Source organism: Rathayibacter caricis DSM 15933 (assembly GCF_003044275.1).
In the GTDB taxonomy this organism is placed as follows: domain Bacteria; phylum Actinomycetota; class Actinomycetes; order Actinomycetales; family Microbacteriaceae; genus Rathayibacter; species Rathayibacter caricis.
This window is the reverse complement of the sequence record NZ_PZPL01000001.1, coordinates 3734333-3791244: the sequence shown is the minus strand read 5'-3', so window position 1 is coordinate 3791244 and position 56912 is coordinate 3734333. Positions and strand designations below refer to the sequence as shown.

Here is a 56912-nt window from a genome sequence, read left to right as displayed (position 1 = left end):
TTCCGGAGAGCGGGGTGCGTCGGCCTGCCCGGAATCGCTCGCACGCGATTCCGGGTCGCGGCCCTCTGCGCGGGGCGGCTGGTCGGTGGGGGACGGGGCTTCGCCCGTCCGCTCCCAGAGGTCGGGCCCCTCGCCCCCCCCCGCTGGTCGAGTAGCCCCGCAGGGGCGTATCGAGACCCACCCCCCCTCTGCTGGTCGAGTAGCCCCGCAGGGGCGTATCGAGACCCACCCACTCCGGGAGTCGTGGATCTCGATACGCCCGCTTCGCGGGCTACTCGATCAGCAGGGGGGTAGCCCTGCGGGGGCGTAGCGGCATCGACCGTCCCCCAACCGGCTCACCCCTCCAGCACCCGCCCCTCACCCGAGTACACGTTGAACCCCGCCCCCCGACTGAACCCGATCAGCGTCAACCCGGCCCGCCGCGCGAGGTCCACCGCCAGCGACGACGGAGCCCCGACCGCCGCGAGCAGCGGGATCCCCGCCATCACGGCCTTCTGCACGAGCTCGAACGACGCGCGCCCCGACACCTGCAGCAGCGTCCCGCGCAGCGGGAGCCGCCCCTCCCGCAGGCCCCAGCCCACGACCTTGTCGACCGCGTTGTGCCGCCCCACGTCCTCGCGGAGGCACAGCAGCGCGCCGTCGGCGTCGAACAGCCCGGCGGCGTGCACCCCGCCGGTCCGCTCGAAGAGCCCCTGCGCCTCCCGCAGCCGGTCGGGCAGCGAGGCGAGCAGGTCGGTGGACGCCGTCACCGGGTCCTCGTCGACGGTCCACGCCGACTCCGTCGTCACCGCGTCCAGCGACGCGAGCGCGCAGACCCCGCACGAGCTGCTCGTGTACACCGAGCGCTCGCGCTCCAGGAGGATCGCCGCGCGTCCGCCCCGCACGGTCGCGTCGACCACGTTGTAGGTGTTCTCGCCCGGACCGGAGCCGCTCGCGCAGTAGCGCAGCGCCGCGAGCTGGTCGGTGGCGGTGAGGACCCCCTCCGACACCAGGAACCCGGCGACGAGGTCGAAGTCCTCGCCCGGAGTGCGCATGGTCACGCTGAACCGGCGGCCGCCGACGCGGATCTCGAGCGGCTCCTCGACCGCGAGCACGTCCTCCCGGCGACGGGTCGGCTCCGCGGCGCGCACGGCGGTCAGTCGGGTCCTCGCTGCGGCGCGGCTCATGGTGGTCTCCTCCTCGAGCGGTGCTGTCCATCCTCGCACCGGCTGCGTGGTACCGGGCCGCCACTCCGATCACCGGCTGAGCGACGTAGCATGCAGGGATGGTCGACGACGCCGCACCCCGAGAGAGCCCGATCGACGAGCGAGGCCTCACGGTCGGCGCCCGCAAGCACCGCGCGGTCGGGATCCCCGGAGTCGCGCACGCCCTGCAGATCTCGCTGAAGCAGATGGGGCCGCTCCGCAGCGCCGAGACCCTCCTCCGCGTGAACCAGAAGACGGGGTTCGACTGCCCCGGCTGCGCCTGGCCCGAGGCCGACAAGCGCCACGTCGCCGAGTTCTGCGAGAACGGAGCGAAGGCGGTGGCCGAGGAGGCGACGCTCCGCACCGTCACGCCGGCCTTCTTCGCGCAGCACCCGCTCGCCGAGCTCGAGACCTGGGACGACTTCGCGCTGGGCCAGCAGGGCCGTCTCACCGAGCCGATGCTGCTCGAGGAGGGCGCGACCCACTACCGCCCGATCGGCTGGGACGAGGCGCTCGACCTCGTCGCCGAGGAGCTGCGCGCGTGCGCCAGCCCCGACGAGGCGATCTTCTACACCTCCGGTCGCACCTCCAACGAGGCCGCCTTCGTCTACCAGCTGATGGTGCGCGGTTTCGGCACCAACAACCTGCCCGACTGCTCGAACATGTGCCACGAGTCCAGCGGATCCGCGCTGACCGAGACCATCGGCATCGGCAAGGGCTCGGTCAGCCTCCGCGACATCGAGCGGGCGCCGCTGATCATCGTCGCCGGGCAGAACCCGGGCACGAACCACCCGCGGATGCTCACCTCGCTCGAGCGCGCGAAGCGGGCCGGCAGCACGATCGTGGCGATCAATCCGCTGCCCGAGGCGGGGCTGCTCCGCTTCGACAACCCGCAGACCGTGCGCGGCACGATCGGCGGAGGCACCGCCCTCGCCGACCACTTCCTGCAGGTCCGCCTCGGCGGCGACCAGGCCCTGTTCCAGGGCTTCGGCAAGGCGCTGCTCGACCTCGAGGAGTCGCGCGGCGGGGTCTTCGACCGCGCGTTTATCGAGCAGTCGACCGACGGGCTCGAGGCCTACCTCGACGAGCTGCGCGGTACCGCGTGGTCCGAGATCGAGCTCGGCAGCGGGATCGACGAGGCGCGGATCCGCGCGATCGCCGAGCTGATCGCCGCATCCGAGGGCACGATCGTCTGCTGGGCGATGGGCCTGACCCAGCACCGCCACTCCGTCGCCACGCTCAAGGACGTCGTGAACGTGCTGCTGCTCACCGGCAGCATCGGCAAGCCCGGCGCGGGGGTCTGCCCGGTGCGCGGGCACTCCAACGTGCAGGGCGACCGCACCATGGGCATCTTCGAGCGGATGCCGGACGTGTTCCACGACCGGCTCGACGCCGAGTTCTCGTTCTCGTCTCCGCGCGAGCACGGCACCGACACCGTCGCGGCGATCCGCGCGATGCGCGACGGGAAGGCGCGCGTCTTCATGGGACTCGGCGGCAACTTCGCGCGTGCGACTCCCGACACCGCCGTCACCGAGGCCGCGATGCGCTCGCTCGCCCTCACCGTCCACGTCTCGACGAAGCTCAACCGCTCGCACGTCGTCACGGGCCGACGCGCCCTGATCCTCCCGACGCTCGGCCGCACCGACGCCGACGTGCGGGCGACGGGGGAGCAGCGCGTCACCGTCGAGGACTCGATGAGCGCCGTGCACGCCTCGCGCGGTCGCCTCGCTCCGCCGAGCGAGCACCTGCGCTCCGAGGTGGCGATCCTGACCGGCATCGCGGAGCGGCTCCTCGTCGGCCGCGAGAACGCGCCGGTCGCCGACTGGGCGGCGCTGCGCGAGGACTACCGCCTCATCCGCGGGCACATCGCGAACGTCGTCCCGGGCTTCGAGGACTTCGAGGCGCGGGTGAGCACTCCCGGCGGCTTCGTCCTCCCGCACCCGCCCCGCGACGAGCGCCGCTTCGAGACCGCGACCGGCCGGGCCCGCTTCACCGCGAATCCGCTCGAGTACCCGCGCGTTCCCGAGGGGCGGCTGCTGCTGCAGACCCTGCGCTCGCACGACCAGTTCAACACCACGATCTACGGCCGCGACGACCGCTACCGCGGCATCCACGGCGGGCGGCGCGTGGTCTTCGTGAACGCCTCCGACCTCGCCGCTCTCGGCATCGCCGACGGGGCGATCGTCGATCTGGTGTCGGAGTGGGAGGACGGCGTCGAGCGCCGCGCGCCGGAGTTCCGGACCGTCGCGTACGACACTCCGCGCGGGTGCGCCGCCGCCTACTACCCCGAGACCAACGTGCTCGTGCCGCTCGACTCGACGGCCAGGATCAGCGGGACACCGACCTCGAAGTCGGTCGTCGTGCGGCTCGAGCCGGTGGCCTGACCGCTACCAGGGCAGCGGCAGCAACCGGACGGAGTCGCCGACCCGCGCGCCGCCGGGCGGCACCACCGCGACGGCCTCCGAGGCCGCGAGCCCAGTGAGCATGTGCGAGCGGATGCCCGCCGCGGCCCGCCAGCCGCCGACGCCGAGCGCGACGGGCACGAGCACGGTCGTCCCCGGTCTGCCGAGCGGCTCGCCCAGAGTCCCGGTGCCGGGAGCCCGCGGCGTCGCTCCGGCGGCGGCGTCCAGCGCCGGAGGGAGGAACGACAGCGCGGCGAGCAGCGCCGCGAGCGGGTTCCCCGGCAGCGCGATCACGAGCGCGCCTCCGGGCAGCACCGCGAGCATCGTCGGGTGACCGGGACGCATGTCGACGCCGTCCACCAGCACCACGGCACCGGCGAGGGTCAGCGCCCGTCGCACCGAGTCCGCCCGCGAGCGCCCGGTCCCGCCGGTCGTCACGCGGATCGGCGCCGAACCCGCCGAGAGCCGCGCGGCGATCGCGTGGTCGTCGTCGCCGAGCCGGTCGATCTCGCCGATCGCTCCTCCTACGGCCTCGACGAACGAGGGGAGGAGCGGAGTGAACGCGTCGCGGACCCGGCCGGCCACGGGCGCCCCCTCGGTGTCGATCTCGTCGCCGGTGAGGAGGAGGTCCACGAGGCTCGGGCGGCGCACGCCGACGCGGTCGACGCCCGCGACCGCGAGCAGTGCGAGGTGCGCCGGAGTGAGGCGGGTCCCGGCGTCGACCAGCACGGTGCCGGCGGAGGCCTCGTCCCCGGCGCGGCGCACATGGCGCCCGTGCGGCAGGTCCGCGGCACTCGAGAGCACTCCGTCTCTCACGACGCCCTGCTCGGTGGGCACGACCGCGTCGCACCAGGCGGGCACGACGCCGCCCGTGACGATCGGAGCAGCGACCCCGACGGCGAGCCGCCACGGACCAGCCCCGCGCACCGCCCAGCCGTCCATCGCCGACGAGTCGTAGTGGGGGAGCGGGCGGGTCGTCGCCACAGGCCCGGCGAGCACCGCTCCGCGGGCCGCGAGGAGCGGGACCTCGACGGCGTCGCCGACCGCGACGGCCTCGGCGGCGCGCCGTCGGGCGTCGTCCCAGTCGGTCGCCTCGTGCCGGTGCGCGCTCATCCCCTCATTCTGGCCGGAGCCCGGGCGGGGCCCGCATCGCGCGGACCCCGCCCCTCGCTCAGCCGAGGTACCCGTTGGGGTTCAGCACGAACTTCTTGGCCGCTCCCTTGTCGAAGTCCGCGTATCCGCGCGGAGCCTCGTCGAGCGTGATCGCGGTGGCCTGCACCGCGTCGGCGATGTGCACCCGGTCGTGCAGGATCGCCATCATCAGCTGCCGGTTGTACTTCATCACCGGGCACTGACCCGTCGTGAAGGACAGCGACTTCGCCCAGCCCAGACCCAGCCGGATCGAGAGCGAGCCCTCCTTCGCCGCGTCGTCCACTCCGCCCGGGTCGCCCGTGACGTAGAGGCCGGGGATGCCGAGCGCGCCGCCCGCCGCCGTGATCGACATCAGCGAGTTCAGCACCGTCGCCGGCGCCTCCTGGTGCGAGTCGGGCCCGTTGCCGTGCGCCTCGAAGCCGACGGCGTCGACTCCGCAGTCGACCTCCGGCACGCCGAGGATCTGCTCGATCTGCCCGGCCGGGTCGCCCTTCGAGACGTCGACGGTCTCGCAGCCGAAGGAGCGCGCCTGGGCGAGCCGCTCCTCGTTGAGGTCGGCGACGATGACGACGGCCGCGCCCAGCAGCTGGGCTCCGACCGCCGCGGCGAGTCCGACCGGGCCCGCTCCCGCGACGTAGACCGTCGATCCGACGCCGACCCCGGCCGTCACCGCGCCGTGGAAGCCGGTGGGGAAGATGTCCGAGAGCATCGTGAGGTCGAGGATCTTCTCCAGCGCCTGGTCGCGGTCGGGGAACACGAGCAGGTTCCAGTCGGCGTAGGGCACCATCACGTACTCGGCCTGGCCGCCGACCCAGCCGCCCATGTCGACGTAGCCGTAGGCGCTGCCCGGTCGGTCGGGATTCACGTTCAGGCAGATGCCCGTCTTGCGCTCCTTGCAGTTGCGACAGCGGCCGCAGGCGATGTTGAAGGGCACCGAGACGATGTCGCCGACCTTCACGAACTCGACGTCCGGTCCGACCTCGACGACCTCGCCGGTGATCTCGTGACCGAGGACGAGGTCGGAGGGGGCGGTGGTGCGGCCGCGGACCATGTGCTGGTCGGATCCGCAGATGTTGGTCGAGACGGTGCGGAGGATCGCACCGTGCGGCAGCTTCCGGCCGATGTTGGCCGGGTTGACGCCCGGACCGTCCTTCAGCTCGAAGGTCGGGTAGTCGATGTCGATGACCTCGACGACTCCGGGGGACTTGTAGGCGACGGCTCTGTTGCCCGACATGGGTGCTCCTTCAGCGCAGCGACCGCGGAGCGCTCGCCCCGCGGGAGCCCTGGCGCCGCGCGGTGATCCGGCCGCGGCGTCGGGGCTCGATCGCACCGTACGCCCGCAGTCTGGAGCGGGATCGAGACTCGGGGAGTACCGTGTCAGGAGTCGTGCGCGCGGCCGCGGATCGCTTCGCGGGACGCCGTCACGACCGCCTCGAGGGCTTCCGCCCCGCCGCCCTGCAGACCCGCCGCGTACCCCGCCAGGAACGTCGTCAGAGGAGCAGCCGGCCGCACCACCCCGTGCGCCGCGTCGCCCGCCAGCGCGAGCAGCGCGTCGCGGCCGATCGGCACCTCGCCGAGCCCGAGAGCGGCGCACAGCTCGTCCCACCAGGCCGCCAGCAGCGCGTCGGTGGAGTCGGCGGGAGGGGCGGCGCTCGTGTCGGTCATCCGCTCATTCTCCGCCGAGGGGGCGCGGGACGTCGATGCCGTGGCTCCTGGCGTCCCCGGGATCGTCGATGTCGTCGGCGGATCCCGCGGGCACCTCGACGAGGGCGACCTCCCGGTCGGCGAGCAGGGCGCGGACCGACGCGCCGTCGGCCGCGCCGAGCCGCCGGAGCGCCGAGACGAGCGAGGCGCGCCGGTGCACCCCGAGCAGCTGTTGGGCTCGGCCGTCGGCGTCGACGGCCAGGACGGAGTCCGCGTCGCTGCGCGCCGCCTCCTCGATCAGCCGCCCGACGGCCGCCGACGGCGCGACGAGGTCCGCGGCGAGGACGAGCACCCACTCCGGGGAGTCCGGACGCTCGAGCAGGGGCAGCGCGGCGGCCAGGCCCGCGACCGGTCCGCCGAAGGGCGGCTCCTCCTGCACGAGCAGAGTGCTCCCCGTCGCCGAGCGGAGCGATCCGGGTCCCGCCACGACGATCCGCTCGGCACCGTCGACCGCCACGAGCGCGGTGGCCAGGAGCGTCGTGCCGCGGTGCACGAGGAGCGGCTTGGCTGCGCCGTCGAGGCGGCGCGCGCGCCCGCCGGCGAGCACGACGGCGTCGAAGCGGAGGAGGGGGGCGGGGTCCGTCACGGTCCGAGGCTACGCGGGGCCCGGGCTCGGGCGACCCGGCTCCGGTGTCGGAGGTCGCGGCTACTCTGTACGGGTGGTAGCAGCCCTGTATCGCCGGTACCGGCCCGAGACGTTCGCCGAGATGATCGGCCAGTCGCAGGTGACCGATCCGCTCATGACGGCCCTGCGCACCAACCGCGTGAACCACGCCTACCTCTTCAGCGGTCCGCGCGGCTGCGGCAAGACCACGTCCGCGCGCATCCTCGCCCGCTGCCTGAACTGCGCCCAGGGCCCGACGGACACCCCGTGCGGCGTCTGCGACAGCTGCGTCGAGCTCAGCCGCGAGGGCCAGGGGTCGCTCGACGTCGTCGAGATCGACGCCGCGAGCCACAACGGAGTCGACGACGCGCGCGACATCCGCGAGCGCGCCGTGTTCGCCCCCGCCCGTGATCGCTTCAAGATCTTCATCCTCGACGAGGCGCACATGGTCACGCCGCAGGGCTTCAACGCGCTGCTCAAGATCGTCGAGGAGCCGCCGGAGCACGTGAAGTTCATCTTCGCGACGACCGAGCCCGACAAGGTGATCGGCACCATCCGCTCGCGGACCCACCACTACCCCTTCCGCCTCGTGCCGCCGGCGCAGATGCTCGACTACACGCAGGAGCTCTGCGAGCGCGAGGGCGTCGGAGTCGCGGCGGGCGTCCTGCCCCTCGTGGTCCGCGCGGGAGGCGGCTCGGTCCGAGACACGCTGTCCCTGCTCGATCAGCTGATGGCCGGGTCCGAGGACAGCACCGTCGGGTACGAGCGCGCCGTCGCGCTGCTCGGCTACACCCACGGTGCCCTCCTCGACGAGGTGATCGACGCGCTCGCCGAGCACGACTCCGCCGAGGCGTTCGGAGCGGTCGACCGCGTCATCCAGACCGGTCAGGACCCGCGGCGCTTCGTCGACGACCTCCTCGAGCGGCTCCGCGACCTGATCGTCGTGGCCGCCACCGGAGCCGCGGCCGCCGCGGTGCTGCGCGGCGTCTCGCAGGACGAGCTCGACCGCATGGCGGGCCAGGCCCGCGCGCTCGGCCTCGCCGAGCTCTCCCGCATCGCCGACCTCGTCAACGACGCCCTCACCGAGATGACCGGTGCCACGTCCCCGCGCCTGCACCTCGAGCTGATGATCGCGCGCGCCCTGGTCCTGAGCGGCGCGCCCTCGGCCGCCGGCGCCCCGCGCGAGGCCCCCGTGCCGAGGCCCCCGTGCCGAGGCCCCCGTGCCGAGGCCCCGCGCGGCCGACGAGCCGCGCGATCGCGCTCCGGCGGCCCGGCCCCGATCGCGCCCGCGCACCGCATCGAGCGCCCCGCCGCCGTGATCGCCACCGCCGTGCCGGTCGAGGAGGTGCCGGTCGAGACCGTCCCCGTCGCCGCTCCGGCGGCGTCCGGTCCCGACGCCGTCCCCGCGAGCCCGGTCCCGGCGCCGTCCGCCCCGGCACCCTCCGCCCCCGCACCCTCCGCATCCGCGCCCTCCGCCGCCGAGGAGGGCCCGATCACCCTGCAGCGGATGAAGGACAGCTGGCCCGAGATCCTCGAGGTCGTGCAGAAGGCGAAGATGACGGCGTGGCTCGTCGCCTACACCGCGCAGGTGCGCGCCCTGAAGGACGACGTCCTCACCCTCTCCTTCCCGAGCCAGAACGACGTCGACTCGTTCAAGATGGCCGGAACGGCGGGGCAGCCCGGAGTCAGCGAGCACCTCCGCCAGGCCATCCAGCAGGTGCTCGGCCTCCGCGTGAAGTACATCGCCCGCGTCGAGCCGTCGGCCGCCGCTCCCGAGACGGTCCGCGCGGCCGCGGAGGCGCCGCCCGCACCTCCGGCCGCCGCCCGCGCCGTCGCGGCGCCGTCCGCGGCGACGGGAATCGACGGCTGGGCCACCGTGGCGATCCCCACCGACCCGGTCGCTCCCGTCGTCGAGGGCGAGTCGGTGCCCACCCCCGCGGCGCCGCCGAGTGCCCCCGCGCCGCAGCGCGCCGCCGAGCCCCCGGTCGTCCGCAGCGCCCCCGCCGAGGACGCTCCCCCCTTCGACGAGGAGCCGCCGGAGGAGGACATGCCGCCGGTCGAGCCTCCGATGCCCGACTCCTGGGCCGTCGTCGCCCCTCCCGGCGAACCCGCTCCGGCGGTCGCTCCCGAGCTCGTCCGTGCACCCGCCGCGGCCCCCGAGCGTCGGGAGCCGCCCGCGCGCCCGGTGACGCGGACCACCCGCTCGGCCACGGCCGACGGCCGTCAGCGCTACGGCGAGGCCGTGGTCCGCGAGATCCTCGGCGCCCAGTTCATCGAGGAGCAGCCGCACGTGCCGCGCGGTCCCCGCGTGAGCGGCGCATGATCCTCGCGCCGCCCCGTCCCGCCCGTTCCCCCCGCCCCGCCCGCCCCGACAGAGAGGAGGCGACCGCATGTACGAAGGCATCGTCCAGGAGCTGATCGACGAGCTCGGCCGCCTCCCCGGCATCGGCCCGAAGTCCGCCCAGCGCATCGCGTTCCACATCCTGCAGACCGAGACCTTCGACGTCACCCGCCTCGCCGAGATCCTGCTCGAGCTGCGCGGCCGCGTGCACTTCTGCGACATCTGCGGCAACGTGGCCGAGGAGGCGACCTGCGGCATCTGCCGCGACCCGCGTCGCAGCCGCACGGTCATCTGCGTGGTCGAGGAGGCGAAGGACGTCCCCGCCATCGAGCGCACGCGCGAGTTCCGCGGCCTGTACCACGTGCTCGGCGGAGCGATCAGCCCGATCGACGGCATCGGCCCGGATCAGCTCCGCATCCGGCAGCTCCTGCAGCGTCTCGCCGACGGCGAGGTGCAGGAGGTCATCATCGCGACCGACCCGAACCTCGAGGGCGAGGCGACCGCGACCTACCTCTCGCGCATGCTCAGCACGCTCGGCATCCGGATCACCCGGCTCGCCTCCGGCCTGCCCGTCGGCGGCGATCTCGAGTACGCCGACGAGATCACCCTCGGCCGCGCCTTCGAGGGCCGCCGACTCGTCGAGAACTGACATAGGAGGGGACGAGCCCGCCGGCCCGAAACATGGCCCCTCGTGCATGCGCCCGCCGGTAGACTCCTTCGTCGGGTCGCGACGGCCCACCAGCCACCGACCCGGGAGCAGCACGTGAGCCTGATCGTCCAGAAGTTCGGCGGGTCCTCCGTCGCCGACGCGGAGAGCATCAAGCGCGTCGCGAAGCGGATCGTCGCCACGAAGCAGGCGGGCAACGACGTCGTCGTCGCGGTCTCGGCCATGGGCGACACCACTGACGATCTGCTCGAGCTCGCGCACCAGGTGACCCCCATCCCGGCCCCTCGCGAGCTCGACATGCTGCTGTCCTCCGGGGAGCGCATCTCGATGGCGCTGCTCGCCATGGCCATCAAGAGCATGGGCTACGAGGCCCGCTCCTTCACCGGCAGCCAGGCCGGCATGATCACCGACGCGCAGCACGGAGCGGCGCGCATCGTCGACATCACTCCCGTGCGCCTGCGCGAGGCGCTGGATGAGAACGCCGTCGTCATCGTCGCGGGGTTCCAGGGCTTCAACCGCGACACCAAGGACATCACCACCCTCGGCCGCGGCGGCTCCGACACCACCGCCGTCGCGCTGGCCGCGGGCCTCGGCGCAGACACCTGCGAGATCTACACCGACGTCGACGGCGTCTTCACCGCCGATCCCCGCGTCGTCAAGCGCGCCCGCAAGCTCGACCGCATCTCCAGCGAGGAGATGCTCGAGCTCGCCGCGGCAGGGGCCAAGGTCCTGCACATCCGCGCCGTCGAGTTCGCGCGCCGCCACGGAGTGACGCTGCACGTGCGCTCCTCCTTCAGCCCGAACGAGGGCACCATCGTCTACAACGCCGGAGCAGCCGGCACCGAGAAGGGACAGACCGTGGAAGAGCCGATCATCGCCGGCGTGGCCGCCGACCTGAACGAGGCCAAGATCACCGTGGTCGGCGTGCCCGACATCCCGGGGAAGGCCGCGCAGATCTTCACGATCGTCGCGAAGACCGGGTCGAACATCGACATGATCGTGCAGAACGTGTCGGCCGCCTCGACCGGTCTCACCGACATCTCCTTCACGCTGCCCAAGGCCGACGGCCAGACGGTCCTCATGGCGCTCAACGCCGAGAAGGACGATGTCGGCTTCCAGGCGCTGCAGTACGACGACCAGATCGCCAAGCTGGCCCTCGTCGGCGCCGGCATGCGCACCAACGCGGGCGTCTCGGCGAAGCTGTTCCGCTCGCTGTTCGAGGCCGGCATCAACATCGAGATGATCTCCACCAGCGAGATCCGCATCTCGGTGGTCACGCGCGCCGACACCGTGAACGAAGCGCTGCGCGTCGTCCACACCGCCTTCGGGCTCGACGCCGAGGACGACGCCGTCGTCTACGCCGGCACCGGTCGCTGACGGACATCCACCCTCGCGATCCCGCCGATCGCGCGGTGCCGGGCGCGGAGGCGACTCGCCGCCCGGTACCTTCTCACCGGTACCCGCTCCCCGCGGGACCCCTCCTCATCCCCACGCGAGTGGGAGCGGCGGCCGCGCCGCACGGACGAAAGAGCAGAGCATGAGCAGCACCCCCCTCCACGTGGGCGTCGTCGGCGCGACCGGCCAGGTCGGGAAGGTGATGCGCCGCCTCCTCGAGGAGCGCGACTTCCCGATCGCCTCGATCCGCTTCTTCGCCACCGCCCGCTCGGCCGGCACCCCTCTGCCGTTCCGCGGCGAGGACGTCGTCGTCGAGGACGTCGAGACCGCCGATCCGACGGGGCTGGACATCGCCCTCTTCTCGGCCGGAGCCACGGGCTCCCGCGCGCAGGCCCCGCGGTTCGCCGCCGCCGGCGCCCTCGTGATCGACAACTCCAGCGCGTGGCGCATGGACCCCGAGGTCCCGCTCGTCGTCAGCGAGGTCAACCCGCACGCGATCGACCAGGCCGTCAAGGGCATCATCGCGAACCCCAACTGCACCACGATGGCGGCGATGCCGATCCTGAAGGTGCTCGACGCCGAGGCAGGTCTCACCCGCCTCATCGTCAGCACGTACCAGGCGGTCTCGGGCAGCGGTCTCGCCGGAGCCAACGAGCTCGCCGGCCAGGCGAAGGCGGCCGTCGCCGACGAGCGCCTCCTGGACCTCGTGCACGACGGCTCCGCGGTCGCGTTCCCGGACCCCGCGGTCTACGTGGCTCCGATCGCCTTCGACGTCATCCCGTTCGCCGGCAACCTCGTCGAGGACGGCCTGAACGAGACCGACGAGGAGAAGAAACTCCGCAACGAGAGCCGCAAGATCCTCGAGCTGCCCGGCCTGCTGGTCTCGGGCACCTGCGTCCGCGTCCCCGTCTTCACCGGGCACTCGCTCTCCGTCAACGCCGAGTTCTCGCGGGAGCTCACGCCCGAGCGCGCCCGCGAGCTGCTCGCCGATGCGCCCGGAGTCGTCCTCCACGAGGTCCCGACCCCCCTCGTGGCCGCGGGCACCGACCCGAGCTACGTCGGCCGGATCCGCGCCGACGAGGGAGCGCCCGAGGGCCGCGGCCTCGCGTTCTTCATCAGCAACGACAACCTGCGCAAGGGTGCCGCGCTCAACGCGGTGCAGATCGCGGAGCTGATCGCGGCGCGTCCCGCCGCCTCCTGACGCCGGAGCGGCGCCGCGCGAGCCGAGCCGACCGCTCGACTCCGCGCGGCGCCGCCCGCCTCCGCGTCGAAAAGCCGCGAATTTGATGACGGTGCAGCCCCCCGTCCGGGCTGCCGACCCTTCCGCGACGGTAAACTCGGTTCTCGTGAACTCCTCGGAACCGGTCGACGTCGCCCTCATCGGAGGGGGCATCATGAGCGCCACGCTCGGAGCCCTCCTGACCACGCTCCAGCCCGACTGGACGATCGCGGCCTACGAGCGCCTCGGCGACGTCGCGCAGGAGTCCTCGAACCCGTGGAACAACGCGGGCACGGGCCACGCCGCCCTCTGCGAGCTGAACTACATGCCCGAGGCGGCCGACGGCTCCGTCGACCCCGCCAAGGCGATCCAGATCAACGAGCAGTTCCAGATCTCGCGCCAGTTCTGGGCGAGCCTGGTCGAGGCGGGTGCGATCCGCGAGCCCTCCAGCTTCATCAACGCCGCTCCGCACATGACCTTCGTGCACGGCGAGGCCAACGTCGAGTACCTGCGCAAGCGCTACGAGGCGCTGAAGGACCAGCCGCTCTTCGCCGGCATGGAGTTCACCGAGAGCGTGAAGACGATCCACGAGTGGGCCCCTCTGCTGATGGAGCAGCGCCCCGCCGGCGGTGGCCCGTACGCGGCGACGCGCATCCCCGCCGGAACGGACGTCGACTTCGGCGCTCTGACCCACCAGCTCTTCGACCACGTCGTCGGCAACGGCGGAACCCTCGACACGGGCCACGAGGTCACGAACATCACCCGCCGCAAGGACGGGCTCTGGCAGCTCGACCTCAAGCAGCTCGTCGGCAGCACGCCCAAGCGCGTGCTCGCCCGCTTCGTCTTCGTCGGCGCGGGAGGCGGCGCCCTGCACCTGCTGCAGAAGTCGGGCATCCCCGAGATCAAGGGCTTCGGCGGCTTCCCCATCTCGGGTCAGTTCCTCCGCACCGACAACCCCGAGATCGTGGCGCGCCACCAGGCGAAGGTCTACGGCAAGGCCGCGGTGGGCGCACCGCCCATGTCCGTCCCGCACCTCGACACGCGCGTCGTCGACGGCGAGGCGTCGCTCCTCTTCGGTCCCTACGCCGGATTCACGCCCAAGTTCCTCAAGCGCGGATCGTGGCTCGACCTGCCGCTCTCGATCCGCCCGCACAACATCGGGCCGATGCTCGCGGTCGCGCGCGACAACTTCGACCTGATGAAGTACCTCCTCGGCGAGGTCGTCGCCGGCCGCGGCAAGAAGATGAAGGCGCTGCGCGAGTTCCTGCCCACCGCCCGCTCCGAGGACTGGTACCTGATCACCGCCGGCCAGCGCGTCCAGGTGATGAAGAAGGACGAGAAGAAGGGCGGAGTGCTGCAGTTCGGCACCGAGGTCATCACCGGGGGAGAGGGCACCATCGCCGGCCTGCTCGGCGCCTCGCCCGGAGCCTCGACCGCCGTCCCGATCATGCTCGACGTGCTCAAGCGCTGCTTCCCTGACGAGCTGAAGGGCTGGGAGCCGCGCATCCGCTCGCTCATCCCGAGCTACGGCTCGACGCTGAACGACGCTCCCGAGGCGGCCGAGCGCACGGTCGCGGCGACCGCCGAGACGCTCGCACTCGGCGCCTCGGTCTGACCCGATCGAGCGCCGTTCGGCGCACGGCGTTCGAACGTATGTTCTAATTGCTCCATGAGGTGGAGCGGGCAGTCGATCGGCGCGGCCGACGACCGCGCGCTCCCGGGCCTCGTGCGGCTGACCGATCTGGTGCGGACGACCCGCACCCCCGAGTTCGACGGCATCACCTTCTACGAGGTGCTCGCGAAGTCGGCGCTCAACAGGGTGCACACCTCGTCGAAGATGCCGTTCGGCTGGACCATCAACCCGATGCGCGGGTGCACCCACGCCTGCACCTACTGCTTCGCCCGGCCGACCCACGAATACCTGGAGTTCGACGGCGGCCGCGATTTCGACTCCCAGATCGTCGTGAAGGTGAACGTCGCCGAGGTGCTCACGCGCGAGCTCGCCCGGCCGAGCTGGGAGCGGCACCCGGTGGCACTCGGCACGAACACCGATCCCTACCAGCGGGCGGAGGGGCGCTACCGCCTGATGCCCGGCATCATCGCCGCGCTCGCCGCCTCGGGGACCCCGCTCTCGATCCTCACCAAGGGAACGCTCCTCCGCCGGGATCTGCCGCTGCTGAAGGAGGCCGCGGAGCACGTCCCGGTCGACCTCGGCGTCTCCATCGCGGTCTACGACGAGGAGCTGCAGCGCTCCGTCGAGCCAGGCGCCCCCACCGCCGCGGCGCGACTGGCCACGGTCACCGCCGCCCGCGAGGCGGGCTTCGACTGCTCCGTCTTCCTCATGCCGATCCTGCCGTTCCTCACCGACACGAAGGCGCACCTGGACGCCTCGCTCCGCGCCTGCGCCGAGGCGGGCGCCACGTCGATCCTGTACTCGACGCTCTATCTCAAGCCCGGGGTGAAGGAGTGGTTCCTGCACTGGCTCGCGCAGGAGCATCCCGAGCTGCTCGACCGCTACCGCTCGCTCTACCCGGGTCGCTCGGCCTACGCGCCGGTCGAGTACCGCCGCTGGCTGACGGAGCGGATCCGCCCGTTGATGCGCGCCCACCGTCTGGAGCAGGGGCGGGAGGATCCCGCCACCGGGTCGGTGCTCTCCTCCGGGCTCGGCACGCTGCGGGTGCTCGGAGGGGATCGCCGCCCACTCCAGCACGGCGGTCTCCTGGCCGAGGAACTCGGTCCCGATCGTGCCGCGATGCTCCCCGGAGTCGGCCAGCCGACGCTCTTCTGACGTGCATCCGGCACAGGAGCCGCGCTCCGGTGCTCCGATAGGATCGGGCCATGGTCAGCCGCTCCGGTGAGCCCTCGTCCGGCTCCTCCGCTCGCAGCGGCGACGACGAGTCGCCCCGCCCCGTGCGCCTCGGCATCCTGGACGATCACGAGCTCGTCCTCGACAGCATGAGCAGCTGGATCGCGGCGCACGCGCCGGACTTCGAGGTCGTCGTCGGCGCAGGGACCTGGATGGAGCTGGTGACGAGCACCGTGTTCCCGACGCAGGTCGTGATCATGGACTTCGAGCTCCGCGAGCCGATCTCGATCGAGGCGCGCATCCGCACCTGCCGCGCCGCAGGAGCCGTCGTCATCGTCCTCTCGGAGCACGAGGACGACGAGATCCGCGAGCGCAGCCTGCGCGCCGGAGCCGCCCGGCACCTGACCAAGGCGCAGCCGATGCGCGAGGTGATGGAGAGCACGCGGTCCGCGATGGCCATGCGCTCCACCGCAGGATCGGCGACGCAGTGGCGGCCGCTGCCGATCGGCGTCGCCGCCCAGCAGCGTCCGCGGCTGAGCGCGGGCGAGCTCGAGGCCCTCCGGCTCTACGTCTCGGGATCGAGCACCCCCGAGGTCGCTGCCAAGATGAACGTGCAGTTCGAGACGGCGAAGACCTATCTGCGCCGGGTGCGCCAGAAGTACGCCAGGGTCGGCCGTCCCGCGAGCCGCCGTGCGGAGCTCATCCGCCGCGCCGCCGAGGACGGCTTCCTGGAGTGAGCGCCCTCTCGAGCGCCCGACCGCCGACGAGCCCCGAGGAGACCTGATGGCGAAGTTGTACTTCCGCTACGGAGCGATGAACAGCGGCAAGAGCACGTCGCTCCTGCAGGCCGCGTACAACTACGAGGAGCGCGGTCACCGGGTCCTGCTGGCCAAGCCGGCGGTCGACACCAAGGGCGAGGCGCTCATCGTGTCGCGGCTCGGCGTCACCCGTCCGGTGGACATCCTGTTCCGCCCGGACGAGGACCCGGTCGCGGTGTTCGGCGCCGCCCGAGCGCGCGTGCTGGCCGAGACCGCGCGCGATGTGAGCGCTCTACTGGTGGACGAGGCCCAGTTCCTGCCCGAGTCGCACGTCGATGACCTGCTGCGCATCGCCATCCTCGAGAACGTCCCGGTGCTGGCCTACGGCATCCGGACCGACTTCCGCACCGCCGCGTTCCCCGGGAGCAGGCGGCTCCTCGAGATCGCGCACAGCCTCGAAGAGCTCAAGACGATCTGCCGGTGCGGGCGCAAAGCGATCTTCAACGGGCGCGTCGTGGACGGCCGCTTCGTCTTCGACGGCGACCAGGTGGCGATCGACGGAGCCCTGGTGACGTACGAATCCCTCTGCGGAGCCTGCTATCTGCAGGAGAGCCGCGGGCGTCTGCGCGGGTAGTAGCCGAGAACGCCTCACGCCTGCGACACCCACGCGAAACGAACTAGTGGGTAGCCTTGCGGCGTGACATCACCGGAGACGGAAGAACGCGTGTCGAAGAACGAGGAGAGATCGGGGGGATCGATGACGGCGCAGGGCATCACGCCGAAGCGCGGGTCGTCCTGGGAGCAGGAGTACCGCGGCCGGCTCCTCGCCACCGACGTCCTCGCCATCCTCGTCTCCGTGTTCGGCACCCAGCTGTTCTGGTTCGACCTCGATCTCGGCTCCGGCGTGGTCGGCTTCCGCACGACCGACGCGTTCACCATCAACTACACGGTGGTCTCGGTCGTGCTCTCGATCGCCTGGCTCCTGGCCCTGCAGGTGTTCGACACCCGCGACCGCCGGATCATCGGAACGGGGTACGTCGAGTACCGCCGCATCGTCGACTCCACGATCTGGCTCTTCGGCATCGTCGCGATCGTCGCCTACCTCCTGCAGATCCAGCTCGCGCGCGGCTACATCATCACCGCCCTCCCCGCCGGCATCCTCCTCATCTGCGTGGGCCGTCTGGTCTGGCGCTCCTGGCTGACCCGCGAGCGCAAGCAGGGGCGCTCCGCGAACCAGGTGGTTCTGCTCGGTTCTCGGGCGAGCGTCCTCCACACCGCGCGCGAGCTGCGCCGCGGCACCGAGGCGGGCTACAAGCTGGTCGGCGCCGTCTCGACCTCCCCCGGGGGAGCGGATGCGCTCCACGGCGAGACGGAGCTCGACGGCCTGGCCGTGCACTCCTTCACCGGTATCGACGGAGTGCGAGCGGTCATGGACGCGACCGGCGCCGACACGGTCGTGGTGACCAGCTCCGACGAGCTGGCCCCGCAGCGGATCCGCGAGCTGAGCTGGACGCTCGAGCCCGGTCGCGAGCACCTCGTCGTGGCGCCGAGCCTGACCGACATCGGCGGCCCGCGCATCCACACGCGCCCGGTCGCGGGGCTGCCTCTCATCCACGTGGAGACCCCTCGCTTCGACGGGCGCCAGCGCTTCGCCAAGCGGCTCTTCGACATCGTCGCGTCGACCGCGCTGATCCTGCTCAGCGCTCCGGTCCTCATCGTCGTGGCGATCCTCGTGCGCACCACAAGCCCGGGGCCCGTGCTGTTCCGTCAGGAGCGCATCGGGCTGAACGGCGCGACGTTCGAGATGCTCAAGTTCCGCTCCATGGTCGTCGACGCCGAGGCCCGCCTGGCCGCTCTCGCCGCCCAGCAGCGCGCCGAGGGCAACAGCGTCCTCTTCAAGATGGCGAAGGACCCGCGCGTCACGAAGGTCGGGACGGTCCTCCGCCGGTTCAGCCTCGACGAGCTGCCGCAGTTCCTGAACGTCTTCCGCGGCGACATGTCGCTGATCGGCCCCCGCCCGCCGCTGGCCCGCGAGGTCGAGCAGTACGAGGCCCACGTGCACCGCCGCTTCCTGATGAAGCCGGGGATCACGGGCCTGTGGCAGGTGAGCGGCCGCTCGAACCTGTCGTGGGAGGACACCGTCCGCCTCGACCTCTACTACGTCGAGAACTGGTCGATGACGGGCGACCTGATCATCCTGTTCAAGACGGCCCGCGCCGTCCTCGCTCGCGACGGCGCGTATTGATCGGGTCCGAGGCGGAGGTCGCCCTCCGCGACATGACCGTCGCCGTCCTCGACGTGCCATTCCGGGTCGTCTTCGGCGGCGGGCTGTCGCCGGAGGACGTCGAGCGGATCGCCTCCAGCTGGGCGGCGTGCCACCGCCCGTCGACGGGGGAGGAGCGGATCGTCCTCGCGGACGTGCTCCCGTCGACCATCGAGGGCGAGGGCGTGCGCGTGCTCGCCGGAACGGTCGCCCAGCTCGAGGAGTCGCTGACCTCGACGCTCACCGTGGAGGCGATCGGCGTCCGTCGCGACGACCTCCTGATGCTCCACGCGTGCGGAGTCGCCGACGAGTCGGGCCGCGTCCTGGCCTTCGTCGCGGCCTCCGGAACCGGCAAGACGACGATGGCCCGGCTGCTCGGCACGCGATTCGGCTACGTGAGCGACGAGACGGTCGGCGTCGCCGAGGACGGACGCGTGCTCCCGTACCCCAAGCCGCTCTCGGTGAAGCCGCTGACGGGCACCGCACCCAAGGCGCAGCTCGCCCCGGAGGCACTCGGGCTCCGGCCCGCACCACGCGGGCCGCTCGTGCTCGCGGGCGTGGTCCTCCTCGATCGCCGCCCCGGAGTCGCTGAGCCGTTCCTCGAGGCGGTCGATCCGATCGAGGCGATCGACGACCTCGTGCCGCAGACCTCCTACCTCTCGGCGCGGCCGCGCCCGATCGTGCACCTCGTCGAGACCCTCCGCTCACTCGGCGGCGTGCGGCGCCTCGTCTACTCCGAGTCCGCCGACGCCCTCGGGCTCGTCGAGCAGCTGTTCACGACCCTCGGCGGACAGGCTCCTGCGATCTGGGACGAGATCGTCCCCCTCCCGCTCTCGGGCACCGCGTCGGACGACCTCGAGCTGTCGCTCGTCGACGATGCGCTGCGCGCTCCGGACGGCGAGGTCCTCGTCTTCTCCGGCGGCGTCCTGGTCCGCCTCTCGGGCATCGGTCCGGCCCTGTGGCAGCGGATCGGCGAGGGCGTCCCCGCCGACCGCCTGAGTGCCGCCGTCCTCGCCGACGTCGGCGGGGCACCCCACGGAGTGGACCCGCGGTCCGCCGTCGATGCCGCGGTCGACGAGCTCGTCGGGCTCGGAGTGATCACGAGGAGGCGTGCACAGCAGCCCACCCCGGACGGGGTGCACCCATGATGCGCCGCGAAACAGGCCGACAACACGCCTGTGCAACAATCTCAGGGCTCACCGTCTCCGACGGTCGTGCGCCGCTCCGAATCAGTGAAGGAACCTGCCACCTTGGAACTTAGGGACGTCCTCCGACTTCTCCGTGATCACTGGTTGCCGATCGTCGCAGCGATCCTCCTCGGGACCCTGGTCGCCTTCGGGTGGTCCCTGACGCAGAAGCCGCGCTACGTGGCCGACTCCAAGGGCCTCGTCACGGTGGCGGTGCCCGACAGCGGAGACGGCAGCCAGGACCTGTACGGCGAGCAGATCGCCGAGGCCCTCGCCAAGTCGCGACTCACCACCTACGTGCCGATCGCCTCCTCGCGCGACGTCGCCGAGATCGCCATCGCGAACCTCGGTCTCGACATCAGCCCCTCCGCTCTGATCGGCGCCATCACGGTCACCTCGGAGACCGCCGCGCCCGTCCTCAGCGTCACAGCAGAGGCCTCCACCGCCGACGGCGCGCAGAAGCTCGCGGACGCCTGGGTCTCGGCCGTCGCCACCCGGATCCAGCAGATCAACGCCGAGACGGGCTCGGGGGACTCGGTGAGCCTCAAGGTGATCCAGGACGCCGCGCTGCCGAGCTCGCCCGACTTCCCGAACCTCCGGCTCGTCCTGGCGGTCGGAGCGCTCGCCGGGCTCGTGCTCGGCCTCGTCTACGCGTTCGTCCGCAACACCCTCGACCGCCGCATCCGCACCGCCGAGATGGTCGAGCGCCTCTTCGACCTCCCCGTGGTCGGCACCCTGCCCGTCGACAAGCGCCTCAGCGAGACCAACCGGATCATCCCCGAGGCCGACACGACCGACTACGTGAAGGCCGACGGCAAGCACGCCCTCGCCGAGTCGCTGCGCGAGCTACGGACGAACCTGCAGTTCATGAACGTCGACAGCCCGCCGCGGATCATCGTCGTCACGAGCCCGCTGCCCTCCGACGGCAAGTCCACCGTGACCGCCAACCTCGCGGTCACGCTCGCCGCCTCCGGGCAGCGCACCGTCGTCGTCGACGGCGACCTCCGCAAGCCCACCGTCGCCAAGTCGTTCGGTCTCGTCCCGGGCGTCGGCCTCACCGATCTCCTCATCGGCAAGGCCGAGCTGCAGGACGTCCTCCAGCCGTGGGGCCCGTCCGGCAACCTCTGGATCCTCGGCGCCGGCTCGATCCCGCCGAACCCGAGCGAGCTCCTCGGCTCCAACGGGATGGACATCCTCCTGCACGAGATCGCCCGCGAGGCCATCGTGATCGTGGACGCGCCTCCGCTGCTGCCCGTCACGGACGGCGCGATCCTCACCGCCCGCACCGACGGCGCGCTCGTCGTGATCTCGGCCGGCAAGACGACCACCGACGAGCTGGGCAAGGCGATCCAGAACCTCGAGCGCGTGAGCGGCCACACCCTCGGCGTCATCCTCAACCGCGTTCCTCCGCGGGGCCAGGTCGGGCGGGGCTACGGCTACTACTACACGAGCTACTACGGCTCCGAGAAGACGGGTGCCCGCCCCGAGTCCGCGAGCGAGCCCACCCCGAGCGCCGTCTGATCCGCGCCGCATGACGTTCCCCGGAGACGACGGCTCCCGTCGGAGTCGTCGAGGCCGCCCCTCGGCGGAGGCGGCGTCCGCGTCGGGCTCTCCGGTGTTCACGATCCTGTCCGTCTGCACCGGCAACATCTGCCGGTCCCCGATGTCCGAGCAGCTGCTGCGGCACGAGCTGGGCGATGCGACCTCTCCTGCCGGGGGCCCGCTCTTCTCGTTCCGGAGCGCAGGGGTGCAGACGCGGGACGGCTACCCGATGGATCCGACCTCCGCCCGGCTGAGCATCGTGCACGGCGGCGATCCGACCGGTCACTCCAGTGCCCGGCTCTCGGAGCGTCTGGTGGCGGAGGCCGACGTGATGCTCACGATGACCCGCGACCACCTCGTCGATGCGGCACGGAGCTTCCCCTCGATCCTGCTCCGGGGCTTCACCCTGCTCGAGTTCGCGCGGGTGCTGCCCTTCGTCCTCGCCGAGGTCCCCCTCCCGGTCGTCGCGGATCCCGCAGCCCGGCTCCGCGGCGTCGTGCGCCTCGCCGCGGCGAACCGGGGGCGCGCCCCCGGCGGAGCGGCGGGAGACGACATCGACGATCCGATCGGTCGCAGCGAGGCGACGCACACCCGCGTCGCCGAGCAGATCGCCGCCGCCGTCGCCGACATCTCCCGCGATCTGAGAGCATTGGCGCGGTGAGAGAACGCTCCCGGAGCGGCTCGTCGCCGGATTCAGCTCCCCCCGCCGTCGCCGACGCGACACCCACCCGTCCACGATTCGGAGAAACCCTGTGAAGCTTTCTGTCATTGGTTGCGGCTACCTCGGTGCCGTCCACGCCGCCGCGATGGCCGAGCTCGGCCACGATGTGATCGGCATCGACGTGGACCAGGCCAAGATCGACGCCCTGGCTGCCGGCTCCGCCCCGTTCTTCGAGCCCGGCCTGCCCGAGCTCCTGTCCTCCGGAGTGGCGTCGGGTCGTCTCCGCTTCTCGACGAACACGGCCGACGCCGCCGGTGCGGCCGTGCACTTCGTCGCCGTCGGCACCCCGCAGAAGGCGGGTTCGAACGCCGCCGACATGCGCTTCGTCGACTCGGCGATCGAGGGCCTCCTGCCCCACCTCACCTCGGACTCCCTCGTCGTCGGCAAGTCGACGGTCCCGGTCGGCACGGCCGCCCGTCTCGCCGAGATGATCGCCCCGACCGGCGCGTCGCTCGTGTGGAACCCCGAGTTCCTCCGCGAGGGCTTCGCCGTCGAGGACACCATCAGCCCGGACCGCCTCGTCTACGGGGTGCCCTCGGGAGAGGCCGGAGCCGCCGCCAAGAGCGTGCTCGACGAGGTGTACGCGACCGCCCTGGCGGCCGACACCCCCCTCGTCGTCACCGACTACGCGACCGCCGAGCTCGTCAAGGTCTCGGCCAACGCGTTCCTCGCGACCAAGATCTCGTTCATCAACGCGATCGCCGAGATCGCCGAGGTGACCGGAGCGGACGTGACTCAGCTGGCCGACGCCATCGGCTACGACGCTCGCATCGGCCGTCGCTTCCTCAACGCCGGGATCGGCTTCGGAGGCGGCTGCCTGCCCAAGGACATCCGCGCCTTCTCCGCCCGCGCGGACGAGCTCGGCGTCGGCGAGTCCGTCGCGTTCCTCCGCGAGGTGGACTCGATCAACCTGCGCCGTCGTCAGCGCGTCGTCGACCTCGTCGTCGAGGGCCTCGGCGGCTCGGTCGAGGGGAAGAAGATCGCCGTTCTCGGTCTGGCCTTCAAGCCGGAGTCCGACGACACCCGCGACTCGCCGTCGCTCGACGTCGCCAGTCGCTTCCACGACCTCGGCGCGAACGTCGTCGCGACCGACCCCGAGGCGATCGAGAACGCCCGGCGCAAGTACCCCGACATCACCTACACGACCGACGTCGACGAGGCCCTGCGCGGCGCCGATGCCGTGGTCGTCGTCACCGAGTGGAAGCAGTTCCGCGCCATCGACCCCGCCGTCGCGGGCGAGCTGGTCTCGAACCGCTTCGTCGTCGACGGGCGCAACTGCCTGGTCCCCGCCGACTGGCGCGCCGCCGGCTGGGAGTACCGCGGCCTGGGCCGCTGACGCACCAGCACACCTCGATCGGCGCCGGAGGCGCGGAGCCCGGACGACGCCACGGCGTCGCACCGGCCTCCGCCCGCCGGCGCCGTCGTTCGTTCAGGAACGGACGACCGGCTTAGACGCGGCCGGGGAGCGGAGCGCGGACGAGCAGATCGTCCTCCCTCCGTGCGAGTCGCTCCCGGTGCTGCAGAACCGCGCGCACGACGGAACCGAGCACGGCGCCGATCGCCGCTCCGAGGCTGTTCATCACGACGTCGTCGGTGGTGGCGAAGCGGTCCGACAGGAACAGCAGCTGCCCCGTCTCGATGACGGCGCTCGTCGCCGCTCCGATCACGACGGCGAGCCAGGCCCAGCGGGGCCGCAGATGCAGGGCGACGAGGACGCCCAGGGGGACGAACAGCGCGACGTTGGCGGCGCGCTCGATCAGGTCGTAGTCGATCACTCCCAGGCCGTGACGAGCGGGTGCGGCCAGCAGACGATCGAGCACACCCCGTACTCCCGAGTCGACGGGGACGGGCCAGAACGCGACCAGTGCCAGCGCTGCCAGGTACGGGGCGCCGACGGCGAGGGTGAGGCGGGTGAGCGACCGGCTCATGGTGCTCCTCCTGCGGGGACGGTGGCATGCGGCGGCGGACGGGAATGACCCAGTCTGCTCGGCGTTCCTCCGAGAGGACCGCCCGTGCGCGGAACAGCGCCTGTGCGGCGCGCCCACGACCGCCGGAGGACCCGGGAACGACGAAGCCCGGCCCGGATCATCGATCCTGGCCGGGCTTCTCACCGGTCGGGGTAGCGGGATTCGAACCCACGACCTCCTCGTCCCGAACGAGGCGCGCTACCAAGCTGCGCCACACCCCGGTGGAGTGCTCGCACCGCTCTCGCGGGCGAACCTCGTCAATGATAGCCGATATTCACGAGCCGGAAGAACGGCCGCGATGCGCTCCGACTCAGCTCGCCGGCTCGAGGGTCACGAGCGTCACCTCGGGGCGGCAGGCGAAGCGCACCGGCGCGTAGATCGAGGTGCCGACGCCCGCCGAGACGTTGAGGTAGGAGCTGCGCAGCCCGTTGTCCCAGGTCGTGAATCCGGAGACCTTGTCGCGGGGGATGTCGCAGTTGGTGACGAGGGCGCCGAATCCCGGCACGCAGACCTGTCCGCCGTGCGTGTGCCCGGCGAGGATCAGCTCGGCGCCGCGCGCGACGAAGTCGTCGAGCACGCGCTGGTAGGGGGCGTGCGCCACTCCGATGCTCACGTCGGCCGGACCGTCGGCCGCGGCGCGCAGCTCGTCGACGGCGCCCGCCACCAGGTCGATGCGGTCGCGGGCGATGTGCGGGTCGTCGACGCCGAAGAACTCGATCCGGGTCCCGCCGACCTCGATCGAGGTGGCGGTGTTGTTCAGGTCGGTCCAGCCGAGGTCGTCGGTGAAGTAGCCCGTGAGCGCGGCGGTGTCGAGCCCGGCCTGGTCGGGGCGGGGGTTCTTCGACGGTCCGCGGAAGTAGCGCAGCGGGTTCTTGAGCCGGGGGCCGAAGTAGTCGTTCGAGCCGTGGACGAACACGCCGGGGACGCCCGCGAACGGCTCGAGTGCGCGGCGGATACCGAGCACGCCGTCGCGGTGGCCGAGGTTGTCGCCCGTGTCCACGATCAGATCGGGGGAGAGGGCGGCGAGCGAGCTCAGCCACTCCTGCTTCTTCGACTGCCAGGGGGCCATGTGCAGATCCGAGAGGTGCAGGATCCGCAGCGGCGCCGCTCCCTGCGGCAGCACGGGCACGCTGATCCGGCGGACGGTGAACAGGGTGCGCTCGATGCCGATGCCCCAGACGCCGGCGGCCGCGCCGGCGAGGGCGGCCGTCGCGAGAGCGGTGGTCAGGGGGCGTCGGCTGCGTCCGGTCATGTGTCCTTCTCCCGAGGGTGCGGCCGCGAGGCGCGACCGCGTTCATTCTGCACGACGGCACCGGACGGCCGGTGAGTGCTCATCCGCCGGCAGGGGGCGCGGTGCCGGGCGACGGCGGAGCGGGCGAGGGCGGCGGCGTCGCGGGCCCTGCGCTCACCTGGAGCACGACGGCGCTCCCCCGGGCGATGCGCGAGCCGGCCGGAGGGCTCGTCTGGGCGACGGTGCCGGCAGGGCGATCGGAGGGCACGCGGACGGGGTCGACGCTCACTCGGAAGCCGAGCTGGCGCAGCCGCTCGGAGGCGGCGGCGGGGCTCTGCCCGGTGACCTCGGGCACGGCCTCCTGAGGCGCCTCCACGAGGGAGCGCTGCGGTGACGGGAACGCCGAGCCGCCGTACTTCGCATCGGCGACGCGCATGATCCGAGGCCAGATCTGATGGCGCACCTGACCCGCGTTCACACCGTTCAGGCGCAGCCCGCGCATGGAGGTCTTGCCGACGACGTTGCCGACCCAGGTCGCCGTGGCGACCTCGGTGCTCGCGCCGACCATCCAGGTGTGCACGGCGTTGTCGGTGGTGCCCGTCTTGCCGATGTGCGGGACGCCGGTGCCGGTCGCGGACGCGCGCCCCGTTCCTCCGGTCATGACCTGCTGCAGGGCGTAGTCGGCCGTGGCCGCGACCGCCTCCGACATCCCCTGCGTGCACTCGGAGGCGGGCGGAGCGACGTCCGCCCCGGTGCGGTCGACGATGCGGTCGATCGCGATCGGGGTGCAGACCGTGCCCTTGTTGGCGAAGCCCGCGAAGGCGGTCGCCATGGTCAGCGGAGCGATCTCGTTGGTGCCGAGGATCGTGGGTGCGAACTTCTGCAGCTCCGTGCCGTCGGCGCGGTGCACGCCCATCGCCAGGGCGGTGTTGCGGATGCCGCAGAGGTCGAGCTGCTCGGCCATCGCGGCGAAGCCCGTGTTGATCGAGCCCTTCGTCGCGTCGAGGACGGAGTAGACGCCTCCGTTGCCGCCCTCGTCGTTCTTGGGGTCCCAGGACTCGCCGTAGTAGATGCCGTCGGGTTCGCAGCTGTCGCGGAAGGTCGTGTACGCGCGGCGCACCCCGTCGACGCTCTCGCCGAGCGAGCGTCCCTCCTGCAGCCACTCCGCGAGGGTGAACACCTTGTAGGTCGATCCCACCTGGAACCCCGACGAGCCTCCGTAGCCGAAGTCGGTGCTGTAGTTGACGCTCGTGTAGTTCGGCCCGGCGACGTCGGGATCGTTCGAGTAGTCCTTGTTCTGCGTCATCGCGAGGATGCGACCGGTGCCCACCTCCACCGAGACGCTCGAGCTGCCGATGTTGATCGATCCCATCGACTTCGGCACCCAGGCGTCGGTCGCCGAGACGGCGGCCTGCTGCAGCTCGCTGTCGAGGGTCGTGTAGATCTGGTACCCGCCGCGCTTGAACGTCGCGTCGCGCTCGTCCCGGCTCGCTCCGAACGCGTCGTCGTTCTTGATGACCCAGGTGACGTAGTCGCAGAAGAACGCGGCGATGCCGGCGGTCTGGCAGCCGGTGCTGGGCTCGGTGACGACGGGGGCGATGGGCGTTCCAGCGGCCTCGGCGATCTGCTCCGGAGTGACCTTCGACTCCTTGTCCATCTGCACGAGGATGTAGTTGCGCCGGTTCAGGGTCTCGGGGTATCCCTCGACGGCGAGGTTGGCCGGGTCGTCGGGACGGTCGAAGCGGAACTTCTCGGGGTTGTTGACGATCGCGATGAGCGCGGCCGACTGCGCCAGGGTGAGGTCGCGGGCGCTCGTGCCGAAGTAGTAGTTCGCGGCGGCCTCGATGCCGTAGACCGTTCCTCCGAACAGCGCGATGTTGAGGTAGCCGAGCAGGATGTCGTTCTTCGGGTACTCCTTCTCGAGGCCGATCGCGAGGCGCATCTCGGCGACCTTGCGCTCCGGAGTCGTCTCGGTCGCCTCGCGGTAGGCGGCGTCGCGCTCGATCGGGTCCGAGAGGGCCTCGGCCTTCTGCACCAGGACGTTCTTCACGTACTGCTGGGTGATCGAGGAGCCGCCCTGCACGCGGCCGCCCATCGCGGTCGTGGCCGCGGCGCGCACGGTGCCGAGGAGGTCGATCCCGCCGTGCTCGTAGAAGCGCGGGTCCTCGGAGGCGACGACGGCGTCCTTCACGAAGGGGGAGATGTCGTCCCAGCCGACCTCGACGCGGTTCTGCGCGTAGAAGGAGGCGAGGAGGACGTCGGCGCCGCTCGCGTCCTTCGCGTAGATGTTGCTCTTCTCGGCGAGGGTGCCGATCTCGAGGTACTCGGGGAGGTTGTCGAACATCTGCACGCCGTTGTTCGCGGCCATGCCGCCCAGCGCGATGGCCGGTGTGATCGACGCGGCCACGAGGATCCCCGCGATCACGCTCATCGCGACCACCCCGATGAGCCCGCCGACGGCGCCTCCGATCGACTTCACGACCCTGGTCCCGCCTGCCCCCGACATAGAATCAGCGTAGTCGCCGCGACCGCACCGGACGCGGCGCACCCCCGCCCGCACCGCCTCGCGGCGGTGCGCCCCGCACTCGAGGAGAGCCATGTCCGTCCCGCGCTGGGAGTACGTCACGACCCCGTTGATGATCCACAACACCACGGCGATCCTGAACACCTGGGGATCCGAGGGCTGGGAGCTGGTGCAGATCGTGACCGGCCCCGAGGGCGGGCTCGTCGCCTACCTCAAGCGCCCCGTCGCCGAGGCCGGCGCGTGAGCGGAGCGGGCATCGCCCAGCGCCTCGCGGAGCTGGGCGTCGAGCTGCCCGCCGTCGCCGCCCCCGCGGGCGCGTACGTCCCGGCGGTCGTGCACGAGCACCTCGTCTTCACCGCGGGGCAGATCCCGTTCGTCGACGGCGTCCTGCCCGCAACGGGCAAGGTCGGCTCCGGTGACGGCCTCGTCGGTCCCGACGAGGCGAAGGCCCTCGCGCGGATCTGCGCGCTCAACGCCCTCGCGGCGGTCGCCGACGCGATCGGATCGCTCGACCGCGTCACCCGCGTCGTCAAGCTGACCGGCTTCGTCGCCTCCGCCACCGGTTTCACCGGGCAGCCGGGAGTGATCAACGGCGCGTCCGAGCTGCTGGGCGACGTCTTCGGCGAAGCGGGCCGCCACGCGCGCTCGGCGGTCGGAGTCGCGGAACTGCCGCTCGGCGCTCCGGTCGAGGTCGAGCTGGTCGTCGCCTTCGCCTAGTGAGTGCGGTGCCCGGGGGAGCCCCCGGGCACCGCACTCACTCCGCGGCGATCGCGGACGAGATGACGGTCATCACCTGCGTGTCGGCGAGCGTCGTCGTGTCGCCGACGGCCCGTCCCTCCGCGACGTCGCGCAGGAGGCGGCGCATGATCTTGCCCGAGCGGGTCTTGGGCAGCTCCTGCACGATCAGGATGCGCTTCGGGCGAGCGATCGCTCCGATGTGCTCGGCGACGTGCGCCTTGAGGGTCGCCACGAGCTCGTCGTGGCCGCCCGCCAGCGACTCCGCCTGGCTCGCCTTCGCGATCACGAACGCGACGACGGCCTGGCCGGTCGCCTCGTCCGCCGCTCCGACGACCGCGGCCTCGGCCACGACAGGGTGCGAGACGAGCGCCGACTCGATCTCGGCGGTCGAGAGCCGGTGTCCCGACACGTTCATCACGTCGTCGACGCGCCCGAGCAGCCAGAGGTCGCCGTCGCGGTCCCGGCGCGCGCCGTCGCCGGCGAAGTACCGGTCGCCGAACTTCGACCAGTAGGTCTCGACGTAGCGCTCGGGATCGCCCCAGATGCCGCGCAGCATCGCGGGCCACGGCTCCGTGATCACGAGCAGGCCGCCCGAGTCCTGGCCGACCGAGCGGCCGGACTCGTCGACGACGTCGATCGAGACGCCGGGCAGCGGCACCTGCGCCGAGCCCGGTTTGAGCGTCGTCACGCCCGGGAGGGGCGACACCATGATCGCCCCGGTCTCGGTCTGCCACCACGTGTCGACGATGGGCGTGCGGCCGCCGCCGATGACGTCGCGGTACCAGACCCACGCCTCCGGGTTGATCGGCTCGCCCACCGATCCGAGCAGCCGGAGGCTCGAGAGGTCGAAGCGCTGCGGGATCTGGCGGCCGAGCTTCATGAACGAGCGGATCGCCGTGGGCGCGGCGTAGAGGATCGTCACGCCGTACTTCTCGACGATCTCCCACCAGCGGCCGGTGTGCGGGGTGTCGGGGGTGCCCTCGTACATCACCTGCGTCGCTCCGTTGGCCAGCGGCCCGTAGACGACGTAGCTGTGCCCGGTGATCCAGCCGACATCGGCTGTCGACCAGTAGACGTCGGTCTCGGGGTGCAGGTCGAACACCGAGCGGTGCGTGTAGGCGACCTGGGTCAGGTAGCCGCCGCTGGTGTGCAGGATGCCCTTGGGCTTCCCGGTGGTGCCGCTCGTGTAGAGGATGAAGAGGGGCTGCTCGGCGGGGAACGCGCGGGCCGTGTGGTCGGCGTCGACCGCGACGATCTCCTCGTGCCACCAGAGGTCGCGGCCGTCGCGCCAATCGACCGTGTTGCCGCCGCGCTGCACGACGAGCACGTGCTCGACCGTGGAGGGGGAGTCGTCCCCGCCGATCGCGAGGGCGGCGTCGACGGCGGGCTTGAGCGGGAAGACCGAGCCCTTGCGCCAGCCGCCGTCGGCGGTGATGACGAGCTTCGCCTCCGCGTCGTCGATGCGCGCCCGCAGGCTCTCGGCGCTGAAGCCGCCGAAGACGACGGAGTGGACCGCACCGATCCGCGCGACGGCGAGCATCGCGACGACCGCCTCCGGGATCATCGGCAGGTAGATCGCGACGCGGTCGCCCGCGTGCACGCCGAGGCTGGTCAGCAGGTTGGCGGCGCGCTTCACCTCGGCGGTGAGCTGCGCGTAGGTGAGGGTGCGGGTGTCGCCGGGCTCGCCCTCCCAGTGGATCGCGACCCGGTCGCCGTGGCCGGCGAGCACGTGGCGGTCGAGGCAGTTGTAGGCGACGTTCAGCTCGCCGTCGTCGAACCACTTCGCGAAGGGCGGGTCGCTCCAGTCGAGGGTCCGCGTGAACGGGCGGTGCCAGTGCAGCAGCTCGCGGCTGCGCGCGGCCCAGAACGCGAGACGGTCGGCGGCCGCCTCGTCGTAGAGGTCGGCGGTGGCGACGGCGTTCTCTGCGAAGTCGGCGGGGGGAGGGAACCGGCGGGTCTCGTGGAGGAGGTTGTCGATGGTCTCGGAACCCGGGATCACGACGTCGTCGGGGGGAGTGGTCATCTGCGATTCGCTCCTTCGCGAGTGCGCCTGCACGGCCGCTGCCGGCCGATCTCGCTCCACCGTAGCGCGCGGGGGAGGCGGGGCCGGGCGTGTGCCGGGGAGGTGTGCCCGGTGGTGGTCGGCGTGCCCCCGAACGGGTCGGAAATCGGGGGTTGGCGTTTCGGCCGCGGTCACGTACTCTTACATACGGCCGAATGAACTTCGGCTCAGCGGCGCATGTGATTCCCCCCAATCCCGCGCCGCCGAGGCGGCACCTGTTCCCCCCAATGGGTGCCGCCCCCTTCTCTTAACGGCCCGTGCAGGACCCCGGGCCGTGTCGCCGCTGGAGCTCGGGCTCGCGGAGGTGGGCCTCTCGGGCTCGTCCGCCTTTCGTTCCTCCCCAGCCCCTCGATCGCGGGCGTCTCCACCGATCCGGGTGCTGCGCCGTCGGCGGGAGTGCGTGCGCGCCTAGCGTGCCCGGATGATCGCCGACTTCGTGCCCCTCGTCCCTGCCGAGTTCCGCAGGGAGCCGCCCGCGGCCCCTGCGCCGGCCCCTCCTCCCGTCCGGCCGGGAGCGGCCGCCCTCGGGCTCCTGGCGCCGTTCGCCGCCGATCCGGCCGTCACCGACCTCTTCGTCAACGGCGGAGCCGGGCTCTGGGTGGACCGCGGCCAGGGGGCGGTGCGCGAGCCGACCTGGTCGCTCGACGCGACGGGTGCGCGGCGTCTGGCCGTGTCCCTCGTCGCCGCGGGCGGCCGGCACGTCGACGAGGCGAGCCCGTGCGTCGACGTGCGGCTGCGGCACGGCGTCCGCGTGCACGTGGTGCTCCCTCCGGTGGCCACGGTGGGGGCCCTGATCTCGGTGCGCGTCCCGAGGGCCGAGGCGTGGAGCCTCGAGCAGCTGCAGGCGGCGGGGATGATGGACGACTCCGGTCGCGCCCTCCTCGGCCGCGCGGTCGCGTCGCGGTGGAACCTGCTCGTCTCGGGGGCGGGCGGCTCCGGGAAGACGACGCTGCTCGGAGCGCTGCTGGGGTGCGCGCCGACGCACGAGCGCATCATCGCGATCGAGGACGTGGGGGAGCTGCGGCCCGCGCATCCGCACGTCGTCTCGCTCGAGTCGCGACAGCCCAACCTCGAGGGGGCGGGCGGCGTCGGACTCGACCGGCTCGTGCGCGAAGCGCTGCGGATGCGGCCGGACCGCCTCGTCCTGGGCGAGTGCCGCGGGGCGGAGCTGCGGGAGCTGCTCTCGGCGCTGAACACCGGCCACGACGGCGGGGCGGGGACGGTGCACGCGAACTCGCTCGCCGACGTGCCGTCGCGGCTCGAGGCGCTCGGTGCGCTCGCCGGGATGGGACCGGACGCCGTCGCGCGCCAGGCGGTGAGTGCGCTCGATCTCGTGCTGCACCTCGAGCGCCGGGGCGGGCGCCGTCGCCTGGCGTCCTGGGGGTGTTTCGCTCTGGACGACTCCGGACGGCTGCGGATCGCCGAGGGGACGCTGCCCGCCCGGGCCCGGTCGGCACCGTGAGGAGCGCGGACGGGCTGGACGAGGTCGCGGCCGTCGTGCACCGGCTGTCGGTCCTGCTCGCTGCGGGGGTGGCTCCCGCCTCCGCGCTGACCCATCTGGCCGAAGCCGACCCCTCGGGTGCGGCGGGCCCACCGGGTGCGGCTCGACGGAGGCGGCTGCTCCGCTCGGTCGCGCTCGAGGCGGCTCGCGGCGGTGATGCGACGGAGGCGCTCCTGCGCGGGGTTCCGGAGTCGCGTCGATCCGGCGTCCGTCGCCGCGGTCGGCGGCTTACCCGGGACGGTGGTGAGGCGACGGCCTGGGCGTCCCTCGCCGCGTGCTGGCGGGTGGCCGCCGACTCCGGGGCTCCGGTGGCTGCTGCGCTGACCGAGCTGGCGGAGTCGATGCGCGAGACGGGGCGGGCGCGCCGCGACATCGACGTGGCGCTCGCGGGACCCGCGGCGACCGGGCGGGTGGTCGGTGTGCTGCCGCTCGTGGCGCTGGGCTTCGGGGTGCTCCTGGGGTTCGACGTGGTCGGGGTGCTCGTGGGCACGGTGCCCGGGCTCGTCTGCCTCGCCGGGGGAGCGGCTCTGATGGTGCTCGCGCAGGCGTGGACCCGCCGTCTGGTGCGCGGAGCGGACCCGGGGGAGGCGGCTCCGGGCCTCGCGCTCGACCTGCTCGCGGTCGCGCTCGCCGGAGGAGGGTCCGTCGACGCGGCCCGAGCGCGCGTGCTGGCGGCGCTGGCCGAGTGCGGACTGCCTCCGGACGCCCGAGCGCTCGAGGCCGCGGAGGCGATCCTCGCGCTGTCGACCGGCGCCGGAGTGCCCGCGGGGCGGCTGCTGCGCAGCGAGGCGGCGCTGGTACGGGTGCGGGCCGCGGGTCGTGCCCGGGAGCGGGCCGCGCGACTCGGGGTGACCCTGATGCTGCCGCTGGGCGTGTGCGTGCTGCCCGCCTTCCTGCTGCTGGGCGTCGCTCCGATGATCGTGTCCGTGCTGCTCTCGACCTTCGACGTCACGCGGTGAGCGGGCTCCTCCCCAGGCGGCATCGAACCGCGCTCTCCACCGATCGGTCGATCGGCTGCGTGCGGGTCGGAGGACCCGGCGATGCTCGTGGTGAGGGGCACAGCACGGGGCGGGAACGGAGCAGGAGAGATGAACGGGTTCGACGGTAGGGGAGCACCGGTGGGCGCGGCGCGGCCGGGGCTGCGCCGGCTCGTGGCGGAGGAGGAGGGATCGGCGACCGCCGAGTACGCGATCGCGACGATGGCCGCGGTCGGCTTCGCGGGTCTGCTGGTGGTGATCCTCAAGGGGGACGAGGTGCGCGGGATCCTGACCGACCTCGTCACCCGCGCGCTGACGTCCGGCGGATGAGGGGCCGCGCCGGCAGGGCGGTGCGGCGAGCGGCGGAGGAGGACGGATCGGCGAGCGCGGAGCTGGCGGTCGTCCTCCCCGCGGTGGTCGTGGTGCTGGCGCTGTGTCTGGGCTCGGTCGCGGCGTCGGCCCAGTACGTGCGGCTGGTGGATGCGACGGCCGACAGCGCCCGGTCCTCCGCTCGGGGAGATGATCCCGCGGGGCCGGTGGCGCGGGTCGACGCGGAGGCGGCGGTCGCGGTGGCGGAGGAGGGGGTCTCGTGTGCGTGAGCGTGGCGGCCCGGCTGCGGCCGCTCCCGGTGCTCGAGGTGCCGGTGGAGGTGCGCTCGTGCGCGCTGGGCGGTGGCCGGTGAAACGTACGGTGGCGGGGCGGCGGGATCGGCTACTAAGGGCGTTCCGCGCCGAGGACGGCTCGGCGGCGACGGCGGTCGTCGGTGTCGTGGCGGGCACGATCCTCGTCACCGCCGCGGTGCTCGCGGGGTGCGGCGGTGTGATCGGGCATCAGCGCGCGGTGGCCGCGGCGGACGCGGCGGCGCTCGCCGCGGCCGACGTCGCCTCCGGGCTGCTGGCCGGGGCGCCGTGCACCGAGGCTCAGCGGGTGGCGGAAGCGGGTTCGGCGACGCTGTCGGAGTGCGCAGTGGAAGGAGGAGTCGCGACCGTCTCGGTCTCGGTCTCCGTCGGTCCGCTCGCGCTGCCCGCGCGGTCGAGGGCCGGTCCGCCGCCCTGATGGACGGGGCGCCGCCCGGGCGACCCGTCAGCCGCCGTCCGGATCAGTCGGAGCTGAGGCGCTGGTACCGGTAGGCGGCGGCCGTGGGCTGCGACCCCGCGCCCTCGTCGTGCTCGAGGGAGCCGGCGAGGAGGTAGACCCAGCGGGAGGAGCCGCGGCCGGTCGGGATCTCGATCCGGGCGGCGGGAGCGCCGTCGTCGCCGTACGGGCGGCGGAGCGTCTTGCCCTCGAGAGGGCCGTCCGCGAGCTTCGCCGTGTACGCGGCGAGCGTGTCGGACGGGCGGAGGGAGGAAGAAGGAGTGTGCGTCGTTGCCATGCACCTCATCATGCGCCGATCGGGCCGCGACGTCACCAGGAGCGGCTCGACGGACCTCCTCGCGTTCGGCGTGCTCAGGGCCCGCTCTCAGCCTCATCCGGCACCCGCGGGGGCCTCGGTCCCCGGACTCGGTGTGTATGGTGTGCCTGTCGGGCGCCCGAGGCCCACGCGAACGGGACACCGTTCCCCGTGCGGCCGCCGCGCACCGCCTCCCCGCAGACGGGGACCCGTCGGACGGCCCGCCCGTCCGACCCGACAGCATCAACCGAGGAGAACTGTGTCCGGCACGAAGAAGCTGGTGATCGTCGAGTCGCCGGCGAAAGCCAAGACCATCGCCCAGTACCTGGGCGACGGGTACGAGGTGCTCGCCTCCGTCGGTCACATCCGCGACCTCATCGAGCCCAAGAACCTCCCGCCCGAGCTCAAGAAGGGCCCGCTGGGCAAGTTCTCGGTCGACGTCGACAACGGCTTCGAGCCCTACTACGTCGTGTCGGACCAGAAGAAGAAGACGGTCGCCGATCTCAAGCGGGCGCTGAAGAACGCCGACGAGCTCTTCCTCGCGACGGATGAGGACCGCGAGGGCGAGGCCATCGCGTGGCACCTCCTCGAGGAGCTCAAGCCCAAGGTCCCCGTGCACCGCATGGTCTTCCACGAGATCACCAAGGACGCGATCCAGAAGGCCAGCCAGAACACCCGCGACATCGACACCTCCCTGGTCGACGCGCAGGAGACCCGCCGGATCCTCGACCGCCTCTACGGCTACGAGATCTCCCCGGTGCTCTGGCGCAAGGTCGGCCCCGGACTCTCGGCCGGTCGCGTGCAGTCGGCCGCCACCCGCCTCGTCGTCGACCGCGAGCGCGAGCGGCTCGCGTTCGTCTCGGCGAGCTACTGGGACCTCGCGACCGTGCTCGCCCCCGAGGCCGACGCCTCGGCGGGCTTCGACGCCCGACTGGCGCGCCTCGACGGCAAGCGCATCGGCAGCGGCCGCGACTTCGACGACCGCGGCGAGCTCAAGAGCGACGTCACCGTGCTCGACGAGACCAGCGCCACCGCACTGGCCACGGCTCTGCGCAACCCGGCGACCCTCGTGCGCGTCACCAACCTCGAGTCCAAGCCCTACTCGCGGCGCCCCGCCGCTCCGTTCACCACGTCGACGCTCCAGCAGGAGGCGGCGCGCAAGCTCCGCTTCTCGGCCCGCCAGACCATGAGCGTGGCGCAGTCGCTGTACGAGAACGGCTTCATCACCTACATGAGGACCGACTCGCCCAACCTGTCGCAGCAGGCGATCACCGCGGCGCGCTCGCAGGCGACCGCGCTCTACGGAGCCGAGACGGTGCCCGACAAGCCGCGCCTCTACTCCGGCAAGAACAAGAACGCGCAGGAGGCGCACGAGGCGATCCGCCCCGCCGGCGAGACCTTCCGCACCCCCGACCAGCTCGCGGGCACCCTCCGCGGCAACGACCACCGCCTCTACGACCTCATCTGGAAGCGCACCGTCGCCTCCCAGATGGCCGACGCCAAGGGCTCGACCGCCACGGTCACCCTCGAGGCGAACCCGGCCGGCGACACCACCCGCAGCGCCGAGTTCACCGCGTCCGGCACGGTCATCACCTTCCGCGGCTTCCTGCTCGCCTACGAGGAGGGCCGCGACGAGGAGCGCCACGGCGCCCGCGACGAGAAGGACGCGAAACTCCCCGTGCTCGAGGTCGGCCAGTCCCTCGTGGTCGCCGAGGTCGAGGCGAAGGGCCACGAGACCTCGCCGCCCCCGCGCTACACGGAGGCGAGCCTCGTCAAGTCGCTCGAAGAGCTGGGGATCGGGCGCCCCTCGACGTACGCGTCGATCATCTCGACCATCGTCGACCGCGGATACGTCACTCCGCGCGGCACGGCGCTCGTGCCCAACTGGATCGCCTTCTCGGTCGTGCGCCTGCTCGAGGACTTCTTCTCGGACCTCGTGGAGTACGACTTCACGGCCGAGATGGAGGGCGACCTCGACCGCATCGCCGGCGGCGAGGAGGACCGGGTCGACTGGCTGAACCGCTTCTACTTCGGCGGCGGCGCGCACCCCGGACTCCGCAACGTCGTCGACAACCTCGGCGAGATCGACGCGAAGAGCATCAACTCCATCCGCATCACCGACGACATCACGCTGCGGATCGGCAAGTACGGCCCGTACCTCGAGGTCGCCGAGGAGGAGGGACAGGAGACGCCGCGCCGCGTCAACCTGCCGCTCGAGCTCGCCCCCGACGAGCTGACTCCCGCCAAGGCGCAGGAGCTCATCGACGCGCCGGTGCAGACCGACCGGGTGCTCGGCAGCAACCCCGACACCGGGAAGACCGTCGTCGTGAAGGACGGGCGCTTCGGCCCGTACGTCACCGAGGTCGATCCCGAGCCCGAGACGGCCGCAGACCCGGCGACGGGCGAGGTCGTCGAGCCCGCCCCCGCCAAGCGCGGGGCGAAGAAGCCCGCGGTCGTCAAGCCGCGCACCTCCTCCCTCTTCAAATCGATGGACGTCGCGACGGTCGACCTGGCCACGGCGCTCCGCCTGCTGGACCTGCCGCGCACGGTCGGCGAGGATCCCGAGACGGGCGAGCCGATCACGGCTCAGAACGGCCGCTACGGCCCGTACCTCAAGAAGGGCACGGACAGCCGCTCGCTCACCAGCGAGGACCAGATCTTCGAGGTCGACCTGCCCACCGCGCTGGAGGTGTTCGCGCAGCCCAAGTACGGAGCGAAGCGGGCGTCGAGCGCGCTGAAGGAGTTCGAGGCGGACCCGGTGAGCGGCAAGCCGATCCGGATCCGCGACGGCCGCTTCGGCGCCTACGTCACCGACGGCGAGACGAACGTCACGATCCCCAAGGGCCAGACGATCGAGGAGATCGACTTCGAGCAGGCCGTGCAGATGCTCGCCGACAAGCGCGCCAAGGGGCCGGTCAAGAAGGCACCCGCGAAGCGCGCACCCGCCAAGAAGCCGGCGGCCAAGACGACGGCGGCCAAGACCACCGCGGCGAAGACGACGGCGGCCAAGACCACGGCGGCCAAGACCACGACGGCGACGACCACCGCCGCCAAGACCACCACCCGCAAGCCGGCCGCGAAGAAGCCCGCGGCCGCATCGGAGGCGACGGGCACCGCGGAGTGACCGGGCTGTTCGTCACCCTCGAGGGCGGGGACGGCGCGGGCAAGACGACGCAGGCCCGGCTGCTCGAGGAGTGGCTGGGCTCGCGGGGCGAGACCGTCGTGCGCACCCGGGAGCCGGGCGGCACGGAGGTGGGGGTGCAGATCCGCGAGATCGTCCTCCACCACCGCGGCGAGATCGACCCGCGCGCCGAGGCCCTGCTCTACGCGGCGGACCGCGCCCAGCACATCGGCACGCTGGTGCGGCCGGCGATCGAGCGCGGCGAGGTGGTGGTCCAGGACCGCTACATCGACTCCTCCGTCGCCTATCAGGGGGCAGGACGCGTGCTCGACGCGGACGAGGTGAGGCGCCTCTCGGAGTGGGCGACCCACGACTTCCGCCCCGATCTCACGGTGCTGCTCGATCTCGATCCGGCGGCGGCCCGCTCGCGCCTGGACGCCGCCCGCACCCGGTTCGATCGGCTCGAGGCCGAGAAGGCGGAGTTCCACGAGAGGGTCCGCGGCGCGTTCCTCGCGATCGCCCGATCCGACCCCGAGCGCTTCCTCGTGCTCGACGCCGCCCTCCCCGTCGAGGAGCTCGCCGCTGCTGTGCGCTCGCGCGTGGAGGAGCTCCTCGAGCGCGACGGCGGTCCTGTCGGTACTCGCGGGTAGCGTGGACGCGTGAACGTCTGGAGCCAGCTCGTCGGCCAGGAGCACGCCATCGGCGCCCTGCGCGACGCCTCCACGCCCCGCTCCGCCTCGGGTGACGAGTCGGCGTCGATGACGCACTCGTGGCTCATCACCGGCCCGCCCGGCTCCGGCCGCTCGAACCTCGCCTACGCGTTCGCCTCGGCGCTGCTGTGCCGGAACGGCGGCTGCGGCGAGTGCCCGGACTGCCGGCAGGTCGCGGCCCGGTCGCACCCCGATCTCTCCGTCCTCGCGACCGAGCGCGTGATCATCTCGATCGAGGAGGTGCGCAAGCTCGTCTCGAGCTCGCAGTACTCGCCGTCCGTCTCGCGCTACCGCGTGATGGTGATCGAGGACGCCGATCGGATGAGCGAGCGCACGTCGAACGTGCTGCTGAAGGCGCTCGAGGAGCCGCCCGAGCGCACGGTCTGGATCCTCTGCGCGCCCAGCGAGGCCGACCTGCTGCCCACCATCCGCTCCCGGGTGCGCTCGGTGCGCCTGCGGGTCCCGAGCGTCGAGGACGTCGCCGGGCTGCTCGAGCGCCGCGACGGGGTCGACTCCGAGACGGCGGAGCGCGCGGCCCGCCAGGCGCAGAGCCACATCGGCATGGCGCACCGCCTCGCCACCGATGCGAACGCGCGTGCGCGGCGCGAGGAGACGCTCCGGATCGCCCTGCGCCTGCGCGGGGTGTCGGACGCCGTGCTGGGGGCCGCCCGCCTGATCGAGGTCGCGACCGACGATGCGAAGGCGATCACCCTCGAGCGCGACGAGGTCGAGCGCGCCCAGGCCCTGCGTTCGCTCGGAGTCGAGCCGGGGGGCACGATCCCGCCGCAGCTGCGCTCGCAGCTGAGGGCCCTCGAGGAGGACCAGAAGCGCCGCGCGACGCGGAGCCTCCGCGACGGTCTGGACCGGATCCTCGTCGACCTTCTCTCGCTCTACCGCGACGTCGTGCGCCTGCAGCTCGGTGCGCCGGGCGGGGTCATCAACGAGGAGGTCCGCGCCGAGATGACCGCGCTCGCCGACGCCACCCGGCCCGAGCGCACCCTCGCGGTGCTCGAGGCCGTCTCGATGGCGCGGCAGCGGATCGACGCCAACGTGTCGCCGGTCCTCGCGCTGGAGGCGATGCTCGTGGTCGCCGCCCGCCGTCCGGTGGCGGCGTGAGGCGCGCGGGGCGCTCGCTCGCCGCAGCCGCCGTGATCGCCGCGTCGGCTCTGCTCGCCGGGTGCTTCGCGCCGACCACGTCCGCGACGTCCACGCCCGCCGCGCAGCCGGTCGAGGCGCCGCTCGAGCCGTACTACGGCCAGGTCCTCGTCTGGGACGACTGCGGCGACGGCGCGCAGTGCACGGAGGCGACGGTCCCGCTCGACTGGGACGAGCCCGCGGGGGAGACGGCGACGATCGCCCTCGTGCGCCACCCGGCCGCCGAGCAGCCGGCGCTCGGCTCCCTGCTGGTGAACCCCGGAGGCCCCGGCGCCTCGGGAGTCGACTTCGTCCGCGACAGCGTCGACTACGCCGTCGACGAGGAGCTCTCGGCCCGCTACGACGTCGTCGGCTTCGACCCGCGGGGCGTCGGCGCCTCGACGGCCGTCACCTGCCTCGACGACGCGGGACTCGACTCCTACCTCTACGACATCATCCCGGGCGAGCGGGGGAGCGACGAGTGGATCGCCGCCCAGCGCACCGCGTCGTCCGCCTTCGCCGACGCCTGCGCCGAGCGCAGCGGCTCCCTGCTCGGCGAGGTCGGGACGCCGAACGCGGCGCGCGACCTCGACGTGCTGCGCGCCGCGCTCGGCGACGAGACGTTGAACTACCTCGGCTACTCCTACGGCACGTTCCTCGGCGCGACGTACGCGGGGCTCTTCCCCGAGCGGGTCGGCCGCCTCGTGCTCGACGGCGCGATCGATCCGTCCGCGACCTCGCTCGACGTGGTGCGCGAGCAGGCGAAGGGGTTCGAGAGCGCCCTGCGCGCCTATCTCGCCGACTGCCTCGGCTCGGCCGACTGCCCCTTCTCCGGCTCCGTCGAGGACGGGATGGATCAGGTGCGGTCGATGCTCGAGCGGGTCGACGCGTCCGGGATCCGCGCGGGCGACGGCCGGGTCCTGGGGGCGAACACGCTCTTCACCGCGATCGTCTACCCGCTCTACGACGCGGGAGCATGGGGCGCCCTCAGCGAGATGCTCGCCGAGGTGCAGTCGGGCACGGCGACGACCGCGTTCCAGTACGCCGACGCGTACAACGGCCGCGACGCCGACGGCGCGTACCGCGACAACGCCACCGAGGCCTTCCTCGCGATCAACTGCGTCGACTACTCCTACACCGGCGATGTGGCCGCGATGCGCGCCGATGCGGCGGCGCTCGAGGAGGCCGCCCCGACGATCGGGCGCTACATGGCGTACGGCGACATCCTCTGCAGCGAGTGGCCCGCCCGGTTCGAGGGCGCGCGGGAGCCCATCGCGGCGGAGGGATCCGCGCCGATCCTCGTGGTGGGCACCACCAACGATCCGGCCACGCCCTACGTGTGGGCCCAGGCCCTCGCCGGCCAGCTCGCCGAGGGGCACCTCCTCACCTACACGGGCGAGGGTCACACCGCCTACAACAAGTCCAACCCGTGCGTGAACGACACGGTCGACGCCTACCTCCTCGAGGGCGTCGTGCCATCGGAGGATCCGCAGTGCTGAGAGAGACAGAGCCGACCGCCCCCCGCCCCGGTCTCCGGGAGCGCAAGCGTCTCGCCACCCGGCGCGCGATCGAGATGGCGGTGCTCCGCCTCGCCGCCGAGCGCGGGCCCGACCGCGTGACCATCGAGGACGTGTCGCGGCAGGCCGACGTCTCGACGCGCACGTTCTTCAACTACTTCGCGTCGAAGGAGGACGCCCTCGTCGGCGGACTCCCGGTGATCACCGACGAGACGGCCGCCGCCTTCGTCGAGGGGGAGGGGCCGGTCCTCGACGCCCTGCAGAGCGTCTTCGTCGCCGCGATGGAGGAGCCGATGGAGGACGACCGCGAGCTGCACCTGCTCCGGCGCGAGCTGTTCCGCGAGCATCCGCAGCTGGTGGGCCTCAAGATCGCCGGCATGCGCGACTTCGAGGTCGCCGTGGAGCAGCTGGTCGCCGACCGCCTCGCCCGCACCGAGCAGGACCCCGACGTCGCACGCAGCCGGGCGCGCATGCTCACGCTCGTCGGGCTCGCGGCGATGCGCCACGCGTGGGTCTGCTGGGCCGACCAGGACGGCCGGGTGGCGCTGCCGGGCCGGGTCGCCGCGTCGTTCGAGGAGCTGCGCTCGGTCCTGGCCTGAGGGGCCATCGGGGGTAGGGAGCCGCGCCGGTCGTGTTCACGACCGGGCTCGCGACCGTATATGCTGTGTACTCGTGTCCGGGGCCCAGGCCCTCGTTCACGCCGCCTTAGCTCAGTCGGCAGAGCGTCTCACTCGTAATGAGAAGGTCGTGGGTTCGATTCCCACAGGCGGCTCCGTTCCCCTCCCTCCACCAGGTCCCCTGGACGGTCCACGACTACCATGTCCTGGATGACCCCGACCCGGACCACTCCGACCCGGACGACTCCGTCCCGCCGCCGGTCGTGGCTGCTCGCGGTGTCCGCGGTCCTCGCCGCGGTCCTGCTCGGGATCGGCGCGTTCAGCGTCGGAGCCGCGCTGGCCGGCGACGAGGAGCGCCCTGCGGCGGCGGTCGCGACGACCACCGCCACTCCGGAACCGACGCCGACGCCCACTCCGTCCGCCCGGCTGACCGTCGCGGACACCGCTGCCGCTCTGCGCACCTGCTCGGTCGCGGACGCGGCGGCGGATCCCCGCCTCGGCTCGATGCAGGCGCGGGTCGTCGACGCGGCGACCGGTCAGGTGCTGTTCGACCGCGGCGGGGAGACCCCCTCGCGCACCGCCAGTGCGCTGAAGATCCTCACGGCCGCCTCCGCGCTGGCCGTCCTCGGCCCCGACACCCGCATCGCGACGACCGTCGTGCGGGGCGAGGCTCCCGGCTCCGTGGTGCTCGTCGGCGGCGGGGACGTCACGCTCAGCCGGCTCCCGACCGGGCAGAGCTCGTTCTACTCCGGCGCGGCCCACCTCGACGATCTCGCAGAGCAGACCCGCAGCGCCTGGGACGCCGATCCGGGGACCGCCGGCACTCCGATCACCTCGGTGGTCCTCGACTCGACGCTCTTCACCGGCGACACCTGGCAGCCGACCTGGAACCGCAAGGAGCAGACCCAGGGCTACATGCCCGAGATCACGGCGCTGCAGGTCGACGGCGATCGAGCCGATCCGACCGCGTCGACCTCGGCGCGCGGCACCGACCCGGTCGGTCGCGCCGGCGCGGCGTTCGCGGACGAGCTTCCCGGGTCGCCGTCGATCAGCACCGGGACCGCTCCGGCCGGCGCCGAGGTCCTCGGGACGGTCGAGTCCGCTCCGGTCCGCGAGCTCGTGCAGCAGATGCTCCTCGTCTCGGACAACGCGATCGCCGAGATGCTGGCGCGGCTCGTCGCGATCCGCACCGGCGCCGGCAGCACCTTCGCCGCCGAGCAGGCCGGCATCCTGCAGGGCCTCGCGGGCTACGGAGTCGACACGACCGGGATCGTGATCGCCGACGGGTCGGGTCTGAGTGACGACAACTCGGTGGCGCCCGCCTCCTTCACCGAGCTCCTGCGCAAGGTGCAGGCGCGCGAGGGCGACCTCGGTGTCGTCCTCGACGGACTGCCGGTCTCGGGCCGCACCGGGTCCCTCGCCTACGCCGACCGGTTCGCGGGTGAGAACGCTGTCGCCGATGGCGCAGTGCTCGCGAAGACCGGCTGGATCGACACCGGCTACACGCTCGCCGGAGTCGTCACCGCCGCCGACGGCACCGTCCTGACCTTCGCCGTGTACGCCCTCGGCGACGTGGCGGACTCGGCGAAGACCGCGATCGACACCCTCGTCACCGGCTTCTACCGCTGCGGCGCCGGGCTCTCCGACTCCTGACCACGCACTCCCCACCCCGCACTCCCGACCCCGCTCCTCCGGAAGGAACCCCATGACCACCGCGCTCCTCATCGTCGACGTGCAGAACGACTTCACCGAGGGCGGCGCGCTCGCGGTGGACGGCGGCGCCCGCGTCGCCGAGGACGTCTCGGCGTACCTCACGGCGAACCCCGAGCGGTACCGGACCGTGCTCGCCTCCCGCGACTGGCACGACGGCGACTCCGACAACGGCGGCCACTTCTCGCCCGAGCCGGACTTCGTCGACAGCTGGCCGGTGCACTGCGTCGCGGGCACCTCCGGCGCCGACTACCACCCCTCGCTCCGGACGGACGCGATCGACGTGCACCTCTGGAAGGGCCAGGGGCGTCCCTCCTACTCCGCGTTCGAGGGAGTCACCGCCGACGGCGACGGCCTGCCCGAGACGCTCGCCCGGCTGGGAGTGACGGAGCTCGACGTCGTGGGTCTCGCGACCGACCACTGCGTCCGGGCGTCGGCGCTCGACGCTCGCGCGGCCGGGCTCGAGGTCCGGGTGCTCGAGGACCTCGTCGCCGGGGTGTCGGCGGAGGCGAGTGCCGCGGCGCTGCGCGAGCTCGCCGAAGCGGGCGTGCGGGTCGAGCAGTCGGTCTGAGGAGGTCCTCCCCGTCGCCTCGAGGAGTACCCTCGATGAGGTGATCCTCCTCCGCGAGTGCCCCGAGCACCGCGATCCGCAGAGAAAGAATGCATTCGTGACTGATTCCGTCGAGACTCCGACTCTCACCGAGGCGTCGCTCCTCGCTCGCACGCCCGCCCGGCTCTTCATCGGAGGCGAGTGGATCGACGCCTCGGGCGGCGGGACGATCGACGTCGAGGACCCCGCGACCGGCCGCGTGATCCGCACCATCGCCGACGCGACGCCGGAGGACGGCCTGCGCGCGCTCGACGCCGCGGTCGAGGCCGGTCCCGCGTGGGCGGCGACCGCGCCCCGGGTGCGCGGCGAGATCCTCCGCCGCGCCTTCGACCTGCTGCAGGAGCGGAAGGACGAGTTCGCCCTGCTGATGACGCTTGAGATGGGCAAGCCGGTCGCGGAGGCGCTGGGCGAGGTCGCCTACGGCGGCGAGTTCCTGCGCTGGTTCAGCGAGGAGGCGGTGCGCATCTCGGGCCGCTACGGCGTGAACCCGGAGGGCACCGGGCGGATGATCGTGTCGCAGCACCCGGTGGGTCCCTGCTACCTGATCACGCCGTGGAACTTCCCGCTCGCGATGGCGACGCGCAAGATCGCGCCGGCGCTCGCGGCGGGCTGCACGGTCGTCGTGAAGCCCGCGGAGCTCACTCCACTGGCCACCCTCGCCTTCGCGGCGCTGCTCGCCGAGGCGGGCGTCCCTGCCGGCGTCGTCAACGTGGTCACCACGTCGAGCGCCGCGGCCGTGTCGGAGCCGATCCTCTCGGATCCGCGCCTGCGGAAGGTGTCGTTCACCGGCTCCACCCCGGTCGGGCAGACCCTGATGCGGCAGGCCGCCGAGAACGTCCTGCGCACCTCGATGGAGCTGGGCGGGAACGCCCCCTTCGTGGTCTTCGAGGACGCCGACCTCGACCGCGCGGTGGACGGTGCGATGCTAGCGAAGTTCCGCAACATCGGACAGGCCTGCACCGCCGCCAACCGCTTCTTCGTGCACGAATCGATCGCCGACGAGTTCGCGACGCGGGTGACCGAGCGGGTCCGCGCCCTGCGCGTGGGCCGCGGCACCGAGGAGGGTGTGGGCATCGGCCCGCTCATCGACGACCGTGCCGTCGCCAAGGCCGACGCGCTCGTGCAGGACGCCGTCGAGCGAGGTGCTCAGGTGCGCGTGGGTGGCCGCGCGGTCGACGGTGCGGGGCACTTCTACGAGCCGACGGTGCTGACGGACGTCGTCCGGGGCAGCGAGCTCCTGCGCACCGAGATCTTCGGGCCGGTGCTCGCGATCGTGCCGTTCCGCGACGAGGAGGAGGCCGTGCGGCTCGCGAACGACACCGAGTTCGGGCTCGTCTCGTACGTCTTCACCCGGGATCTCGCGCGCGGCCAGCGGATGATCGAGCGCCTCCAGACGGGCATGATGGGGCTGAACGTGGGAGTCGTGTCGAACGCCGCCGCTCCGTTCGGCGGCGTCAAGTCGTCCGGGCTGGGCCGCGAGGGCGGGCCGGAGGGCATCGCCGAGTACCTCAGCACGAAGTACACGCTCACCCCCGACCCGTTCGCCTGATCCGTGGCACGGGTCGAGGTCGCCTCCCTGGATGATCCGCGGCTGCGCGACTACGCGCACGCCACGGACGTGGCGCTGAAGAACGCCCGGGGCGCGCAGGGGCTCTACATCGCGGAGTCGGCGCTGGTGCTGGAGCGCGCTCTGCGGGCGGGGCACCGTCCGCGGTCGGTGCTGGCGCTCGGCTCCTCCGCCGACGAGGCGGAGCGTCTGGTCGCGGAGTTCGACGTGCCCGTCTTCACCGGTCCGGGCGAGCTCCTGGCCGAGCTCACGGGCTACGTCCTGCACCGCGGGCTCATCGCGGCGATGGAGCGGCCGGAACTGCCCGATCCGGCGGCGCTGCTGGCCGGGGCTCGGCGCGTGGTCGTGCTCGAGGACGTCGTCGACCCGACCAACGTCGGCGCGATCTTCCGCTCGGTCGGCGCGATCGGAGCGGACGCCGTGCTCGTCACTCCGCGCTGCTCCGACCCCTTCTACCGCCGCGCGATCCGGGTCAGCATGGGCACGGTGCTGCAGGTGCCCTGGACGCGGGTGGGCGGCTGGGACGAGACGGCCGCGCTCCTGCACGGGGCCGGCTTCACGATCGCGGCGATGGCGCTGACGGAGGGGGCGCTGCCGCTGCGCGCGTTCGCCGCCACCGCCCCCGAGAGGGTGGCTCTCGTGCTCGGCACGGAGGGGGAGGGGCTGACCGCGCAGGCGCTGGCGGCCGCCGACGTCGCCGTGCAGATCCCGATGCGGCACGGGATCGACTCGCTCAACGTCGCGGCGGCCAGCGCCGTGGCGATGTGGGCGCTGGCCGATTGAGGCTGAACTCACGGGGTGGCGCCCAGTCCGTCGATGTGCGCCGTGCCCCCTGGGCCCGGCGGCCCTGAGGTACCGTGGCTGCCACTCCTGTCCACCCCGCCCGAACGAGGTCCTCATGCCGCAGACGCCGCGACGGAGACGGACCGCTCCGGTCGGCGCTCTCGTCCCGGCTCTGCTCACGCTGCTCCTGACCGGGTGCATGGCGGATCCCGCCGAGATCCCCGGCGACGCGCAGGAGCCCTCCGCGCCCTCCGCCACCGCGCCGGCGGACGGGGGAGCCGACGGCACTGCTCCGAGCGCCGCCCCCGACGACCCCGAGTCGACCGATGTCGGTGCGGCCGTGGCTCGCCGCATCACCGACTGCCTCGCGCGCTACGGGCTGAGCGAGCGACCCGTGGTGCCGGACGACGTGTCCGAGGAGGAACTGGTCGCCGCCAGGCGACTCATCGAGCAGTACGACCAGACCTTCACGACGTGCACGGCCGAGGCGCTGGCGGCGGCGGCGGCACCCACTCCGTGACGGCGGACGGCTGATGCGCCTCGACTCGCTCTCCGCCCTCGTGGCCGGTGGCGCGTCCGGTCTGGGCGCGGCGACGACGATCGCCCTGCTCGAGGCGGGAGCGCGGGTCGTCGTGCTCGATCTTCCGGACGCCCTGGAGCGGGTGGATCTCCCCGACGCCGTCGTCCGCGTGCCCGGAGACGTCCTCGACTCGGACGCCGTCGCCCGGGCCGTGGCGGCGGCCGGCGATCTCCGGGTGGCCGTGACCTGCGCGGGCATCGCGACTCCGGGCCGGCTGCTCGGCAAGGAGGGCCCGCTCGCGCTCGACGGCATCGAGCGGGTGCTGCGCGTCAACACGGTCGGCACGCTGAACGTGCTGCGGCTCGCGGCGGCGTCGATCGTCGAGCGGGAGCCGATCGACGGGGAGCGCGGGGTGCTCGTGACGACGTCGTCGGTGGCCGCGTTCGACGGCCAGATCGGCCAGGCGGCCTACGCGGCGTCGAAGGGGGCCGTGGCGGCCCTCACCCTGCCGCTCGCGCGCGAACTGGCTGCGTCGCTCATCCGGGTGGTCTCGATCGCGCCGGGGACGTTCGACACGCCCCTGCTCGCCGGGCTCCCCGAGCGCGCTCGGACGACCCTGGGTGCGGCGACCCCGCATCCGGCTCGACTCGGCCGCCCGTCGGAGTTCGCGGCCCTCGTGCGGCACATCGTCGAGAACCCGATGCTCAACGGCGAGGTCGTCCGGCTCGACGGCGCGCTGCGGCTGCCGCCGCGCTGAGCGCGCTGCCGGGCTCAGCCCGTCAGACCAGCAGCTGGTGCTTCGCGAGGTCGCGGTAGAGCGGGGTCGACTCGACGAGCTCGGAGTGCGTGCCGACTCCGACGACCTCGCCCTTCTGCAGCACGACGATGCGATCGGAGTCGACGACGGTCGAGAGACGGTGCGCGATGACCAGGAGCGTGCGGTTCTCGGCGACCGCGTCGATCGCGAGGCGCAGGCGCTGCTCGTTGAGCCCGTCCAGGCTCGACGTCGACTCGTCCAGGAGCAGGATGGGCGGCGCGGCGAGGAGCGCGCGGCCGATCGCGAGACGCTGGCGCTCGCCTCCCGACAGCATCACTCCGCTCTCGCCCACCGGGGCGTCGAGGCCGAGCGGGTTGCGCTCGAGCACGTCGGTGAGGTTCACGGCCTCGAGCACGCGGAGGCAGTCGGCGTCGTCGGCGTCGGGGCGGCCGAGCACGAGGTTCTCGCGGATCGTGCCGGCCAGGACCGGGGCGTCCTGCTCGACGTAGCCGATCTGGGCGCGGAGGGCGTCGCGGTCGACGGCGGTGATGTCGACGCCGCCGAGGCGGACCACTCCGGCCTCGGGGTCGTAGAAGCGCTCGATGAGCGCGAGGATCGTGCTCTTGCCGGCGCCCGAGGGGCCGACGAGGGCGGTGCGCTTGCCGCGCGGGACGGTGAAGGAGACGCCGCGCAGGACGGTGCGGTCGCGCTCCTCCGGAGCCGGATCGGCCCCGTCGGCCGGCACCGACTGCTCGTCGTACGAGAAGACGACGTCCTCGAACGCGATCGCGTCCTCGCCGACTCCGGCGCCGAGACCGCTGACGGAGCCCGCTCCGTCGCCGTCTCCCTCGATGGGGAGGTCGATGATCTCCTGGATGCGGCCGAGAGCGCCGAGCGCCGAGTTGACCGAGGTGATCGCGCCGATGAAGTTGCCCAGCGGCATCACCATCATGAAGAGGAACAGGATGAACGAGACCAGCTGCGCGATGTCGATCGATCCGGAGGCGACGCGGTAGCCGCCGACGCCGAGGACCGCGAGGAACGCGACCTGCATGGCGATCCCGGCGACGGGCACCACCAGGGCGGAGACGTGGGCGACGCGGATGCCGAGGCGGTAGGCCTCGGTCGCGTGGCCCTCGACCACGGCGATCTCGCGCTCGGTCGCACCGGCCGCGCGGATGGTCCGGACGGCGCTGATCGCGCGCTCGACGGCCGCGGCGAGGTCGCCGACCTTCTCCTGCGCCTTGCGGCTCGCGACGCGGATGCCGCGGCCGAGGGTCAGCGCGAGCCCGAGTGCGGCGGCGACGACCACCACGATGATGACCAGCAGCACCCAGTCGATGATCGCCATCGCGATGATCGCGCCGACGAAGACGAGCGAGCCCGCGATCGAGTCGACGAGGCCCTGGGTGAGCACGGCGCGCAGCAGGGTGGAGTCGGAGCCGACGCGCGAGACGAGGTCGCCGGTGCGGCGCGCGTCGAACTCGCGGATGGGGAGGCGCAGGAGGCGTGCGACCAGGCGGCGGCGGCTCGAGAGCACGATGCCCTCACCGGTGCGCTGGAGCAGGTAGTGGGCGAAGCCCGAGATGAGTCCGGAGGCGACGACGAGGGCGACGAGAGCCCACACGAGCGGGCCGAGGTCGAGTCCCTCCTGCACGCGGGTGATGACCTGGCCGACGACGAGAGGCTGCGCGAGGCTGGCGGCCGCGCCGAACAGGCTCAGCACGACGACGACCGAGAGGATCCCGCGGTGCTCGAGGAGGTAGGGGACGAGCTGCGAGAAGGAGGCGCGGGGCCCGTCGTCGGCTGCGCGTCCGCCGCGTCGTCCTCGTGCGCTCCGGGTGCTGCTGCTCATCGATCGTCCGTTCCCGCTCATGCCCTGCCGTACTTCTTGTGGACCGCCTGACGGCTCACCTCCAGGCACAGCGCGATCAGCTGCCACGACGCACCTGCGTTGCGCGCCCGCCGGACGGCGATCGCCTCGGTCCGGTCGAGCTCACCGCGGAGGCGGTGGATCGCCCGGAGTGCCGTGAGCGGATCGTCCGCGGCCGCGTCGCCCGCGAGGGTCGCGATCGTGCCGTCGTCCATTGTGCCTCCTCGTCGCTGCGAGCCCGCCGTCGGTCCGGAGAGCGGTGCGTCAACCTCGATTGACGACGCTACGCGCGAGGTGCCTGTCGTGTCAACATTCGTTGACGAGGGGAAGTGCCGGAAACACCTTCGGCCCGCCGGGGATCCGACGGGCCGAAGGGGGGAGTGCTGCCGCCGACTACGAGACGTTGTCGGTGTACGAGAGGTGCTGGGTCTCCTTGGACAGGATCAGCGCGATGAGCGTCAGGACGCCCGCTGCACTGAGGTAGAGGCCCACGAGCACCGGGCTGCCGCCGGCCGCCTGCCAGAGCGCGACCGCGATGATCGGCGCCACGGCCGCTCCGAGGATCGACGCGAGGTTGTACGACATCGCCGAGCCGGTGTAGCGGACGTTGGTCGGGAACAGCTCGGGCAGGACCGCGCCCATCGGACCGAAGGTCAGACCCATCAGCGTGAAGCCGAGGATCAGCACGGCCATCACGCCGACGAAGCCGCCGCCGAAGAGGGGCACGAAGAGCAGGCCGAACACGATGATCGCCGAGGTGACCGTGATGAGCAGCTTCCGGCGACCGAACTTCTCGGCCAGCGGGCCGGAGACGAGCGTGAAGATCCCGAAGAAGACGACGCCGACGATCAGCATGATCAGGAAGTCGTTGCGGGTGTATCCGAGGCCGGCGACCGGTCCGTCGGTCGCGGCGGTGCCGTAGGTCAGCGTGAACGTGGTCATCAGGTAGAAGAGCACGTAGGTCGCGAGCATGATGAACGTGCCCAGGATGAGCGGACGCCAGCTGGTCACGAAGACGCGCGCGAGGGGGAGCTTCGCGACCTCGCCCTTCTCGACGACCTTCTGGAACGCGGGGGTCTCGACGAGCTTGAAGCGCACGTAGAGGCCGATGATCACGAGGACGGCGCTCGCCAGGAACGGCACGCGCCAGCCCCAGGCGGCGAAGGTCTCGTCGTCCATGGACGTGGCGAGCACGAGGAACAAGACGTTCGCGACGATGAAGCCGATCGGGGCGCCGAGCTGCGGGAAGGTGCCGTAGATGGCGCGCTTGTTCGCGGGGGCGTTCTCGGTGGCGAGCAGAGCCGCTCCGGACCACTCGCCACCGAGGCCGAGGCCCTGGCAGAAGCGCATCACGACGAGCAGGAACGGCGCGAGGAACTCCCAGCCGGGCGTGAGCGCGGTGGGGAGGCAGCCGATCAGGAAGGTCGCGATGCCCATGGTGAGCAGGGAGGCGACGAGGGTGCCCTTGCGGCCGACGCGGTCGCCGAAGTGGCCGAAGATGATCGAGCCGATCGGGCGCGCGATGAACGCGACTCCGAAGACGGCGAAGGAGGCGAGCAGCGCGGTCGCCGGGTCCTCGTTCACGAAGAAGAGCGTGGGGAAGACCAGGACGGCGGCGGTCGCGTAGGCGTAGAAGTCGTAGAACTCGATCGACGTGCCGATGAGGCTCGCGAGGATGACGCGGCCGCGGGAGTTCTGCGGGGCGGAGGGAGCGTCGGCGGTGGCGGGTGCGTGAGACATGGGAGGGGAGTTGCTCCGGTAGGCGGGGTTCCCCGTGCCGGCGGGCGAGGCGTCGATCGGGCGTCGCGGACCTGGGGGCGGTGGGGGTGGAGGAGTCGGGCCGCTCGTGACGGCCCGACCACTTTACTCCGTGTTCACCCAGCTTCGTGCTGTAGCGCCCCGCGGACGGGGGACCGGCTGGAGGTCGTGGCTGGGCTCAGCCGCGCAGCTCGCGCAGCAGAAGCGCGGTCGCGACCGCCGCCTCCGCCGCCTCGCGGCCCTTGTCCTCCTTCGAGCCGGGCAGGCCGGCGCGGTCGATGCCCTGCTGCTCGGTGTCGAGGGTGAGCACGCCGAAGCCGACGGGCTTGCCGGTCTGGATGCTGACGGTCGTCAGGCCCGAGGTGGCGGCGTCCGAGACGTACTCGAAGTGCGGGGTGCCGCCGCGGATGATCACGCCGAGCGCGACGACGGCGTCGGCTCCCGCGTCGAGCGCGACCTTGGCGGCGACGGGCAGCTCGAACGAGCCGGGGACGCGCACGAGCGACCACGAGGCGCCGGACTCGTCGAGGGCGGCGCGCGCTCCGGCGATGAGGCCGTCCGAGATCTGCGTGTGCCACGTCCCGGCGACGACGACGACGCGCAGTCCCGATCCGTCGAGCGGGGTGGAGGTGGTGGGGGCGCCGGAACCGGCCATGCTGTTACTCCTTCGTCGTCGCGCCGGCGATCCCGGCGTCGAGGTGTCCGAGATCGGCGAGGTCGCCGAGGTTCTCGATGTCGTGGCCCATGCGGTCGCGCTTGGTCTCGAGGTAGCCCTCGTTGAACGCGCCGACGCCGACCACGAGCGGCACGCGCTCCGAGACGGTGATGCCGCGGTCGGTCAGCTGGCGGACCTTCTCGGGGTTGTTGGTCAGCAGGCGCACGTCGCGGACGCCGAGGTCCTCGAGGATCCCGACGGCGGCGCCGTAGTCGCGGGCGTCGGCGGGCAGGCCGAGCGCGAGGTTCGCGTCGAGCGTGTCGAGGCCGTCCTCCTGCAGGCGGTAGGCGCGCAGCTTGTTGATCAGGCCGATGCCGCGGCCCTCGTGCCCGCGGAGGTAGACGACCACTCCGCCGTCGCGCTGGATCGTGTCGAGCGCCGCGTCGAGCTGCGGGCCGCACTCGCACTTCAGCGAGCCGAAGGCCTCACCGGTCAGGCACTCCGAGTGCACGCGGACCAGCGGCGGCAGTGCCGTGGACCCGCCGATCGTGCCGGCGACGATCGCGACGTGGTCGGCTCCCGTCTGGCGGTCGCGGTAGGCGCGGACCCGGAACGGGCCGTGGGTGGTGGGGACCGTGGTCTCGACCTCGAAGCTGACCCGGGAGCTCTCGGGGACCGGGACCGACTGGGGCACCTCGGCGTCGCAGTGGAACTCCTGCAGGTACTCGATCAGCGCGGCGACGGTGGTGACGGGGACGCCGTCGCGCTCGCCGAGCGCGATCAGGCCGGGCAGGCGCATCATCTCGCCGTCCTCCGCGACGATCTCGGAGATCGCGGCGACGGGGTAGAGACCGGCGAGCTTCATCAGGTCGACCGCCGCCTCGGTGTGGCCGTCGCGCTCGCGCACGCCACCCTCCACCGCGCGCAGCGGCAGGATGTGGCCCGGGCGGTGCAGCCGCGACGGAGTCGCCTCCGGATCGGCGAGGACGCGGAGGGTGTGCGCGCGGTCGGAGGCGCTGATGCCGGTGGAGAGACGGTCGGCCGCGTCGACCGAGAGCGTGTAGGCCGTGCCGCGCGGGTCCTCGTTGTCGACGACCATGAGCGGGAGCTCGAGCCGGTCGGCGATCTCGTTCGTCATCGGTGCGCAGATGAAGCCGGAGGAGTTGCGCACCAGCCAGGCGATCGTCTCCTGGGTGGCGAGCTGAGCGGCGACGATGACGTCGCCCTCGTTCTCGCGGCCCTCGTCGTCGGCGACGATGATCGGGCGGCCCTCGCGCAGTGCGGCGACGGCCTCGGGGATGCTGGAGAGGCTCATGCCCCACCTCCGGGAAGGGTGACGGGAAGGGCGTGCGCGGGGGTCGCGACGGCCTGCAGGGCGAGCATCCGCTCGACGTGACGGGCGAGGATGTCGGTCTCGATGTTGACCCGCTCGCCGACGGCGCGGGCGCCGAGCGTGGTGGCGGCGAGGGTCTCGGGGATGAGCGAGACCTCGAACCACTGCTCCGGCTCGGCGGCGGGGCTGATGGCCGAGACGGTCAGCGAGACTCCGTCGACCGCGATCGAGCCCTTGTCGGTCACCAGCGGGGCGGCCTGGGGCGGGAGGGAGAAGCGCAGCACGCGCCACGCGTCGCCCGGCGTGATCGACAGCAGCGTCGCCGTGCCGTCGATGTGGCCCTGCACGATGTGGCCGCCGAGCCGGTCGCCCACGAGGGCGGCGCGCTCGAGGTTCACCGGATCGCCGACGGACACGCCGTCGAGGGTCGACATGCGGAGCGTCTGCGCCATCACGTCCGCGGTGAAGCCCTCGTCGGACTGGTCGACGACGGTCAGGCACACGCCGGAGACCGCGATGGAGTCGCCGTGGCGGGCTCCCTCGACCGCGAGCGGACCGCGCACCGTGAGCCGGATCGCATCAGCGCCCGTCTCGATCGCCGTGACGACGCCGATCTCCTCGATGATTCCGGTGAACATCAGTGGGTCTCCATCTGCAGGGCGTGGGGGAGGCGGGCCGGTTCGCCGGCGCCGCCCGCGGGGTGCGCGACGGGGCGCGCGGTCACGAGGAGGTCGTCGCCGAGGACCTCGACGGAGTGGAGGCGGAGGCGGCGGGCGTCGGCGATGCCCGCGACTCCGATGTCGCCGAGCGCCAGGCGGGGGCCGCCGAGCAGCGCGGGCGCGAGGTAGACCAGGTACTCGTCGACCAGGCCGGCGGCGACCAGGGCGGACGCGAGGGTCGGCCCGCCCTCGACGTAGACGTGCCGGATCTCGGCGCGGTAGAGGCGGTCGAGCACGGCCTCGAGGTCGTGGTGGCGCTCGAGGACGGCCCGATGCGGGTGGTGGAGTACGTGCGCGTCCTCCGGGACGGGCCGCTCGCCGACGATCACGGGGATCGGCTGGTGCTCGAGGAGCTCGCCCCCGTCGCCGCGGGCGGTGAGGCTCGGATCGTCGGCGAGGACGGTGCCGGTGCCGACCAGGATCGCGTCGCTGTCGGCGCGCTGCTCGTGGACGCGCTGCCGGGCGGCGGCTCCGGTGATCCAGCGGCTGCTGCCGTCGGCGGCGGCGGTGCGGCCGTCGAGGGTCGAGGCCCATTTGAGGGTGACGAAGGGGCGGTGGAGGCGGGCGGCGGTGAGCCACACGTGCAGGAACTCCTCGCCCTCGTCGGCGAGGACGCCCTCGATCACCTCGATGCCGGCGGCTCGGAGGGTGTCGCCACCGCCTCCCGAGCGGGATCCCGGGTCGTTGACCGCGTAGACCACGCGCGCGACGCCGGCCCGGATGAGGGCGTGGCTGCAGGGACCGGTGCGGCCGGTGTGATCGCACGGCTCGAGGCTGACGATCGCCGTTGCGCCGGTGGCGGCGCCCGGGGCGAGCTTCGAGAGCGCATCGACCTCGGCGTGCGCGGTTCCCGCTCCGTGGTGCCAGCCCTCGGAGAGGACGGTGCCGTCGGGCGCCAGCAGGAGGCAGCCCACGCGCGGATTCACTCCGCGGGCGGGACCGCGCTCGGCGATCGCGAGCGCTCTGCGCATCGCGTGCTCGAAATCGATCGTCATTCCCGGTCTTCCGTTCGTCGCCGAACTCCGGGGTCTCGATCGCCGGTGCGCGGGCACCGTCGTTCGACGCCGCGCTTGCGCGCGACGCTCGTGCGCCTCCCATCCGGACTTTCACCGTCGGTCCCGGAATTCCACCGGATCAACAGCTTCCCACCGAAGTGGTCGGCCGCTCGCGGACTGTCACCGCCGGTTCGGACTCTCACCGACCCCGGAGCACGTGCTATCTCGTTCAGCCTAGGACAACGCGGGTGGGGGTGCGGTATTCCCAGGTCACACTCGGAGGCGCGAGGGACGTCGGTGGGATCTGGCCGGCCGTGCTGTGGGTCCGCAACGTCAGGAGTGGGAGTCGTCTCGGTCGCCGTCGAGCCGATGTGCATCCTCAAGGTGTCGCGCGCGAGTAGCTGCATGGTCGCCCGTTGTGCACGCGGCCGGTGCTCGGCACCGCGGGCGTTGGCGAACCCGGTGTCCCGCAGTGCCCGCGCGTGTGGCAGTTCGGCCGGTCGCCTGGCGAATGATGCTGTCGCTGCGGGGTGACTCGACGACTCGATGGCCCTCTTCGAGAAGCGGGAGGCGGGTCTGAGATGTGGGCCTGCTCGCCACAGTCGTACGGATGCGCCTCAGCTCGCCGAGCAAGTACTAGAACGGCGGTGGATCCTCATCAAGGGCGCGCAAGCACGCGTCGAGTTGCGACGAAAAGAAGTCCCGCGGTGCTGGCGTCGTGGTGTGGTGTCGTCCGGTGGGGCTGGTCCACTCGAGGACGCCTCCGGGGAGGTGTCGGACCTGCCAGGTGGTGGTGTGGCGGAGTCGGTGGTGGTGACGGCAGAGGTGGGCGAGATTGTCGGCGTCGGTGCGACCGTCGTGCTGCCATTCGATGGTGTGGTCGATGTCGCTGCCGCGGGCGGAGCGGGTGCAGCCGGGGAACCGGCAGGTGACGTCGCGGGTGGCGAGGGCGCGGCGGAGGTCGGCGGGGACGCGGTAGGTGGAGCGGCCGACGGAGAGGACTGCGCCGGACTCGGGGTGGGTGAGGATGCGGGTGAACGAGGGGGCGTCGGCGGCCAGGCGCCGGGCGGTGGCGGGGTCGATGGGTCCGTAGCCGTCGAGGATGCCGGGCTCGTCGGAATGTCCGAGGAGGGTCAGGACGGGAACGGTGACGGAGACCCGTGGGCGGATGCCGTGCGGGACTGCGGTGGCCGACCGCGGGCTATCGGGGCGGTCGATGGTCTCGCCGTCGAGGAGGAGGGAGGCGGCGACGTCGGCGCGCAGCTGTCCGAGAGGCCGAACCTCCTCCGGAAGATCCTGCAGGCTGCGCGCGGCGTGGTCGATCCGGTCGAACGCTCCGTGTGCTTCGGAGGCGGGTAGGTGCAGGTGGAGGGTGGCCATGCCGTCGAGGTCGCCGTCGAGCCACACGCCGCGGCGGGCAGCGCACCGCGGGTGGCGGTCAGTGAGGGACTCCGGATGCATCCGCTCGCGCAGCGACCGCAGGCGACGTCGGAGCTGGGGAGGGGTGCACTCGCGGGCGATGACCGCTGCGGCCTCGTCGAATCGGCCGCGCACCTCCGCTGGGAGGTCCAGTGCGGCCCGGATGATCACCCGGGCGTGCTCGGGTGCGATCGCGGCCTCCCGCAGAGCCGTCAGCGTCCCGGGCAGCTCATTGACGAGCATCCGGCTCTCCTCGACGAGGACGCCGGCGAGGGACTCGGAGACTCGCATGCCCGTGGCGAGCTCGGCGATCAGGGCGCGCATCGCGGCCTCTTCGCGTTCGACGTGCGCTTGCACGCTCGGATCGACGAGCGCGTTCGGGAGTGTCATCGCGGTGCGGCGGGCGAGCTCGATCAGCTCCGCCCGCTCGGCTTCGGCTCGGGCCCGGAACGCGTCGACCGCGCAGGCGGCTCCGACGGCGGCGACGAGCGCGTCGTCGAAGCACTCGCGCACGCTCGGACCACCGCCCGCGGGCCTCGCCTCGACATCCAGAAGAACCATACGAGGATGACACCAGCGACCACCGACATCTCAGTCGCGATCGCGCCACGAGGCGGCGGAACGCGCCAGGGAAGGGTCGGAGGTGGGGCTGCTGGTGGACGTGGATCTCGATACGCCCGCTGCGCGGGCTACTCGATCAGCAAGAAGTGGGGGCTGCGCGGGCTACTCGATCAGCAGAGACGGGGGCTGCGCGGGCTGCCCGATCAGCGTGAGGTCAG

General features: G+C 72.5%; 50 protein-coding genes, 2 tRNA genes and 1 riboswitch. Of the genes, 33 read left to right on the top strand and 19 right to left on the bottom strand.

Features of this window, described 5'->3' with window-relative positions; all coding sequences use genetic code 11:
• Positions 1–335 precede the first annotated feature (335 nt).
• Complete coding sequence (gene fdhD / locus C1I63_RS17685) at positions 336–1166, bottom strand: formate dehydrogenase accessory sulfurtransferase FdhD (RefSeq protein ID WP_107575619.1); 831 nt, start codon at positions 1164–1166, stop codon at positions 336–338.
• Positions 1167–1264: 98 nt separating this feature from the next.
• Between fdhD and C1I63_RS17680 the strand changes: the two genes are divergently transcribed.
• Complete coding sequence (locus C1I63_RS17680) at positions 1265–3568, top strand: FdhF/YdeP family oxidoreductase (RefSeq protein WP_107575618.1); 2304 nt, start codon at positions 1265–1267, stop codon at positions 3566–3568.
• 3 nt (positions 3569–3571) lie between these two features.
• On the opposite strand, the gene C1I63_RS17675 is transcribed toward C1I63_RS17680, so the two are convergent.
• The 4 genes from C1I63_RS17675 to mobA form a co-directional block, all read right to left on the bottom strand.
• Positions 3572–4699, bottom strand: coding sequence for a molybdopterin molybdotransferase MoeA (locus C1I63_RS17675; protein ID WP_107575617.1), 1128 nt, complete (start codon positions 4697–4699; stop codon positions 3572–3574).
• Positions 4700–4757: 58 nt separating this feature from the next.
• Entirely contained in the window at positions 4758–5972 is a 1215-nt protein-coding gene (gene fdhA / locus C1I63_RS17670) for a formaldehyde dehydrogenase, glutathione-independent (RefSeq protein WP_055791222.1), read from the bottom strand.
• Between the two features lie 143 nt (positions 5973–6115).
• A complete protein-coding gene (locus C1I63_RS17665; protein WP_107575616.1) occupies positions 6116–6403 on the bottom strand; it encodes a DUF6457 domain-containing protein in 288 nt (95 codons plus the stop codon).
• Positions 6404–6407: 4 nt separating this feature from the next.
• On the bottom strand, positions 6408–7028 hold the full coding sequence (mobA, locus tag C1I63_RS17660) for a molybdenum cofactor guanylyltransferase (protein WP_107575615.1): 621 nt from the start codon (positions 7026–7028) through the stop codon (positions 6408–6410).
• Between the two features lie 73 nt (positions 7029–7101).
• Between mobA and C1I63_RS17655 the strand changes: the two genes are divergently transcribed.
• From C1I63_RS17655 to C1I63_RS17595, 13 genes are all read left to right on the top strand, one after another.
• Positions 7102–9369, top strand: a complete 2268-nt coding sequence (locus tag C1I63_RS17655) for a DNA polymerase III subunit gamma and tau (RefSeq protein ID WP_107575614.1) — start codon at positions 7102–7104, stop codon at positions 9367–9369.
• Between the two features lie 67 nt (positions 9370–9436).
• On the top strand, positions 9437–10036 hold the full coding sequence (gene recR, locus C1I63_RS17650) for a recombination mediator RecR (RefSeq protein ID WP_055791233.1): 600 nt from the start codon (positions 9437–9439) through the stop codon (positions 10034–10036).
• A 114-nt stretch (positions 10037–10150) separates the two neighbouring features.
• Positions 10151–11431 (top strand): aspartate kinase, encoded by a 1281-nt coding sequence (locus tag C1I63_RS17645; protein WP_056867815.1) that lies wholly within the window; start codon positions 10151–10153, stop codon positions 11429–11431.
• A 160-nt stretch (positions 11432–11591) separates the two neighbouring features.
• Positions 11592–12650, top strand: a complete 1059-nt coding sequence (locus C1I63_RS17640; RefSeq protein ID WP_107575613.1) for an aspartate-semialdehyde dehydrogenase — start codon at positions 11592–11594, stop codon at positions 12648–12650.
• An 85-nt stretch (positions 12651–12735) separates the two neighbouring features.
• On the top strand, positions 12736–14283 hold the full coding sequence (locus C1I63_RS17635) for a malate:quinone oxidoreductase (RefSeq protein ID WP_082481308.1): 1548 nt from the start codon (positions 12736–12738) through the stop codon (positions 14281–14283).
• Positions 14284–14337: 54 nt separating this feature from the next.
• Positions 14338–15456, top strand: coding sequence for an Rv2578c family radical SAM protein (locus C1I63_RS17630; protein WP_055791240.1), 1119 nt, complete (start codon positions 14338–14340; stop codon positions 15454–15456).
• A gap of 50 nt (positions 15457–15506) precedes the next feature.
• Entirely contained in the window at positions 15507–16211 is a 705-nt protein-coding gene (locus C1I63_RS17625; protein WP_107575612.1) for a DNA-binding response regulator, read from the top strand.
• 46 nt (positions 16212–16257) lie between these two features.
• Positions 16258–16866, top strand: coding sequence for a thymidine kinase (locus C1I63_RS17620; RefSeq protein ID WP_055791242.1), 609 nt, complete (start codon positions 16258–16260; stop codon positions 16864–16866).
• 63 nt (positions 16867–16929) lie between these two features.
• A complete protein-coding gene (locus C1I63_RS17615; RefSeq protein ID WP_235577233.1) occupies positions 16930–18477 on the top strand; it encodes a sugar transferase in 1548 nt (515 codons plus the stop codon).
• Entirely contained in the window at positions 18474–19643 is a 1170-nt protein-coding gene (locus tag C1I63_RS17610) for a hypothetical protein (protein WP_107575611.1), read from the top strand. Before C1I63_RS17615 ends, C1I63_RS17610 begins: the two co-directional genes overlap by 4 nt.
• A gap of 30 nt (positions 19644–19673) precedes the next feature.
• Positions 19674–21203 (top strand): tyrosine-protein kinase domain-containing protein, encoded by a 1530-nt coding sequence (locus C1I63_RS17605; protein ID WP_107575610.1) that lies wholly within the window; start codon positions 19674–19676, stop codon positions 21201–21203.
• 10 nt (positions 21204–21213) lie between these two features.
• Positions 21214–21885 carry an arsenate reductase/protein-tyrosine-phosphatase family protein gene (locus C1I63_RS17600; protein WP_082481315.1) on the top strand — a complete coding sequence of 224 codons (672 nt, stop codon included), beginning with the start codon at positions 21214–21216 and terminating at the stop codon, positions 21883–21885.
• Positions 21886–21976: 91 nt separating this feature from the next.
• Complete coding sequence (locus tag C1I63_RS17595; RefSeq protein ID WP_107575609.1) at positions 21977–23281, top strand: UDP-glucose dehydrogenase family protein; 1305 nt, start codon at positions 21977–21979, stop codon at positions 23279–23281.
• 112 nt (positions 23282–23393) lie between these two features.
• Here C1I63_RS17595 and C1I63_RS17590 read toward each other — a convergent pair whose 3' ends face one another.
• The 4 genes from C1I63_RS17590 to C1I63_RS17575 all read right to left on the bottom strand — a co-directional run bounded on the left by C1I63_RS17590 (position 23394) and on the right by C1I63_RS17575 (position 27649).
• Entirely contained in the window at positions 23394–23873 is a 480-nt protein-coding gene (locus tag C1I63_RS17590; protein WP_107575608.1) for a VanZ family protein, read from the bottom strand.
• Positions 23874–24059: 186 nt separating this feature from the next.
• A tRNA-Pro gene (locus C1I63_RS17585) sits at positions 24060–24133 on the bottom strand.
• 89 nt (positions 24134–24222) lie between these two features.
• Positions 24223–25164: a metallophosphoesterase gene (locus C1I63_RS17580; RefSeq protein WP_107575607.1), complete on the bottom strand. Its 942-nt coding sequence runs from the start codon at positions 25162–25164 to the stop codon at positions 24223–24225.
• Positions 25165–25243: 79 nt separating this feature from the next.
• Positions 25244–27649: a penicillin-binding protein gene (locus C1I63_RS17575; RefSeq protein WP_170116409.1), complete on the bottom strand. Its 2406-nt coding sequence runs from the start codon at positions 27647–27649 to the stop codon at positions 25244–25246.
• A gap of 91 nt (positions 27650–27740) precedes the next feature.
• Between C1I63_RS17575 and sp36 the strand changes: the two genes are divergently transcribed.
• Both sp36 and C1I63_RS17570 read left to right on the top strand, forming a co-directional pair.
• Entirely contained in the window at positions 27741–27911 is a 171-nt protein-coding gene (gene sp36, locus C1I63_RS19860; RefSeq protein WP_165759626.1) for a Sp36 family protein, read from the top strand.
• Positions 27908–28384 (top strand): RidA family protein, encoded by a 477-nt coding sequence (locus C1I63_RS17570; RefSeq protein WP_107575605.1) that lies wholly within the window; start codon positions 27908–27910, stop codon positions 28382–28384. The genes sp36 and C1I63_RS17570 overlap by 4 nt, the downstream gene beginning before the upstream one ends.
• Positions 28385–28421: 37 nt before the next feature.
• Here the strand turns inward: C1I63_RS17570 and acs are convergent, their stop codons facing one another.
• Positions 28422–30428, bottom strand: a complete 2007-nt coding sequence (acs, locus tag C1I63_RS17565) for an acetate--CoA ligase (protein WP_107575604.1) — start codon at positions 30426–30428, stop codon at positions 28422–28424.
• 460 nt (positions 30429–30888) lie between these two features.
• Between acs and C1I63_RS17560 the strand changes: the two genes are divergently transcribed.
• From C1I63_RS17560 to C1I63_RS17540, 5 genes are all read left to right on the top strand, one after another.
• Positions 30889–31929 (top strand): TadA family conjugal transfer-associated ATPase, encoded by a 1041-nt coding sequence (locus C1I63_RS17560; RefSeq protein ID WP_107575603.1) that lies wholly within the window; start codon positions 30889–30891, stop codon positions 31927–31929.
• Positions 31926–32927, top strand: a complete 1002-nt coding sequence (locus C1I63_RS17555; RefSeq protein WP_244907153.1) for a type II secretion system F family protein — start codon at positions 31926–31928, stop codon at positions 32925–32927. The genes C1I63_RS17560 and C1I63_RS17555 overlap by 4 nt, the downstream gene beginning before the upstream one ends.
• A gap of 129 nt (positions 32928–33056) precedes the next feature.
• The gene (locus C1I63_RS17550; protein ID WP_107575602.1) at positions 33057–33275 is read left to right on the top strand and encodes a DUF4244 domain-containing protein; all 219 of its coding nucleotides are present in this window, start codon (positions 33057–33059) and stop codon (positions 33273–33275) included.
• The gene (locus C1I63_RS17545) at positions 33272–33544 is read left to right on the top strand and encodes a hypothetical protein (RefSeq protein ID WP_107575601.1); all 273 of its coding nucleotides are present in this window, start codon (positions 33272–33274) and stop codon (positions 33542–33544) included. Before C1I63_RS17550 ends, C1I63_RS17545 begins: the two co-directional genes overlap by 4 nt.
• A gap of 79 nt (positions 33545–33623) precedes the next feature.
• Positions 33624–34001: an Rv3654c family TadE-like protein gene (locus C1I63_RS17540; RefSeq protein ID WP_244907151.1), complete on the top strand. Its 378-nt coding sequence runs from the start codon at positions 33624–33626 to the stop codon at positions 33999–34001.
• Between the two features lie 43 nt (positions 34002–34044).
• On the opposite strand, the gene C1I63_RS17535 is transcribed toward C1I63_RS17540, so the two are convergent.
• On the bottom strand, positions 34045–34317 hold the full coding sequence (locus C1I63_RS17535) for a hypothetical protein (RefSeq protein WP_107575599.1): 273 nt from the start codon (positions 34315–34317) through the stop codon (positions 34045–34047).
• Between the two features lie 277 nt (positions 34318–34594).
• Between C1I63_RS17535 and topA the strand changes: the two genes are divergently transcribed.
• The 12 genes from topA (at position 34595) to C1I63_RS17475 (ending at position 47381) form a co-directional block, all read left to right on the top strand.
• Positions 34595–37459 carry a type I DNA topoisomerase gene (gene topA, locus C1I63_RS17530; RefSeq protein WP_107575598.1) on the top strand — a complete coding sequence of 955 codons (2865 nt, stop codon included), beginning with the start codon at positions 34595–34597 and terminating at the stop codon, positions 37457–37459.
• On the top strand, positions 37456–38106 hold the full coding sequence (tmk, locus tag C1I63_RS17525) for a dTMP kinase (RefSeq protein WP_107575597.1): 651 nt from the start codon (positions 37456–37458) through the stop codon (positions 38104–38106). The genes topA and tmk overlap by 4 nt, the downstream gene beginning before the upstream one ends.
• Positions 38107–38115: 9 nt before the next feature.
• Positions 38116–39282 carry a DNA polymerase III subunit delta' gene (locus C1I63_RS17520; RefSeq protein ID WP_107575596.1) on the top strand — a complete coding sequence of 389 codons (1167 nt, stop codon included), beginning with the start codon at positions 38116–38118 and terminating at the stop codon, positions 39280–39282.
• Complete coding sequence (locus C1I63_RS17515) at positions 39279–40799, top strand: alpha/beta hydrolase (protein ID WP_107575595.1); 1521 nt, start codon at positions 39279–39281, stop codon at positions 40797–40799. Before C1I63_RS17520 ends, C1I63_RS17515 begins: the two co-directional genes overlap by 4 nt.
• Positions 40793–41416: a TetR/AcrR family transcriptional regulator gene (locus C1I63_RS17510; protein ID WP_055791298.1), complete on the top strand. Its 624-nt coding sequence runs from the start codon at positions 40793–40795 to the stop codon at positions 41414–41416. Before C1I63_RS17515 ends, C1I63_RS17510 begins: the two co-directional genes overlap by 7 nt.
• Positions 41417–41516: 100 nt before the next feature.
• Positions 41517–41589 (top strand) — tRNA-Thr (locus C1I63_RS17505).
• Positions 41590–41644: 55 nt separating this feature from the next.
• A complete protein-coding gene (gene dacB / locus C1I63_RS17500) occupies positions 41645–43087 on the top strand; it encodes a D-alanyl-D-alanine carboxypeptidase/D-alanyl-D-alanine endopeptidase (RefSeq protein WP_244907149.1) in 1443 nt (480 codons plus the stop codon).
• 52 nt (positions 43088–43139) lie between these two features.
• Positions 43140–43715, top strand: a complete 576-nt coding sequence (locus C1I63_RS17495; RefSeq protein WP_107575594.1) for an isochorismatase family protein — start codon at positions 43140–43142, stop codon at positions 43713–43715.
• Between the two features lie 97 nt (positions 43716–43812).
• Positions 43813–45303: an NAD-dependent succinate-semialdehyde dehydrogenase gene (locus C1I63_RS17490; RefSeq protein WP_107575943.1), complete on the top strand. Its 1491-nt coding sequence runs from the start codon at positions 43813–43815 to the stop codon at positions 45301–45303.
• 3 nt (positions 45304–45306) lie between these two features.
• Entirely contained in the window at positions 45307–46104 is a 798-nt protein-coding gene (locus tag C1I63_RS17485; protein ID WP_107575593.1) for a TrmH family RNA methyltransferase, read from the top strand.
• A gap of 115 nt (positions 46105–46219) precedes the next feature.
• A complete protein-coding gene (locus C1I63_RS17480; protein ID WP_107575592.1) occupies positions 46220–46624 on the top strand; it encodes a hypothetical protein in 405 nt (134 codons plus the stop codon).
• 13 nt (positions 46625–46637) lie between these two features.
• Positions 46638–47381 (top strand): SDR family NAD(P)-dependent oxidoreductase, encoded by a 744-nt coding sequence (locus tag C1I63_RS17475; RefSeq protein ID WP_107575591.1) that lies wholly within the window; start codon positions 46638–46640, stop codon positions 47379–47381.
• A gap of 22 nt (positions 47382–47403) precedes the next feature.
• On the opposite strand, the gene C1I63_RS17470 is transcribed toward C1I63_RS17475, so the two are convergent.
• The 8 genes from C1I63_RS17470 to C1I63_RS17435 form a co-directional block, all read right to left on the bottom strand.
• Complete coding sequence (locus C1I63_RS17470) at positions 47404–49236, bottom strand: ABC transporter ATP-binding protein (protein ID WP_107575590.1); 1833 nt, start codon at positions 49234–49236, stop codon at positions 47404–47406.
• Between the two features lie 17 nt (positions 49237–49253).
• Complete coding sequence (locus C1I63_RS17465; RefSeq protein ID WP_107575589.1) at positions 49254–49469, bottom strand: hypothetical protein; 216 nt, start codon at positions 49467–49469, stop codon at positions 49254–49256.
• Positions 49470–49647: 178 nt separating this feature from the next.
• On the bottom strand, positions 49648–50994 hold the full coding sequence (locus C1I63_RS17460) for an MFS transporter (RefSeq protein ID WP_107575588.1): 1347 nt from the start codon (positions 50992–50994) through the stop codon (positions 49648–49650).
• Positions 50995–51190: 196 nt separating this feature from the next.
• Positions 51191–51667 (bottom strand): 6,7-dimethyl-8-ribityllumazine synthase, encoded by a 477-nt coding sequence (gene ribH / locus C1I63_RS17455; RefSeq protein WP_055791321.1) that lies wholly within the window; start codon positions 51665–51667, stop codon positions 51191–51193.
• 4 nt (positions 51668–51671) lie between these two features.
• Positions 51672–52982, bottom strand: a complete 1311-nt coding sequence (ribA, locus tag C1I63_RS17450) for a GTP cyclohydrolase II (protein ID WP_107575587.1) — start codon at positions 52980–52982, stop codon at positions 51672–51674.
• A complete protein-coding gene (locus C1I63_RS17445) occupies positions 52979–53638 on the bottom strand; it encodes a riboflavin synthase (protein WP_107575586.1) in 660 nt (219 codons plus the stop codon). The genes ribA and C1I63_RS17445 overlap by 4 nt, the downstream gene beginning before the upstream one ends.
• Entirely contained in the window at positions 53638–54714 is a 1077-nt protein-coding gene (gene ribD, locus C1I63_RS17440; protein ID WP_244907147.1) for a bifunctional diaminohydroxyphosphoribosylaminopyrimidine deaminase/5-amino-6-(5-phosphoribosylamino)uracil reductase RibD, read from the bottom strand. Before ribD ends, C1I63_RS17445 begins: the two co-directional genes overlap by 1 nt.
• A gap of 87 nt (positions 54715–54801) precedes the next feature.
• A riboswitch (FMN riboswitch) is annotated at positions 54802–54934 on the bottom strand.
• A 416-nt stretch (positions 54935–55350) separates the two neighbouring features.
• A complete protein-coding gene (locus C1I63_RS17435; RefSeq protein WP_107575585.1) occupies positions 55351–56694 on the bottom strand; it encodes an HNH endonuclease signature motif containing protein in 1344 nt (447 codons plus the stop codon).
• Between the last annotated feature and the right edge of the window lie 218 nt (positions 56695–56912).

What these genes read in the sequence shown, in the direction of transcription:
- C1I63_RS17460 (WP_107575588.1), bottom strand. Translation starts at nt 50,994, where the DNA reads ATGTCTCACGCACCCGCCACCGCCGACGCTCCCTCCGCCCCGCAGAAC.
- C1I63_RS17630 (WP_055791240.1), top strand. Translation starts at nt 14,338, where the DNA reads ATGAGGTGGAGCGGGCAGTCGATCGGCGCGGCCGACGACCGCGCGCTC.
- C1I63_RS17435 (WP_107575585.1), bottom strand. Translation starts at nt 56,694, where the DNA reads ATGGTTCTTCTGGATGTCGAGGCGAGGCCCGCGGGCGGTGGTCCGAGC.
- C1I63_RS17590 (WP_107575608.1), bottom strand. Translation starts at nt 23,873, where the DNA reads ATGAGCCGGTCGCTCACCCGCCTCACCCTCGCCGTCGGCGCCCCGTAC.
- recR (WP_055791233.1), top strand. Translation starts at nt 9,437, where the DNA reads ATGTACGAAGGCATCGTCCAGGAGCTGATCGACGAGCTCGGCCGCCTC.
- C1I63_RS17575 (WP_170116409.1), bottom strand. Translation starts at nt 27,649, where the DNA reads ATGTCGGGGGCAGGCGGGACCAGGGTCGTGAAGTCGATCGGAGGCGCC.
- ribH (WP_055791321.1), bottom strand. Translation starts at nt 51,667, where the DNA reads ATGGCCGGTTCCGGCGCCCCCACCACCTCCACCCCGCTCGACGGATCG.
- fdhD (WP_107575619.1), bottom strand. Translation starts at nt 1,166, where the DNA reads ATGAGCCGCGCCGCAGCGAGGACCCGACTGACCGCCGTGCGCGCCGCG.
- C1I63_RS17580 (WP_107575607.1), bottom strand. Translation starts at nt 25,164, where the DNA reads ATGACCGGACGCAGCCGACGCCCCCTGACCACCGCTCTCGCGACGGCC.
- C1I63_RS17465 (WP_107575589.1), bottom strand. Translation starts at nt 49,469, where the DNA reads ATGGACGACGGCACGATCGCGACCCTCGCGGGCGACGCGGCCGCGGAC.
- C1I63_RS17560 (WP_107575603.1), top strand. Translation starts at nt 30,889, where the DNA reads ATGATCGCCGACTTCGTGCCCCTCGTCCCTGCCGAGTTCCGCAGGGAG.
- C1I63_RS17680 (WP_107575618.1), top strand. Translation starts at nt 1,265, where the DNA reads ATGGTCGACGACGCCGCACCCCGAGAGAGCCCGATCGACGAGCGAGGC.
- C1I63_RS17665 (WP_107575616.1), bottom strand. Translation starts at nt 6,403, where the DNA reads ATGACCGACACGAGCGCCGCCCCTCCCGCCGACTCCACCGACGCGCTG.
- C1I63_RS17495 (WP_107575594.1), top strand. Translation starts at nt 43,140, where the DNA reads ATGACCACCGCGCTCCTCATCGTCGACGTGCAGAACGACTTCACCGAG.
- ribA (WP_107575587.1), bottom strand. Translation starts at nt 52,982, where the DNA reads ATGAGCCTCTCCAGCATCCCCGAGGCCGTCGCCGCACTGCGCGAGGGC.
- dacB (WP_244907149.1), top strand. Translation starts at nt 41,645, where the DNA reads ATGACCCCGACCCGGACCACTCCGACCCGGACGACTCCGTCCCGCCGC.
- C1I63_RS17675 (WP_107575617.1), bottom strand. Translation starts at nt 4,699, where the DNA reads ATGAGCGCGCACCGGCACGAGGCGACCGACTGGGACGACGCCCGACGG.
- C1I63_RS17445 (WP_107575586.1), bottom strand. Translation starts at nt 53,638, where the DNA reads ATGTTCACCGGAATCATCGAGGAGATCGGCGTCGTCACGGCGATCGAG.
- ribD (WP_244907147.1), bottom strand. Translation starts at nt 54,714, where the DNA reads ATGACGATCGATTTCGAGCACGCGATGCGCAGAGCGCTCGCGATCGCC.
- C1I63_RS17545 (WP_107575601.1), top strand. Translation starts at nt 33,272, where the DNA reads ATGAGGGGCCGCGCCGGCAGGGCGGTGCGGCGAGCGGCGGAGGAGGAC.
- C1I63_RS17480 (WP_107575592.1), top strand. Translation starts at nt 46,220, where the DNA reads ATGCCGCAGACGCCGCGACGGAGACGGACCGCTCCGGTCGGCGCTCTC.
- sp36 (WP_165759626.1), top strand. Translation starts at nt 27,741, where the DNA reads ATGTCCGTCCCGCGCTGGGAGTACGTCACGACCCCGTTGATGATCCAC.
- C1I63_RS17535 (WP_107575599.1), bottom strand. Translation starts at nt 34,317, where the DNA reads ATGGCAACGACGCACACTCCTTCTTCCTCCCTCCGCCCGTCCGACACG.
- C1I63_RS17475 (WP_107575591.1), top strand. Translation starts at nt 46,638, where the DNA reads ATGCGCCTCGACTCGCTCTCCGCCCTCGTGGCCGGTGGCGCGTCCGGT.
- C1I63_RS17470 (WP_107575590.1), bottom strand. Translation starts at nt 49,236, where the DNA reads ATGAGCAGCAGCACCCGGAGCGCACGAGGACGACGCGGCGGACGCGCA.
- C1I63_RS17635 (WP_082481308.1), top strand. Translation starts at nt 12,736, where the DNA reads ATGACGGTGCAGCCCCCCGTCCGGGCTGCCGACCCTTCCGCGACGGTA.
- fdhA (WP_055791222.1), bottom strand. Translation starts at nt 5,972, where the DNA reads ATGTCGGGCAACAGAGCCGTCGCCTACAAGTCCCCCGGAGTCGTCGAG.
- C1I63_RS17620 (WP_055791242.1), top strand. Translation starts at nt 16,258, where the DNA reads ATGGCGAAGTTGTACTTCCGCTACGGAGCGATGAACAGCGGCAAGAGC.
- C1I63_RS17640 (WP_107575613.1), top strand. Translation starts at nt 11,592, where the DNA reads ATGAGCAGCACCCCCCTCCACGTGGGCGTCGTCGGCGCGACCGGCCAG.
- C1I63_RS17550 (WP_107575602.1), top strand. Translation starts at nt 33,057, where the DNA reads ATGAACGGGTTCGACGGTAGGGGAGCACCGGTGGGCGCGGCGCGGCCG.
- C1I63_RS17600 (WP_082481315.1), top strand. Translation starts at nt 21,214, where the DNA reads ATGACGTTCCCCGGAGACGACGGCTCCCGTCGGAGTCGTCGAGGCCGC.
- C1I63_RS17625 (WP_107575612.1), top strand. Translation starts at nt 15,507, where the DNA reads ATGGTCAGCCGCTCCGGTGAGCCCTCGTCCGGCTCCTCCGCTCGCAGC.
- acs (WP_107575604.1), bottom strand. Translation starts at nt 30,428, where the DNA reads ATGACCACTCCCCCCGACGACGTCGTGATCCCGGGTTCCGAGACCATC.